The 47,107-nt window shown below is 38.0% G+C and carries 27 protein-coding genes; 4 read left to right on the forward strand and 23 right to left on the reverse strand.

From position 1 onward, the window contains the following. Nucleotides 1-175: 175 nt before the first annotated feature. Nucleotides 176-856, reverse strand: a complete 681-nt coding sequence (gene cmk, locus DKG80_RS20365) for a (d)CMP kinase (protein ID WP_109833237.1) — start codon at nt 854-856, stop codon at nt 176-178. Nucleotides 857-1,145: 289 nt separating this feature from the next. On the opposite strand from cmk, the gene DKG80_RS20370 reads away from it, so the two are divergent. Further along, nucleotides 1,146-2,198 (forward strand): MFS transporter, encoded by a 1,053-nt coding sequence (locus DKG80_RS20370; protein WP_162556019.1) that lies wholly within the window; start codon nt 1,146-1,148, stop codon nt 2,196-2,198. Between the two features lie 112 nt (nt 2,199-2,310). On the opposite strand, the gene DKG80_RS20375 is transcribed toward DKG80_RS20370, so the two are convergent. From DKG80_RS20375 to DKG80_RS20390, 5 genes are all read right to left on the reverse strand, one after another. After that, the gene (locus tag DKG80_RS20375) at nt 2,311-3,267 is read right to left on the reverse strand and encodes a DUF4249 domain-containing protein (RefSeq protein ID WP_109833239.1); all 957 of its coding nucleotides are present in this window, start codon (nt 3,265-3,267) and stop codon (nt 2,311-2,313) included. A gap of 4 nt (nt 3,268-3,271) precedes the next feature. Next, a complete protein-coding gene (locus tag DKG80_RS20380) occupies nt 3,272-5,650 on the reverse strand; it encodes a TonB-dependent receptor (RefSeq protein WP_245907053.1) in 2,379 nt (792 codons plus the stop codon). 390 nt (nt 5,651-6,040) lie between these two features. After that, a complete protein-coding gene (locus tag DKG80_RS20385; RefSeq protein ID WP_162556020.1) occupies nt 6,041-6,406 on the reverse strand; it encodes a T9SS type A sorting domain-containing protein in 366 nt (121 codons plus the stop codon). Nucleotides 6,407-6,708: 302 nt separating this feature from the next. Further along, the gene (locus DKG80_RS21220; RefSeq protein WP_162556022.1) at nt 6,709-6,897 is read right to left on the reverse strand and encodes a hypothetical protein; all 189 of its coding nucleotides are present in this window, start codon (nt 6,895-6,897) and stop codon (nt 6,709-6,711) included. A 762-nt stretch (nt 6,898-7,659) separates the two neighbouring features. Further along, the gene (locus DKG80_RS20390; protein WP_109833241.1) at nt 7,660-8,064 is read right to left on the reverse strand and encodes a hypothetical protein; all 405 of its coding nucleotides are present in this window, start codon (nt 8,062-8,064) and stop codon (nt 7,660-7,662) included. Between the two features lie 536 nt (nt 8,065-8,600). Here DKG80_RS20390 and DKG80_RS20395 point away from each other — a divergent pair. Continuing rightward, a complete protein-coding gene (locus DKG80_RS20395) occupies nt 8,601-9,242 on the forward strand; it encodes a hypothetical protein (RefSeq protein ID WP_109833242.1) in 642 nt (213 codons plus the stop codon). Between the two features lie 246 nt (nt 9,243-9,488). Here the strand turns inward: DKG80_RS20395 and DKG80_RS20400 are convergent, their stop codons facing one another. Then, nucleotides 9,489-10,037, reverse strand: coding sequence for an REP-associated tyrosine transposase (locus DKG80_RS20400; RefSeq protein ID WP_109833243.1), 549 nt, complete (start codon nt 10,035-10,037; stop codon nt 9,489-9,491). A gap of 238 nt (nt 10,038-10,275) precedes the next feature. Between DKG80_RS20400 and DKG80_RS20405 the strand changes: the two genes are divergently transcribed. Next, on the forward strand, nt 10,276-10,749 hold the full coding sequence (locus DKG80_RS20405; protein WP_109833244.1) for a hypothetical protein: 474 nt from the start codon (nt 10,276-10,278) through the stop codon (nt 10,747-10,749). A 57-nt stretch (nt 10,750-10,806) separates the two neighbouring features. Here DKG80_RS20405 and DKG80_RS20410 read toward each other — a convergent pair whose 3' ends face one another. From DKG80_RS20410 to DKG80_RS20420, 3 genes are all read right to left on the reverse strand, one after another. Then, nucleotides 10,807-11,631, reverse strand: a complete 825-nt coding sequence (locus tag DKG80_RS20410) for a hypothetical protein (protein ID WP_109833245.1) — start codon at nt 11,629-11,631, stop codon at nt 10,807-10,809. A gap of 562 nt (nt 11,632-12,193) precedes the next feature. Then, the gene (locus DKG80_RS20415) at nt 12,194-13,159 is read right to left on the reverse strand and encodes a hypothetical protein (RefSeq protein ID WP_162556024.1); all 966 of its coding nucleotides are present in this window, start codon (nt 13,157-13,159) and stop codon (nt 12,194-12,196) included. Nucleotides 13,160-13,279: 120 nt separating this feature from the next. Continuing rightward, nucleotides 13,280-13,828 carry an REP-associated tyrosine transposase gene (locus DKG80_RS20420; RefSeq protein WP_109833247.1) on the reverse strand — a complete coding sequence of 183 codons (549 nt, stop codon included), beginning with the start codon at nt 13,826-13,828 and terminating at the stop codon, nt 13,280-13,282. Between the two features lie 584 nt (nt 13,829-14,412). Here DKG80_RS20420 and DKG80_RS20425 point away from each other — a divergent pair. Beyond that, the gene (locus DKG80_RS20425; RefSeq protein WP_162556025.1) at nt 14,413-14,721 is read left to right on the forward strand and encodes a hypothetical protein; all 309 of its coding nucleotides are present in this window, start codon (nt 14,413-14,415) and stop codon (nt 14,719-14,721) included. 33 nt (nt 14,722-14,754) lie between these two features. On the opposite strand, the gene DKG80_RS20430 is transcribed toward DKG80_RS20425, so the two are convergent. The 13 genes from DKG80_RS20430 to DKG80_RS20490 all read right to left on the reverse strand — a co-directional run bounded on the left by DKG80_RS20430 (nt 14,755) and on the right by DKG80_RS20490 (nt 46,633). Next, nucleotides 14,755-15,162: a hypothetical protein gene (locus DKG80_RS20430; protein WP_109833249.1), complete on the reverse strand. Its 408-nt coding sequence runs from the start codon at nt 15,160-15,162 to the stop codon at nt 14,755-14,757. Nucleotides 15,163-16,318: 1,156 nt separating this feature from the next. Further along, nucleotides 16,319-16,786 carry an SMI1/KNR4 family protein gene (locus DKG80_RS20435; RefSeq protein WP_109833250.1) on the reverse strand — a complete coding sequence of 156 codons (468 nt, stop codon included), beginning with the start codon at nt 16,784-16,786 and terminating at the stop codon, nt 16,319-16,321. Nucleotides 16,787-16,903: 117 nt separating this feature from the next. Next, on the reverse strand, nt 16,904-17,413 hold the full coding sequence (locus DKG80_RS20440; RefSeq protein WP_109833251.1) for a hypothetical protein: 510 nt from the start codon (nt 17,411-17,413) through the stop codon (nt 16,904-16,906). Further along, nucleotides 17,413-21,648, reverse strand: a complete 4,236-nt coding sequence (locus DKG80_RS20445) for a hypothetical protein (RefSeq protein ID WP_109833252.1) — start codon at nt 21,646-21,648, stop codon at nt 17,413-17,415. Before DKG80_RS20445 ends, DKG80_RS20440 begins: the two co-directional genes overlap by 1 nt. A gap of 11 nt (nt 21,649-21,659) precedes the next feature. Continuing rightward, nucleotides 21,660-26,789, reverse strand: coding sequence for a hypothetical protein (locus DKG80_RS20450; protein WP_162556027.1), 5,130 nt, complete (start codon nt 26,787-26,789; stop codon nt 21,660-21,662). A gap of 9 nt (nt 26,790-26,798) precedes the next feature. After that, entirely contained in the window at nt 26,799-28,457 is a 1,659-nt protein-coding gene (locus tag DKG80_RS20455; protein WP_109833254.1) for a hypothetical protein, read from the reverse strand. Nucleotides 28,458-28,511: 54 nt separating this feature from the next. After that, nucleotides 28,512-29,966, reverse strand: coding sequence for a PorP/SprF family type IX secretion system membrane protein (locus tag DKG80_RS20460; protein ID WP_109833255.1), 1,455 nt, complete (start codon nt 29,964-29,966; stop codon nt 28,512-28,514). Between the two features lies 1 nt (nt 29,967). Then, nucleotides 29,968-34,566 carry a PKD domain-containing protein gene (locus DKG80_RS20465; protein WP_109833256.1) on the reverse strand — a complete coding sequence of 1,533 codons (4,599 nt, stop codon included), beginning with the start codon at nt 34,564-34,566 and terminating at the stop codon, nt 29,968-29,970. After that, complete coding sequence (locus tag DKG80_RS20470) at nt 34,553-35,641, reverse strand: M43 family zinc metalloprotease (protein ID WP_162556029.1); 1,089 nt, start codon at nt 35,639-35,641, stop codon at nt 34,553-34,555. The genes DKG80_RS20465 and DKG80_RS20470 overlap by 14 nt, the downstream gene beginning before the upstream one ends. A 1-nt stretch (nt 35,642) precedes the next feature. After that, the gene (locus DKG80_RS20475; RefSeq protein ID WP_162556030.1) at nt 35,643-42,788 is read right to left on the reverse strand and encodes a PKD domain-containing protein; all 7,146 of its coding nucleotides are present in this window, start codon (nt 42,786-42,788) and stop codon (nt 35,643-35,645) included. A gap of 19 nt (nt 42,789-42,807) precedes the next feature. Beyond that, nucleotides 42,808-43,680 (reverse strand): hypothetical protein, encoded by an 873-nt coding sequence (locus DKG80_RS20480; RefSeq protein WP_109833259.1) that lies wholly within the window; start codon nt 43,678-43,680, stop codon nt 42,808-42,810. Next, nucleotides 43,677-44,582, reverse strand: coding sequence for a hypothetical protein (locus DKG80_RS20485; RefSeq protein ID WP_109833260.1), 906 nt, complete (start codon nt 44,580-44,582; stop codon nt 43,677-43,679). The genes DKG80_RS20480 and DKG80_RS20485 overlap by 4 nt, the downstream gene beginning before the upstream one ends. Nucleotides 44,583-44,584: 2 nt before the next feature. After that, nucleotides 44,585-46,633 (reverse strand): fibronectin type III domain-containing protein, encoded by a 2,049-nt coding sequence (locus DKG80_RS20490; protein ID WP_109833261.1) that lies wholly within the window; start codon nt 46,631-46,633, stop codon nt 44,585-44,587. Between the last annotated feature and the right edge of the window lie 474 nt (nt 46,634-47,107).

Here is a 47,107-nt window from a genome sequence, read left to right on the forward strand (position 1 = left end):
CTAAGCACCCACAGTTGTTGCCGTAGAGCACGTAGAAAAAATTTTTCTCTAATAGAAAACAGCTTAGATCATCAGTTATTTAGGTAATCTATGCATTGGTATGAAGAGACTTTCAGAAAAAAAAAGCTCTCCTGATTTCTCAAGAGAGCTTTTTTATTGAAAGGTAAATAGTTTATTAAACAGACATCTTACCTAATGCAAGCTGAACGATCTCCTCTACTTGCTCTTCTAAGGTGAAATGTGTGGTGTCTACATCTATGGCATCCTCCGCCTTCTTTAATGGACTTTCCTCTCTTGTTGAATCAATTTTATCTCTTTTACGAAGGTTTTCTTTGACGATATCTAGGTTTACTAAATTATCCTTATCGAATAGTTCTTTTTGACGACGCTCGGCGCGAACATCAAAATCAGCGTTCATGAAAATTTTCAAATCTGCATCTGCGAATACTACTGTTCCTATGTCTCTTCCATCCAAGACAACTCCTTTGGATTTACCCATTTTCTGCTGCTGTGATACCAATGCTACTCTTACCTCTTTGATCGCACTTACTTGACTCACATTTTGTGAAATTTCCATCTCACGAATCTTATCCTCGACATTAAGTCCATTGAGGTATGTTTCGTTGGCGCCTGTCTTTTCATTGATGTGAAAAGTGATTTCTATTTCATCTAAAGCTTTAGCAATTAGCTTTGGATTGGTCAGTTCTATATGATTTTCTAAAAAGTACAATGTCACACATCGATACATAGCACCTGTATCGATGTAGTTATAATTAAGGGCTTTTGCTACAGCTTTGGCCGTTGAACTTTTACCACAGGCTGAGTAGCCATCAATAGCAATGATTATTTTTTTCATGGGTTATTGGGTTTATTTAATTGGATCTAGTGATTAGCAATCTTTAACTGGACAGGGTATTGGCTTACCTTTTTTAATAGTTCTAGGTTTTCTTTCTTTTGGGTGATGCGAAGACTTGCACGATCCTAGACTCATTACTAGTCCGAGAAATATGATGAGGAATAGCGATCTCAATTGACTTTTGTTTTTGATGAGACATCAAATATAATATCTAAATGTACAAAACGGACTGAAGTCTTATGGTATGAACTGTATTATGTAGATTTATACGGAATAAACACTTACTAGTATGATGCAGACTAATTCCATCAAATGGCCTGAGATATTTAGTCTTGGTTTTCTCAGTGTATCTATCGCTATCAGCTGGGTAGCTTATCATGAATACCAACCTCATCTTCTTGAGGCTTTCGATCTTCAAAATCTTGCTTCATTACTCATCTATGCCAAGGCAGTCGTACTTATAGTAGTACCTCCTCTAGCGGGATTAGTTGCTGACTATTTTATGAGAAAGAGACACAATTATTTTCTTATTTTCTCTATTGGTATCAGTGTCACGGCTATGATTTTTATGGTAGTAGCGAGCATCATAGGTGCTGGCCCATTAGGAGCATTAAGCCATATTCTTCCATTGATGGTTATCCTGTGGTTAATCTCCATGAATATTTTTGTTAGTCCTGCCTTTTCTATGATAGATGCTTTTGCTCCTGTGGATAGATTGCCGGTAGTGGTAGGTTTTCTGGTCTTTGTTACTGAATTAGTTTATGCATTAGAGCCTGTAGTGGTACAGCTAGTCAATTTCTTTGGTGCTACGATGACTTTTATCGTTGGAGGTATTTTAATCGCTTCTTCAGGACTTATATTTTATAGAGTGTCTTCTAAAAATGTTATTCAGCATAGACGATCGGAATCTTTGCAATCTGATTCAAAATACCTTCCAATTATTGTTATCGCATTAATATTGGGTCTAGCCAAAGCTATTATTATAGAGTTTCTTCCTGAAAGAGCTTTCTTTGGAACGTGGAGTGGCCAGCAGGTATCATTGGCTATGCTAGCTCTATCTGCTGTAATAACCTTTATTCTGAGTCAAAGTATCAAAAAATACAATTACACCAAGCTAATTTTATTTGCTACAGGTTTAACTGTAATTGGATGCATTTTACTTCTGGGTATTAGTTATGCGCCTTCTGTAGTCTTAATAGCCATTGGGCTTTCGTTATTCAATCTTGTTGGGCTTCCATTTGCCATAACTAATTTATCAGCAAGAGGACTAACAGCGGGAGTTGGTATTTTTATTGGGGTATCAGAGATCTTCACAGGGATATTGGAGATTATGTTCCAATAAACTATTCGAATTATAGTAAGAAGTATGATACTGGATAGATCAAAAAAAGGACTTGTTTTACGAGAAATCAAGTCCTTTTTTAATCATTGATATATTCCCTTTTAGCAAGAGGTTACTCCGGGCATTCGATTTCCAACTCTTCAGTAAAGAAACACCCTAGGGGTAGAACTTCATCTAGAACTAATTGTCTTTCGCCAACTGCAACGGCGGCTATATTGAACATTCCCATTACTAGCTCTCCTTCTACCGATGAAGTAATATTGGTAGTAACATTGTTGAGAGGTGCCTCAAACAATGCTCCAAAGCCTGCTTCACGATCTGATTGTGCAATTACTAAATTTAAAAAATCGAAAGCATCTTCAGATATTGAATGAATTTCCACTTTGACGACATCTCCTTCTTCATAAATTGGAATTTCATCGAAATCATTGATGCTAAATCTAATGGGAGGAATAAAAGTTACTCCATTCTGGTCTTCTCCTCCTGATTCTGAAAAAGCGGCATCGTAAGCGATATTGATATCATTGACGGTGTATAAAAACTCTCCATTCTTATAGGCTTTTACCCAATAGGTGTTTCCTATCTCTGGTCTGTCCAAAGCTTGAAAATCAGCTCGAACGTAATCTCCTTCAAATGGATCTTCTTCTTCTACGAAATAGACGGTATCTACTGAGGTAGTGGGTAGCATGGTCGTGCTAGCACTGTAAGTAGTAGAGCCATCGACTATCGTCAAAGTATATGTCTGACCTATTGTTCCTAGTCCCTTGTCATCAGAAGAATTCCAAACGTACCTGCCATCCGTATTTTCAACAAAGTCGAATCGTATCCCGTCTCCATCTGTGACATAAACCTCGGCTCCTGTTACCCCCGGAGGCAGTCCTTCATTGTCAAAGAAATCTGTTGATCTTGTCAGTGTAATCGTCTGTGTAGTATTAAGATTGTCTAACCATGCATCAACGGTAAATACTGGTTCGTTATCCTTTAAATCTATATTGACTTCATCGGTACATGAAACAAATGCAATCATCAATCCGACAAGTAGTAAAGCATTAAATTTTAATCTGTTCATCGACTTAGAAGTTAAAATTATAGGATATTGAAGGAACTAATGATCCAAGTATAGATGTCTGAAGTGCCTGTGTGTTCACTGGCTTTCCTGGTTCAAACTCTGCATCTGGATCAGCTATGAAGGTAATGCTGAATGGATTTCGGTTCGCATATAAATTGTAAACGGAGAATACCCAATAGCTCTGCCATTTCTTGAGCTCGCCATTAGACTTATACTTTTTGTTCTTCAGTGTGGCTGCTACATCTAATCGATGATAAACTGGCAGTCTAAAATTGTTTCGTCCATCAACTACATAGATTGGATAGCCTTGTACGTAGGACTTAGTAGTAGGAACAGAAATTGGTGTACCTGTCAAGAAAGTAAAGTTGGCTGATAGGGATAGCCTTTCTGTCAAATCATAAAACGATGCTACTTTCACACTATGTGTCTGATCAAATCGAGTAGGATACCAGTTGTTTTCATTGATACCGTCTACCTGAAGCTCTGTACGGGCAATGGTGTAACTTACCCAACCGGTCAATTTACCAGTATTCTTTCTTAATACTGTCTCTATACCATAGGCTCGACCATCTCCTGCTAAAATATCTCCTTCGAGTCTTTCATTGATAAGTAAGTCTGCTCCATCAATGTAGTCGATTTGATTCTTGGTCCATCGGTAATATGTCTCGGCTGAGAATTCGATACTGTTGTTATTGAAGTTTTTAAACCAACCTACTGCAGCTTGATGTCCTATCTGTGGTTCAATATTGTTGCTACTTGGCATCCATACGTCGAATGGTGTCGAGGCGGCTGTATTGGATATCAGGTGGATGTATTGAGCGTTTTTATCATAGCTGGCCTTAATAGAATTGGAAGAGTTCAACTCGTATTTAGCGGCAAATCTTGGTTCTATGGTATTGTAATTCGCAATTATATCTCCAGAGGATACATCTACTTCATCTAGTAATTCCTTGCGAACTCCGGGCTCTCCATCTTCGCTGTAGATGTATTTTTTACCTGAGCCTAATAGCTGAAACATTGAGAAACGAAGACCATATCTCAAATCTAATTTTGAATTGATCTTGTGATTGTTGTCCAGATGTAGGGCTGATTGTAATGTTCTTCGATCTCCTTGTGTTAAATCAATTACCACGCCATTCGTAACTCCTGTTACTATTGCTGGTTCGAAGTCTAGCATGGAGAAATTCCCTCCAAAAGTCAATTCGTTGTTGGAATTGAGGAAATATGTGAACTCAGGGATCAAATCGTAAGTGGTCACATTGGATGCCCAGTCAAATCTGTTGTCATCGTCGGTACCAAATGTCAATGCGTAATCATATTTACTAGTCAGTGCTGTCAGGTTCATGAATAGTCTACTGGTGAAAATATGATTCCATCTTAGTGTCAGCGTTCGGTTACCCCAGTTGATTCCTTGTCCTCCGCCGAAACCAAAGTTGTCTCTTCCTAGATATCCTGATAGGTAAATTCTGTTCTTATCATTGACATTCCAGTTGGTCTTGGCTGTGAAATCGTAAAAGTTCAACGCTACTCCGTCATCGAATACGTCTGTAAATGGTCTTGCCAATACGTCGATATATGATCTACGCCCTGCTACGATAAAGGAGGCTTTGTCCTTGGCGATGGGTCCTTCGAAGGCTAGTCGACTAAATATTGCTCCGATTCCTCCTTGACCATGAAATTCTTTGGCATTGCCTTCTTTCATCCTTACATCGAGTACGGAAGCTATTCTACCTCCGTATCTAGCGGGCATGCCGCCTTTATACAGCTGCACGTCTTTTACAGCATCAGGATTGAATACCGAAAAGAAACCTAGCATGTGTGATGAATTGTAGACTTGTGCTTCGTCGAGAAGTACATTGTTTTGACCTACGTTACCTCCTCGGACATTGAAGCCTGAGGCTCCTTCTCCTACTGTACTGACTCCTGGTAGTTGCTGAATACTTTTGATGACATCGACTTCACCAAGAAAAGCGGGCATTTTGGAGATTGTTTTCATCTCCAGTTTACTGACACTCATCTGGACGCCAGTGACATTGACATCATCTGCTTCACCTTTAATGACTACTTCTTCCAGTTTTTGACCTCCATCGGCCAATTCGATATCGACTCTCTGATCACCTGATGAAAGGTCTATCATAGAGGTTTTATTGTCAAAGCCTACGTACCTGTACTCCATCTCATATTGTCCAGCTGGAAGGGTGAGTGAATAGAATCCATATACATTGGTGACGACACCTTTAGCCGTTCCTTTGATTAGAACCGATGCTCCTATGAGGGTTTCACCGTTTGAAGCGTCTTTGACGTAGCCGCTGACGGTGTAGTTTTGAGCCATTGCCATACCTGACATCATCAAGCACATGGCTAAGGCTAGTATTTTGTTCATATAGAATGGTAGTGTTTTGAAACTTAGTTTAGAATCTTGTTGATTTATTACAAATTGAATAAAACAAATCAATACGACGCTCAAAGCTAGTATGATGTTTCAAGAACCAAGGGTATTGTTTAATAAACTCTGGGTAAACCTTTTTATATATTGCTTCAATGGACTTTCTGGAGATGAAAGCAATAACAAGTAGGGAATGCTGTGAAACTCACCATTGCTCAAACTAAGAGGTTTCTCTACTTTCTTGCTTGATCAAGAAAGTAGCTAAGAAGTCAAGTCTGTAAATCAAAAGGCTAAATTTCTGATTCCTTTTCGCTACTGCCGAAAATGACCTTTAACTTTAAAATATAACTGTCTTAAGCTGAAAGCTCATTTTAGAGAGTTATATTTCTATTTTTTAACTACTTTCTGAAAAAGTAGTACTTTGCCTGCATCTTTGACTAGTAATTGATAGGTGCCATTCTTCAACTGGGCGGCATCTATCGAAATCGGTTTTTGAGAGGTGCCTTTAGTTTGCTTAAGAACTAGTCGCCCTTCAATATCAAATATTTCGATAGTCAATGGAGAGATGTCAAAATTCTGATCTAGGAATAATGTTGATTGGAAGGGGTTGGGGTATACAGTGTGATTTTCATCTGAATTGTTATTTATTTTATTGACCACAGCGCTGGCAGGTAATAGACTTCTGATGACAAGATTGGGGTTACTTAGTGTTCTTCCTGACGATGAAGTGCATCCTAGTGATGCAAAAATCAAATAAGAATTATCAGTACTTGATCTTTCTAGGCCTTTTGTTTCTATTTCTGTACTGACTAGATGTACTTCATTGGCCTGATAAACTTCCTAAGTGATCGCTATTGTAGAATCATTCACTGGATTGGTATCTACAATCTTAGTACTGTCTACTAGTATCGAATAGTCAATGTCACAGTTATTAATATCTTTTGCAATGATCTGATCTGTGATTATCTGATTTTCCCCTAGTATAATCGGCGACAACACACTGTCTTGACTGAGTACACATGTACCGTTATCAATTTCGGCTAGGAGAGAATAGTTTAAAGGTCTGGATTGGTACAGCCTGGGATAGTGTATCCTGTTGATAATATTGACTCTGAATAGGTACAGGTTCCGTTGTCTAAATTGGCTGATATACTGTAGTTGGATGCATTAGGGTCTGTACATCCTGAGACTTTGCCTGGTATTCCGTATAGGCATGTTCCATTGTCTATGGTAGCGGATGTCATGTAATTAAGCGCTGTGGCATCTGTACACCCTGATATGGGGGCGGGTACGGCGATTGAGATTATTTTCTTTGTATTGGTACAGGTAGAGTCTTTATTGAAAAAGTCAATGAAGGCATATTGCTTTCCATAACCATCGAAAACATGAGAGATACTTTGACCAAATAATACAGTAGTATCTGCAGTATTGCTCTCTTCCGTTATTCTCCATCTATATACAGAGCCTTCTAATGCTTGATCGGTTACTATAGCTGTGTAATTGGTGGTTAGGCCATTTTGGCTGGTACTGATTTCTATATCACATTTCGGCTGAACGTCGGTGACTAGCTGTTGTAGATTGAAACAAGTAGAATCTTCGTTGGCAAAGAATAAGGAAATATGCTGCTTGCCATATTCCTTGAATTGATAACTGACATTTCGCTGATCAAATTTATTGGTATCGGCTGAAAATTTCTGCTCGGTGATATGCCATCTATAGGTACCACTAAGATCTGGGTCGTCATGTAGGGCTTTGTATTCTACTCTATCTCCTTCGATGGTGACTGATGGGGTGACGTCACAAGGTTGAATATCAGTGACTAATTCTTTTCTATCAAAGCATGTGGAATCTTCATTGGCAAAGAATACGAAAGCATGCTGCTTGCCATATTCCTTGAATTCATAACTGAAGTTTCGCTGATAAAAGTTATTGGTATCTGGTGAAAATTTTTGCTCGGTGATATACCATGTATAGGTGCCGCTAAGATCTGGGTCGTCATGTAGGGCTTAGTATTCTACTCTATCTCCTTTGATAGTGACTGATGGGGTGACGTCACAAGGTTGAATATCAGTGACTAATTCTTTTCTATCAAAGCATGTGGAATCTTCATTGGCAAAGAATACGAAAGCATGTTGCTTGCCATATTCCTTGAATTCATAACTGAAGTTTCGCTGATAAAAGTTATTGGTATCCGGTGAAAATTTTTGCTCGGTGATATACCATGTATAGGTGCCGCTAAGATCTGGGTCGTCATGTAGGGCTTTGTATTCTACTCTATCTCCTTTGATAGTGACTGATGGGGTGACCTCGCATACTTGGGCTTGCGATGAGAATGCTGAAATGGTGCAAAATGCGCAGAGTACTGAAGTGATGGAAAGGCTAAATTTAATTTTATGTATTTTTAATTGCAATATATTGATAGCTCAAATATGCGATACAGTTATGAACTATCCAATATTGAATGAGAAGACTTTAAAAAAGGAGGATGATAATACTTTCGAAACGATAGCATTCAAAACTGAAATGTAGCGACTACCAAAAATACTGTCTTGTTCATACCTTTTGTTGATAGATGTCTACAAGGTTCACTGGACTTGGTATTATTGATTTTCTTCTTCTTTGATTTTGAAATGGACTATGAAATTTTGACTCTAAATGTTAGAATAGTTTAATTTAATCTATCATAATTATAATTCATTATAGATTTATTTACATTTAACATTAGATTATTGTAATTTTTGTTAATCAAATTCTATAGCTGTATTGGTTTATTTACATTTTGTATAGAACAAGTTTAATCCGATCTTGTACGATTATAATTGGGTCTACTAAGAATGCAAATCGGACACGAAAGACAGTGTTTTTTGATATAAATCCGTTGTTCACGATGTGTGTTTCGAATAAGTTAATATTTTCGAGCCATCTTTAACTTTAACATAATACACTTATGAAAAATGAATCGTTGAACAGGTATCAAATGATCTTATCTACTCAGAGTTACCTTGATTCTAACAGTGCCTCTTGGTCTGCTATTCCTATTATCAATACCATGAAAACGGGTCTCGATGATACGATTCTCGGTATCAAGGAACAATTGAAAAGTACGGGACAGCGTACGGAGGGGCTCACGATCAGCAAAAACGAACTGAAGGAACAGATTGCTATCAAGGTGTCTATTCTTTCGGGCGCGCTTTCGGCTTATGCTTCTGTATCTGAAAATCAGGAACTGCTGAAGGATGGTAGTGTTACCAAATCGGATATCGTGTCTATCAGGGATGCGGTATTTCCTGAACAGGTTTCGTCGGTCTCAGATTTAGTCTCTGCTCATCTAGCTGAGCTGGCTGACTATGGGATCACTGAGGCTCAAATCACAAATCTGAATACTTCTGTGGATGACTTTAGGGAGCTGGTGGGTCAGCCTAGACTCAAACGGTCTGCGGCGAATCTTGCTAAAAAGGCTATTGATGAATTGATCAGTAGTGGTATGGAGATTTTAAACTCCAAACTGGATAAGGTGATGCTGCAGTTTCAGTTTTCGAATGCTTCTTTCTATGAGGGATACAAGAAGGCAAGGGTGATCGTGGATTGAATCTAGACGGCTTGACAGTTGTCAAAACATGAAAGCGCAAGGGAAACTTTGCGCTTTTTTCATTTTTGTGCTTACACTTAAAAACAACTCGCTAACTAATACAATGTAGTTACTAGTCCCTACTGATGAAAAAGTGACTTCAAAAGACGTATCTCCAATAAATTTATTACCAACCCCCCGCTTGATCGCAATTGCATTGCGATTGTATCTATCTATAGCATCTGCGATGCGGTATCCATATTTAAGCTAATCCAATAGCTTCACTTTCATGACACTATCAAGCCCAGCGTAATTTCTTGCGCTACTATATAGGTACTCTTCAGGGTTACTAACAAAACCTCCCACTACGGGATTTTGGTGTAGATATTCAAGCTTCTGATCCAAGAAATCATTGGTTTCTATTTGCTTGGCATGATAACCTTCTTTCCAAAGAATGTACTCGTGACCACGCTGTTTTCTAGCTGCTTCATATGAAAACTTCTTCAACATCCATTCTCTTCTACTTTCGGGTATCTCTCTTATCAACTTGACTAAAGCCTTCGATGTAAATTTCTTGAAATCTCGAATAGTTGCAATCAAATCATGACCTTCTTCAGTGCTTACTATCAAATGAACATGACTGGTCATAATAACATAGGCATGAACATTCAACCCTTTATGTAGGGTACAATACTGAAGAGAATCAATAATGCATTCTCGATAGTCGTTTCTAATAAACAAATCTACCCAGCCCACAATCGTAAAAGTTACAAAGTACAATCCCTCATTGTCTCTAATCTTATATCGGTTAGCCATAAGTACAAGTTAATATCAAGAACACCGCAATGCAATTGCTAGATACTTCTCTATCAAGTTAGATTTCAGTCGCAAAACATTTGCGACCGAGCGGGACTTAAAAACTCGTGTATTCCCGCTACTATTCACCTTCAAATACAGTTATCAGGGAAACTCAATTTTACATAGTCTATTTATTTGTTGTTTTATCTGCTTTTAAAACTAGATTTGCCGCCTTATTAACAAAATAACTAAAGCTATGAAAAAGTATTTATGCTACCTACCTGTATTATTTCTTTCACTTATCCTATTTTCCTCCTGTGAAGAGGATGAAGAAGGAGGAGACGGTCCTGTTGCTGATCTAGAAGAAGCTTCCTCTAGTCTAGAAGGTACATTCACTGCCTTTAAAGTTGAAGAAGGTGCAGGACTATATGAGGATGACGAAATAGGAGACTGGTCTTCCTTTAAGCTAACTTTTAGCGCTGTGACGGAGACTGGCGGAAAGTATTCAGTCGTAGGTATTCCTGAAGGTTTTGAATATCTATGGCCGACCAAAGGGGTTTTCACTTTTGATCAAACAACTGCTGCAGTTATCTTAGTCAGAGATGATGAAATAAGAATGAGTAGTAGTGAAAGAGAGGAACATATTATCCTTTCAGTTTTGAGTATATCTAGCCCCAAAGTTGAAGGCGTAGAGGAAGACTGGGATTTTTTCATTAAAAAAGAAAGCTAAATCTATAAAAGGCTGTCTGATTTACTTAATGTAATAGACAGCCTTTTAATTCAATTCCTATCTTGACCTTGTATTGTTTCTCAATAGCATATACCTAACTCTCAGTTCCTGTCTGATTTTACGATGCTCTCTAAAATATAACTTGAATGAAGTAGGGGTTTTACCAAGAACTACATAACTAAAATCATTGTCATCATAGCCATATATGCCCTCAGACTCTACAGATACTAAAACAAAATAATTATCTGTTCCTACCGATGGAAATGTAAAGTTATACTGCGAATCACCATCAATATCTCCAATCTTTTTATTTCCAACCCACAAGAAACCTAGCTGATTTGACAAAGTAGTCAGGTTATTACTTAGGGTATTGATTTGGTTTTGTAGTAATTTAAGCTGTTCTACATTCACAGCATCTCCATTGGCTGTTCCTTTACCTACATTGGTTAACTTCTTACCACTCATATTGATAGGACCTGTCATAGTGCCTCCGGTTTTTGCGAGTCGCTTACTGTCCGCTCCATCCATTTGTCCTTTGTTGACAGCGTCTTTGCTGGCTGAGCCGTTGGACAGGTTTCCGATTCGATGATTTCTCATATCCTCGGATGCTAATCGGAGCCATCTGCTACCGTCATAATAGTAGTAACCATTGTCGGAGGTATCATATACTGTCAGGCCTTTTGGCTTGTGTGATACGTCTACTTTTAGTCGATTGGTGACTCGGGGGATCAGTAGTCCTTTGGTATCGGTAGAGCTATGTATTTCTAATACGGCGGATGGGTCTACACTGCTGGTACCGATTCCGATACCGTCTGAAACTGGTTGGCTATAAACTGTATATACACTGAGGATCACTAACAGGGTTAGGAATATTCTAGTCATTAGATATTTATTTGATAATTAACAATTGTAAGGCTATCGAAAAGTGCCTTATTATTTAGTAGAGGCGAATTTAGGGTTAGTTTTATTTAATTCCTAAATCATGTTAGATAAGCTATTTTTTCCTGTCCGAACTTGGTTTCAAATAACGCTGTGTTGATTATTCTCTGTCATCTTATTTCGGTTAGCCATGAGTACAAGTTAATATCAAGAACACTGCAATGCCCCCGTTCTCGCCATGCTCTACATGGTGGCTTGCCATTCCAACTCCCCATCACATCAAATATAAATCAAGTATCACCTTCTGCTCGGTACAATACCTTAAGGGTTTAACAATACAGTCCTTATATATACGTCTGGTAAAGACACTTATCCAAAATACCGTTGCAAAACTGACAAATTACCAACCCTCTGGATTCTTGAATTTGTAATTTCTGCTCATCCAAACAAGTTAAATATGAATGTAGTCTTGATTATGATCTGTGGATCGTAAAACCACCATACAGAGCATAGCGGGAACGGGGTAGTTTTTGTTAACTACTCTTATGCCAGCATATATCAGCCGTTACTCCTCTGGCTCGACGATATACGGCTTTTTGATGAAAGAATATTCAACAGGCTGTAAATAATCATTCTTGCCTTCCTTGTATTCCTGATATTCTAACACCAAATTTTTAAATTCTATTACTTCGTCTGTATCTGGATAAGACTTTTTTGATTCTGACGATTCTATATTCTTTTCCCAATTGGCGTAATCAAACTCTCCTTCTTTTTCATTGGACTTAAAACAATTATGAAGATAAAAGTACTTTCTTTCCGAAGAACCATCTGCTTTCAAGGTATCTTCAAAATAAATATGTCCAGATTTAATTTTACTCCTTTGGTACAAATGATAATAAAATTGCAAACTATCATTCCAAACATAGTACCACTTCTTATCATAACCTATCTTAGTTATCTTCTCTTCATGATCATACTTTTCTCCTTCATTAACATCTATTTGGCGTATTACCTCAATCAAACGCAGTTGATCCTTTTGATTGAAATAATATGTCCTACGAGTATCATTCTCAGCACTCTTTACATCGTAAGGTCCATCATGATTTTCTCCTTCTAGGTTTTTATAATCAGGATAGTGTAATACTCTGGTCAAATTGTTTTCATAAAAAGGACCGAAAAGCTCTTCCACTGCATCCTTATAAGCATTAGGGAATACGGCTTGTCGATAATGGCTTTTTTCTTTTTCTATCAATGCATAGCGCTCACGAACTTGTCTAAGCGCTTTATCCTTATCGATTCCTCTTACAATTGCTATCCCGTTTTCATCATGAGTGTCCAACTTCTCCTCGAATATTGGTTCTCCTCGCATTTTCCTGATGAAATCTCTTCTTTTATAAATGTCCAGCTTAATAAATTCATCCCATTCTATTCTTTGTATAACCGAATCCTTGAAAGCTTGCAATTTTGGGTCTAACTGTCCTAAAGAAGGAAAAGCGATAAGCAGCATTATGAGTATTTGAATGTATTTCATTTTATTCTAAGTATTTAGCTACGTGTTGTTCCCCGATTTCAAAGTGCATATAATCTACATTTGGTGAATTTCGCCGTTCCCGCCATGCTCTGCATGGTGGCTTGCCATTCCAACTCCCTATCACATCAAATATAATTCGAGCATCCCTTTGCCTCCTGAATAATCGATAGCAGAACTGTACAAATAGTGCTCTGGTTCTGATACTTCTCCTGATTCTACAGGGTTATTGTGTATGTAATCCAAGTTTTTTTGAATTGCCTTAGCATTCCACAACTCTATAGGCTTATTGTGTTGCTGCCAAAATTGCATCTCGTTTTGGGTTGTTGTATTTCGCTCAGCAGCTAATTTCATGAACCACAGATATCTCTCTTTCTTACTCTCCTGAGGGTTTGTTCTAATCAATTCGATCAAGCCTTTGGCTGTGGAGCTTTTAAAACTCTGAAGCAACCTTTGTGGATTGTTTTCTTTTGCTCTGAATATTAAATGGATATGGTTACTCATGACTATCCAGGCTCCCAACAGCATTCCCTTTTCCTCAACACAATACCTTAAGTGTTTAACAATACAGTCCTTATATATACGTCTGGTAAAAACACTTATCCAAAATACCGTTGCAAAACTGACAAAATACCACCCCTCTGGATTCTTGAACTTGTAATTTCTGCTCATCCTAACAAGTTAAATATAAACGTAGTCTTGATTATGATCTGTAGATCGTAAAACCACCATGCAAAGCATGGCGGGAACAGGGGTTAGCCATGAGTACAAGTTAATATCAAGAACACCGCAATGCAATTGCTAGATACTTCTCTATCAAGCTAGATTTCGGTCGCAAAACATTTGCGACCGAGAGGGAATGGGGGGGGTAGTAAAAAACTACTACTAGTATCTATTTTATTCTGTAAATTTGAAAATTACAGCCAGTAGGTGAAGGGTAAAATGCCAACTACAATAAAAAAACACTCCAAATCATTGAAGCACTCGAGACTGCTACTAAAGACAAATTCTACTTCTCGGTAATTGCTATAATCAGAGATGCTAGAAATAGACAAGCTTAGTCATGAATAAATCACTCCTTTTTCTAGCCACAATGGTGCCGATATTATTCTTCCAAGTTAAGGATTTACTTAAGATTGACTAGATTTGTAGATCATTTTACCACCATGCAAAGCATGGCGAAACGGGGGATGTTAAAACTAGACAGACTTACTCGTGAAAAATCGCCTGATATTTTTCATACAAGATTTTGTTCTATGAAAGTAAAGTCCATCTTAAAAAGACTCAATAGGTTCTTCTCTCAAAAATCTACCAAAAACCTGATTGCTGTCATGATAACCATGACTATCATCATCCTTTTTGCTCAAAATGATGAGTATTATGATCTTCGAATTAAAAAAATGGAAGGAGGTAGAAAGCATCTACTAACCATAGTCCTACACCTCATAGATAAATACCTCGGTAAAACAGGATTCTACGCACTTGCTGGCACAACTGCGCTATACTTCGCTTACTTCGCCTATTCATCTTACAAAAAAGAAAAAGTAAACACCAGCCACAAATGACTATAACCAAGGCTAGTATTGATAGAAAGTCAACTAGCTATTCAATTCCTTTGAAGAAGGTAATGGAATATTATTAGATACTAGTACTTTATAATTTGGAAAGGAAAATTTTAAACTTTGACAAAGTTCTACCTCGTACTTAAAAATGGTTGAAAGAGCTAAACACATTGAACCATCTCTATTTATTTGTATGATTGATTGTTTATACTTTTTGTTGTGATGATTTTCTAGGTAAAAAGTGAATGGTCTTCCTATTCCACCCAAACCAAATTCAAACATCTCTGAATATGAATCCGTTTCGAAAATAGTTTCACTAGCATATTTAGAGCCTTCATAATAAGAATCCATCGACTTAAAACCTTCTAAATATTTTTCATTGAAAACTCTAACAATGCTTGGAATAAAAGCATCAACAAAAACATAAACATCACTTAAATTCATCTCATTATGATTTAATATTTTAAGACATACTTAATTTCTCTATTTTTTAGTCCGCTACTAACAAATTGCTTATCAACTGACCTTAAAAACAGATAATATTCTTTCCCATCAATAGCGTGTTTGTAAATATGCACATCAACATCCGTAGGCACAGAGCCAACTCAGAACCTTTAATACCAAATGATACCCTTGCCTTACCTGTCAACGTACCTTCTCTTTTTATTAATGATACTGCTTCATTAAAGTTGTCTAACATAGGTTGAAGCTCACTCTTCTTAGTCCATTAATTGCCTTACCTATTAGTTCTGATAATTCACTCCCGTGCCTTTTAAAAGCATGATCTAAAGCAGCTAATTGATCTTCTGTAGCATTTGCAATGCTTAAAATCAAAAGCCTGAACTAGCTCACCTATATTATTACCAATCTTCCTTCTCTTAAACCAATGTTTTTTTCCATCTGTAAACAGATCAACATTGTTGGTCAAGTCTTCTCCATCTGGACCACGAATAACAATATCCTTCCCAAGAGATTTAATTTTCTTTCCTTCACTATTGTTATCTAGACCCTTTTTGGTAATGGTCAGGACTTTGTTTTCATATCTAGATATTTCGATATTATCCGCTCCTAAGACTCTACCTGCTTTACCTGTTTTGATACCTGTAAAGGATATACCATTGAAATTCCCAAAAAGCTCATTTGTCTTTTTGAGGTTATCAATCAGAGCTTGTACTCCTCCTAACTTCCCTTTAAAAACTAGTTCTAAACCTTCAAAGCCTTCTTTTCATTCCCCCGGTCTCGCCATGCTTTGCATGGTGGCTTGCCATTCCAACTCCCCATCACATCAAATATAAATCAAGTATCACCTTCTGCTCGGTACAATACCTTAAGGGTTTAACAATACAGTCCTTATATATACGTCTGGTAAAGACACTTATCCAAAATACCGTTGCAAAACTGACAAATTACCAACCCTCTGGATTCTTGAATTTGTAATTTCTGCTCATCCTAACAAGTTAAATATGAATGTAGTCTTGATTATGATCTGTGGATCGTAAAACCACCATACAGAGCATGGCGGGAACAGGGGTTATCGCTACTTTAGCTGCACCTGCTATTTACTTGCTCTTTAAAGCTTATAACCAGTACAGTAACAGTATTACTGAAACTTAGACTTACTTTCTAAAAGTGGGGTCAAGCCTTCTTCTCGAAGAAAAGTAGTAAAACTAGATTTATATTGATATGTCTTAGGTGTATCCGTCAAGACATAAACGGGTGGGTCTTCCGATTCTTCCGAACAGTCAAAATAGAAAAAATTGTATCCCTGCCACTGTCCAAAGAAAAAATACTGGTCTTTTATAATAATGATATTATGTTTTCTATTATCAAAATTTAATGCACAATCAGCATCTTGCTTATTATCCAATAAATAAGGATAATTCATATAGTACCCTTTCATAAAGCTACCTGTAGATTCTCCTAATAGTTGTAAAAATTGCTTATACGCCAATGGGAGTGTTAGTTTGAATTGTTGTTCAATTTGACTTATAACAACTGAACTAATTCCTGTGATATTACCCAATTCTTCTGAGTAGTCTTTAAGGAAAGACATATAGTTATTTACCATTCATAATGAAGTTTTGTAGTGTTTATTATTTCTACATTGACATTTGGAAACATTTCACTAAACTGCTAAATAACTCCTTGACAATAAATACAGTACGCACGTGTAGAAAGAATCGCCTCACTTAAACACATCAGATCTATCAAAGGGGAAACCCCATCCTGAAGAATCAGTAATACTAAATTTTTTAAACAATGAAACATCTGGAATTTTAACATTAGCTGATTTACAAACTCCAATAATATCATTCAATAAATCTAATGTCCTAGGAGAGTAATTTTTAATTTCAGAATACAACTCAACCGTAGCTAGTTTAAATATAAATTCAATAAGCTCTAAAATCTTTGGATCACTTCTAGCATAAAGCTTTTTCAAAAAAGAATATTCATCTATTGTTATGACTTCTTCAGGATCAAACGGATCTTCCAATACAGAAAGCGGCATTACTGCAGAAACCAAATCAAGCCAGTCATCTACAAACTTCAGCTTTGTAAATTCCCAAAGTTTTTTCAACAAATACTTCCATTCTTGAAGATTAGATGAATCTTGTATTTCGATGAAGCTTTCAAAGCATAATATTGCAAATCCTACTCTACCTCGTATTGAAACTTCTTTAAATTCTTCCTTCATTATCGCAATATTTCAATGCCCTCAAAAGTAATTTCGCAATTAGAACACATTGGCTTTGCAAAGGTACTACCGGTATCCCATTGAACCCCTACAGTATGCATTTGTAAATCTGACCAATTTGAACCATCATTTAACGCCTTATTTACACCATCACATTCCGAGCAATTTCCAAGTTTATAATTATTAGTAGACTCTTTTGGTAGTTTTTTAGCTAAATATTCATGAATACCATCTCCAGATTTTGCTATACCTTGATTGGCTCCATAGTAATATTTCCCAGTCTTCTTATTATAAACAACTGTCGCGGTATTAAATTTCCTTAACTGATTATTTGATGTTGCCAAAGATCGTTGCAAGCCTACCCATTCATTAATAGACCCTTTAAGTTCAATAAGATTTTTGCCTATTACTGTTACTCTACGCGTCTTAAACCAATGCTTCTTCCCATCGGTAAACAGATCAACATTATCTGTCAGATCTTCGCCGTCTGGACCTCGGATAACAATATCCTTTCCAAGTGATTTAATTTTCTTTCCTTCACTATTGTTATCTAGACCCTTTTTGGTAATGGTCAGGACTTTGTTTTCATATCTAGATATTTCGATATTATCCGCTCCTAAGACTCTACCTGCTTTACCTGTTTTGATACCTGTAAAGGATATACCATTGAAATTCCCAAAAAGCTCATTTGTCTTTTTGAGGTTATCAATCAGGGCTTGTACTCCTCCTGACTTCCCTTTAAAGACTAGTTCTAAACCTTCAAAGCCTTCTTTCCATTCGCCATTAACCTTACGCTTGAATTTAGGAGCTACATTTTTAATCGCCTCTATATTAAATCCAACCTTTCTTAGCGATAAGAAACCGCTCAACAGCTTCCATGATTTCAGATAGTCTAAACTTGGCCTATTCCTGAAAAACTTCATCAAAGATGAACTTGAACTCAAATCCTCAACAAAATCGTCTACCTGATCACCTAAAACCTTAATATTATCAAGATAATTGGCTTTGAAGAAGAGGGCTCTAACTCTGTCTTCTCCTAACTCTCGAATATTGAGTCTTTTCATCATATTAACGACATTCTCCTCAGACAAACCATTTTTGAATAATATTCGAATAAACCTGTCCGGCTTTTGCTTGATCAAGGATTTAAGACCTGCTTTACCTTTCATAACTACACGATCTGAGGCAAAAGAAATCGCCATCGCTGTTGCACAATTAAGAGCAACTTGATCTGGTTGTGTAAGCTCTTCCTTACTTCGAAGTTTCCCATTATCAAAGAAAACATCGAATAGACAAGACTGACCTAACGCGACATACTGGTTCTTATAGGTTGCTTCCAAGCCTTGCATGCCCGCTTGAGCTACATCATAATTTTTGATAAAATCATTAAAGGATAGATCATCTAAGTCATTCTTAATACAATAGATTAAGTATTGAGCTACTGCATCTACAAAAACTCCAATAGTAAACTCAGTAGATTTCTCTATCGCCTTTTCACTACTTACAGAAAGTGCTCCTCCTTCTATCAGAATAGGCAGCGTGACTGCTGCACCAACAGTTGCGGTGAAAACTCCTGCGAACCCACCAACCATAGTATTAAGACCTTTCATGAAATCAGTTTCGTAGCCTAAGCCTTCTCCATACTTATAAATTCCACTGATAAGACATGGATCTTTTTCTATAGCAGCTCTTAGAATATCGCTTTTCATCAATGGGCTATCCTTGTACTCTTCATACAAAGCATCGCAATCCTCTTGTTCTGCTATATCATCTGGTGCTCCTTTATATCCACAAGCAGCTTCGTCATCAAAAGCTGTAAGCTCTATATCCAAGTAATGTAAATATTCCTTGGTGCGTAATTTCCCTGCACCTGTTGAGCTACCCGATGGAATCGAACTTGAAAACTCACTCATCAATACAGTACCCATATAGATTTTGCAACTATGTGGGTAACCTATCGTCACATGAATAGATGGATCAAAAGTATGGGTTAAATCATCTTCGTAGTAAACAATCTCTCCTTCAACATCCTTTTCAACTTCTTTTGCTAAAGCGTCTACTAATTTAGAATACCCTTTAAACTGATCACCTTTATATACTCCCACATAATAATCTGAACCTCTCCAAAAACCCGTTAATGTTCCATAAGGTGCTCTATTAGAGGACACAAAACTCATCTGTGTAACATCTGTCGGTACAGTGAATGGAATACCCGCAGGGGTAAGTAAGGTTCTACTTATGTAGGTCGTCACCCCACTATCTGTTTGATCTACTTCCGTTCCTGCTAAAGGTGCACTCTTACCCGACATCACTTGTAATACTCGATCTACAATGATATCTGTACCCGCGCTCATTACTGTTACTTTCACTGAGCCAGGAATATGGGTTTGATAGATAACACAGTAATCTCTATCAGGATCAATTCCTTTTGGTCTACCTGCTTTGAGTCTGTTTAATGCCCCGCCTTGAGATAGATCTTGCGAATAGTTCACCACTATAAATGGAGGATTGTCGCCAGCAGCAGCGATCTCAGCCTCTAGCTCTTCGATAAACTCAGCCTTACCTGGAAACTCTACTAGAGGATTGATGTAGTAGTTTGGGTTCGTGAGTTCTGGGATTTTGTCCGACTGGGTGGGTAAAACCTCCGCTGGGATCTCAGGCTGATCATAGTGCTGGGCTGCAAACTCGGCGTCTGCTTGCTTCTCTAGTTCAGCATTGATATAGTCAAAGACTATTTCCTTGAACCTTTCTTTTCGCTGTTCGGGATCGTCTTTGAGGGAAGTAAACAGTTCTAAAGCTAGGGTACCACTATTATCAATTATACCATTGAGTACTTCGTCAAACTTGTCTGGATTTTCTATCGTGATATCGATAACTGCGGCCATGTTGACCTCTTTGAGTATATCGACGGCTATCTTCTTGAACTTACGAAGTTTCTTGAAGCCTTCGGCTCGTGTTTTATTACTGTAGAATGTAGTCGTATCATTTCCTGTCAGTAGAACAGGTGTTTCGTAGAGCGGTTCTAGTTCGATACCTTCATTTTCTAGTGGGTAGTTGGCAGCCTCTACTAGTGCTAGCTGTGCGGCGAGTTCGCCATCGACATCTCCAGAGATGGCTTGCAGTGAGTCTTGTTTGTTTTTGGATTGTTCTAGTTTGGATTCTAGTGCGTCGTACAAAATTTGCTTGACCAGACCTTTCCAGTCTAGACTAAAGTTGACTACCCTGATAGTGGCATCTGCTACGTCATTGCCCGCTCTGGCACTTACTGTCCAGAGTCCGTCTTCATCGATGGGGAAGTCCAGAGTATTGCCTGATGGATTAAGTTCTAGACCTTCTGGGGTACAGGTCCATGTTACTTTTTTGGAGGTGGGGCTTCCGTTTTTTTCTGTGGCTACCAGTCGAATGGTGGTTCCTTCTTCTTCCATCCCGAATTCTTTCTCATCTCCGGGTCTGATCATGTCCCCTCCTTCATCTAGATAGAGGGGTGGTTTAAGGTTTTGAGTGACGTTGGTTCTTAGGTTCTGCATCCCGCTTTTGAGTCCTTCACGTAGTTTTTTACCCATCTCAAGCTGCTTATTAGCCGAACCTGCTAATTCATTAAAGGGGTTTTTGGTACCGGGAGATGTGAGGTGGTATTTATTCGCGTGGACTTCAGGAGAGGTTTCTGTCTCATAAGATATGGTATATCCTTTGGACTTGCTTCCATTCACTGTTGGGCTGACGATGATATAGGGTGCTACTGGATTTTGGGCTCCTTCCATCAATAGTCGGTTGAAGGTCTTAGTATAAAAACCTTCGCCTTCTACTGCTCTACTTGGGGCTACATAGACTTTGATTCCACTTTCATTGGTGAAGTCCTGAATGGCGCCTTTGAGACCTAACTCACTTTGAATCTCTTGTAACTCACCTACTAGTTGTTTGATTTGAGGATTGCCATCCAAGTTGCCTTTGACTTTAGCAAAAACGCTATTGAGTTCTCCCTCGTGCTGACCGGTGTAGGTGTTGTAGGAGATAATCGCCCAGTCTAGAAAAGCATTATAGAACTCTGCTATCTCCTTTTTGGCTTCATCAAATTTACCTCCCTCTTCTGCAGATTCTTGGGCTTGAGTGGGGTAGCTCAGGCTTAGAATGAGTGATAAACTAATAAAAATAGCTTTCGAATAGCTTATTAAATTCCCTCCAATCCACTTTAGGAAAGGGGTATCGATGATATTTTTCATTTTAGATTTATTCATAGTTAGGAGTATTAGAGTGTCATATCTACGCTAGCATTGAATCCTTTTTTAAAGCCCAAGACTTTAACGGTTCCTTTGACATTTCCAGTCAATGTCGTTGGACTAGGGTCAAAGATCACAAGTAACTCTCCTCGAATAAATATTTCAACGAGTGTCATAGTTTTAAGTCCTTTCCACTTTCCGTTCCACTTTCGTTTTTGATAGCCTACTCCTACATCTACCCAGACTTCTACCCAGACTCCGGCTTTCATCAGACCAAACTTAGGCTTGTAACGTACTTGTGCTAATATACCCGCAGCAATCCCTGCGTCTACATAGACGTAGAATTTGACAAATCCAAGATTAACTGTAGGTGACTCGGCGAACATGCTGAATCTCAAACCAAGACCAAACTCTGCAGAATATTCATTGATATCCAGCCATGCATCACCCCCCCAGCCAACACAGCCTGGTGTCATATAAATCCTATCCTCAGAAGTACCTAATGCGACACGCCACTGGCCAGGCTTAGTATCTACTAGCAGACTCCCCCCTGCACAGAGAGCCTCGGTCTTCATTTCTACTCCTGCATAGCCGAAGAAATGTCGTTCCTTAGAGTTATACCTGATTTCAATATTTCCAATGATGTCTGATGCAGGATCTGCCTTGGGGATAGTACTTTCTCCTCTTATATGTATGTTTCCATTAAAGTCGAGCGTATAATCTCCTGAAGAGTGCATGATCACTTCTCCATCTGCATACATCCTAAAGGTCTGTCCTCCCTGTCCATCTACCACTACCAATCCTAAATAGGCTCCGTATTTGATAGATGCGTCTGGAACGATCATGTCTCCTGGAGTTTCTTTCATATGATGGTATACTCGACCAACGATACCTCCAAGCTGCATCGCCCCAAGTGATATAGGTTTGCTAAGAGGACGTACTTCTTTGCTAATTGGTGCTCCCGGTTTACGCCCTTCGCCCATATCTGAGTCCACCTGAGCGAACCAATAGTTAACTCCATCTTTCTTCCCAGATATATATAGCGCTGCCAACTGCACAGGCTTATTTTTATCCGGGACTTTGATATTCATCTTGATATCTCCTGCCCAAACATCTCCATAGGTGGGTTCATCTTCTTGGAACGAAATGTAGCCTTTCGCATCCAAGACACTAGTATTCAACTGAACGACAATAGGGTCGGCTGCAAAGTCCTTAGGACTTCCAGTGAACCTTGAAGCCATCCCATCGAAGGCAATTGGTACGCCTGGATACTCCCCTAAATCAAGAATTTCATTGGCAAATTCAGCGGCTTTATCTCCTATAAAATCCATCGCCACATCACCCACAAGTCTATTTAATTCTTTGCGTGCAGCACTTGATATGTCAGAAGAAATGTTATTGACATCTATGTTAGTGACTATATCTTGTCCTAATGATGTAACTGTTGAGGCTAGATTGTTAGGGTTGAGTTCTGACCAAATTTCTTCTGCTATATCCTGTAAAAGATCAGGAATATCTGTCACTATACTTGTAACAGCTGATCCGCTGGCATTAGGGTCTCCTTCCAACACTCCATAAACTGAAGCAGAAACTCTTTCTACAATATAGTTGTTAACTCTACCTCCTACTCCATTGGTAATCAACTCAGATAAGGGTGTTCTTATATTGTCATCAATTGATTTGCTTAATGATGACTGAAGCTCTCCACTTACACTGTTTTTTGTAGCTGTAGCAATATTGTCGATCGAAGGTGCTAGGTCTACCTTATCATTTTGTAAGGCTTGGGCCAATCCATTTGCAATCCCATCTACTATAACGTCTACCTTGTCTTTGATAAAGGTGTTAGATTTTTTCTCTAAAGAATCTAGTTTTTTATTGAGTCTAGACTCCAGCGTGTCAGTTACGCTAGTTATTCTTTTTGTAACAGGATCTGTTAATTTGTTGACAATTCTGGCCACCATCGAATTGACAATTTCCTGCTGTTGTTTGGAGAGCTTACCATAAATACCACCAGCGCCAGACTCTATGCTATTGCTGCCTGGATCAAAACCAGGGCCGTCATACATTTCATCAACAGAGTAATATTTGGAAGGAGTCCCCGAAGCTCCTGCCTTCTTAAGTGCTTCGGCTTCCTTGGCTATTCGTAGACTCTCTTCAATTAGCTTAGCTTTTAACGCTGCTTCAGTAGCGGCAGCTTCTTCTTCTATTTTAGCTACCGCTTCCTCTAAACTGACTGCTTGCTCTTCTGGTGTCTTGAACTTGTTCTCAACTGGAGTCATCTCATCTGGCAGATGACGAGAATTAACTATAGAGTACAGATTAACTGCTGGAGGGCCTTCATTTCCTCCAACGTCGTTACCTAGTTGTACATCTAGCGTGATTGCCATCGAATAGCGTCCATCACCGGCTCCTGCACCTATGGTATGGGCATCAGCAGGATACTTCTTCAACTGGGTTTTTACTCTATTGGTAAGTGGGAGAGATCCATTTTGTACATTAAACCCTATATGGTAATCTCCCCAAGCTTTGAACCCTCTGACATTTTCCAAAGTAACATCTATTGCTGGCCAGTGCATATCAAGCGTCATATTCAGACGATTATTATCAGCAAATACCGCACGCTTGAAGGTAACATTGAGTTGCTGATCACCACCATCAGGATTAAATTCTCGATATATATCTTCTAGATCATGCAGGTAGCCAGTTCGAAAACCTGTATTGGCTATCGGAACTGTAAAATCAAATACTTCATCTTCACTTACGATAGGGACATACATATCTCCTTCAAGCTGACAATCATTCTGCATCAAATTATCTACTATCTGTATTTTGATCTTGCGCAGTGTGGCGGGGAAGGTATTGAAGTATGCTTGTGAACCTTGGGCAAATTCTTCATCTAGATTGAATTGAAGACCTTTGCTTGTGACATAAGCTATATGATTAGTCTCTGTACTTAGAGAATAATCATGAGTAAATGTTTCATCGAATTTGATCTGAGAGCTGGCATCTATGTTAGAGTTGTACATGAGCGTATAACTGTCCAAATATGCTCCTTTCCAATCTGGGTTTTGTTGTTGTTTTAAAGGGGACTGTGTTTCTGAAAAATCAATGGTAAAATCGGTAGGGATTAATTCTAACCGCGTACCATTTAGTACTGAAAGGTTATTTGAAATGCTTGGACTTTCATTCCTGATATAGTGTATTTGGTCAGCATTTTGGAATGACAAACTCCATTGGTCTTCTGTTACTCCTTTTACCTTTGATGGCATGTTTACGGTTCCCAACCAATCAAATCTAAACTGATCTGAATTGAGGTATACTACCGACTCTGGATCTAAGTCAATAGAGAATTGATAAGGATCTAAAAGGTCATAATGCTTCTCTTCTGCAAGTTCCAATGCGCCATTGAGTTTATACTCATTGAAATTGGTCCACTTCTCTTCTGTCCTCACTATGGCTTTTTCTGAATCCATAGTCGGATGAGGGAAGTCCCATGTAACTGCCCCCCAGGCATAAACTCCCGTTTTGTCTATTCTGTATTTCTGAATATCAAAAACTGCCCCTTCATTGACTTCTACATCAGGAGCCAGGTCAACTATTTTTGGTTTTGGAGGTTCATAAAAGAACTCTCCTCCTTCTAGTACATAGAAACCGCTATGGTTTTTGATTTTGAGATCTTTAAAACTGACCTTTGTCCATAGATCTGGATCTTCCGTAAGCCTAATTCTACCTTCTCCTCCAAAACCTGCTAAATTGGCTTCTGTAATGGCATCAACAAATACCATATGAGTACCTGCATAAAAACGCTCTAACAATCCTGGACCATTGAAGATAAAAGGATCACTCTTACCCGTTTCCTTCCCTTCTACATATGATAAGACTCTCCATGCGTATACAGTTTCTTTTTGCGGAGGCTGACGTAGTATATGGGCTTTGTCTTCTATTAGGCTATTGGCTCCCGTCTCATATTCATACCACTTTCTGATAAAGTCGGTATTTTCATCAGGAATACGTCCTTCATCAATTTCAGCAATCTGAATTTTATAACTGATCATCTGACCTGGTATGGCGTTATCTACGCTAGACCATCTCATGATCGGCTGATCTCTTAGCTTAAAGGCTCCATTGTTTTTTGGTTCTTTCAGGGTAATCTGACCATTCAATGGGTCTCCATAGTAGAAGTGATTGAATTCACTATATCCGTCATTTTTATATGCTGCCTTACCATCTGGATCTATGACCTGAACCCTATAAACATATTGTTTTCCTTCTTCTAATGCGGGCTCAGAAGAGCCATACAGAAGCATGGTATTGGTCAAAAAATCCGACTGATAGATTTGTAGCGCCTGTCCATTGGCCACGGCACTCATAGGGTCTGCTCCACGAGCTGTCACTTCCCACATGGTCAGCTGATATTCTGGAGGTACCAGAGCATCTGGCGCAGCGGTGTTAAACATCTGCCATGTGAAAGGTATCTGGATATTGGCAGGGTCTACCTTGGAACCATTGTGTGGAGTGACTACCATCGGAGGACTCGTCAGCTGAAGCCATACTTGGGCACATGATTTTCTTGATAAAACCTTACCGGAGTTATAATCCAATACCTCTAAGCAAAAATTGTAGAACCCTTCTGGTAATCGTCCTGATTTGTAGAGTTCATTTTGATAATCTCCTTCTACGATCATATTTCGATAATCGAGATAGGGTGCCCAATCATCACCTGATAGAAATACCGGACTACCTGGGGCTACTGATATAGGTGCTTGCGGAATATAATTTGGTGAAGTAGTTAATCGAATATTGTTACTCTCAATTGTTAACCGAAGTCTGAAATCCCAAACTGGTTCATTGAAGTCATTGAAGATTACACTTGCTGTAAGGTGTTGACTAGCGGGGGCGGCATAATCGTTTAAGTACAAAGTATGCGGTACACCTATCATCGGCGTAACTGTTGCGGGATAACGCAGAACTTGTGCTTGAGAATACTGAACTGTAAGTAGTGATAATATAAGGATTGTTATTGCACTTGATGCAAACATTCCTTTGGTAGCGCTCAACATAGGTTTGAATACTCTTCTTAACAAAGCCTCTGGAGAGGTTTCATTTCTCTTCAAATTCCTTTTTATCTCCCGGTGTATGTCAATATTTTTTTCGATCATATTAGGTTCTTAAGATGATATCCTATAACTGTAGCCTATGTTTCCTCTGATTTCTTGCACTTTAGTTTTATTCTCTCCTAAAGCTTCTTTGTTCAGATAGAATATGCTTGCTGAAAAATTATGCTTTTCACCTAATCTCAAAGAATAGGTGTTTCTTAGGTTGTAAATCTTGTCGGTCAACTGCTTATTTAGATAGGAGTACATCATATTAGCCGAGATGGAGGCATTGACTTTCTTCTCCCATAAGCTTTTATTGATGGTCAGTACGGGGCCGGTGGTAACATTACTAAAAGCTGCGGCACGATTATCATTGTACGTAGCTGAAGTTGAAATACTCCAACCGTCTCCTACAGTCATCTGATGTCCTAGCATGTAATTGACAAAGGTTGAGGCGTTGTCGTCGCTATCTTGCACATCCTGTACATTGGTATTTAAGAATATATTATGGTTGACACCTGCTGTTTTTGTAGTTCTATAATTAATAGCAAACGACCCACTGCGGGTGATTGAGAAAAAGTCCAAAGAATCTACTAGTACATCTGTCTGGATCTGAGTCTGTCGTGTACTTGAGTTAAAGTTTGAATAGGTTACATTAAAGTTCCAGTTTTGAGAGGGCGCATATGCGATATTACCTCCATAAATCACTCTATATACTTCACTGGCTAGTTGATTATTAAGATTGTTTTGTTGAAAACCTGAGTTGAGTGCTACGTTGACTTTTTGTTGAAGCATTGCCCACGAAATCCCTCCCGATATGTCTCGAAGGTCATTATTGAGAAATGAAGATCCCATGGTTCTATAGCCAGGGTCAATCTCTCTGTAGTTTAAGTTTAATTGATAGCCTTCGCCTGTGTAAACAGTTTTTGCGGCTAATGCTTTTGTAAATTCCGAAGAAGTATTAGGAACGAATAGAGCTCCGAAATTATTCACGAAAGTATAGTCGTCAATGACGACTTCTTGAGCTCTTTTATCTCGGGTAAACATGCTGTATGCGTATTCAAACTCAAAAGAGACTCTGCGGCCAATCTTGTGTTTGGTATTGAATCCGAGTACTAAATTCTCTTCTGGAGTAATCGTCACGCTATCCTGCTGAATTGAATTTTCATCATCTTCGGCTTTGAAAAGAATCAGGTCAACATTGTGTTTTTCTCTTCCTAGACCTACTTTAAAACCATAACCCATTCTACGATAAGTCGGCTTAACGAAAGCATTACCATCTAGACCCGTTTTACTTACGGGCTTTGCAAACTGCCCCCACATTACACTGGTTCGTACGAAACTATTCTCCGGCGCTACTTCTACCCCTGCGCCCAAAAATAAATTTCCAGCGAGTGTATAACTTGAAAAATTCATTGTTCGATGCCCCAGATGCGCTGTCACGGATTTGTACCGTGGACTAATCCCAAACTGGTTGAAAGGCTGTGCTCCTTCATAGTTTCTATTTTGGGAAGTCAAAGTCATAGAAAAGGGAGCACTGACTACCCCAAAAAAATCAAAATTGATATCGGCATTTAATATCCAGAAATATGGGTCTCTTCGACTTTCTATGCCCACTGCCGAGTACAGGGTATTATTAAAAGAAAAACCACCCTGATAGGATATTGGCTTGGCTTTGATGACTTCTTCTATGTCCTGCCCCTTGACAGCTAGTGAATTTAAACCTATCATCACAAACAAGATTAAATTCCTCAGTATTCGATATGTATGCTTATTATTGGTCAATTAGAGTTTCCTTCTTTTTTGTTTTTTAGTTTTTGTATAAATCTTATGCTTTGAATCTTTTCGTTTTACTTGTTTGGTCGTCTTCACCGGAGCATACTTAGGTTTCTTCTCTTTCTCTTCTTTGTATACCCATGGCTCTATCTCCGTCACTTCCTCTACTTGTTTCTCTTTTAGAGATTTGATTTCGGATTTAGCTTCTCTGATCGAACCAGGCTCTCCTGTGGATAGTAAAAACCATGCTCCATCTTCACTTTGGATTACTTTAGTCTCCACTTGAGCTTCGCGTTTGAGGTTTTTCTGTAGATTCTTAGCTTCTTCTATCGATTGGCTAATGCCAACTACCATATAATAGTTATTAACCGTATCAAGCTCACTTGGATTGGACATATTCACACCGTGTTCGAAAATTAGATTCTGAAGATCATCTTTATAGGTATCTATGTCTTCTCTCATCTGTTCTATTTCCTTGTCCTGTTCTTCAAACTTCTCATCAATAAGCGTTTTGGTATAAATACTATCCAAACTAGGTGTATATCCAGATCCGCTATGACCTTTTTTCCCAATGCGATTCAACCTTATACCAAGTGTAAACTCATGAGATCCTCCAGCAATCGCTCTTACTTCTTTATTAGGAATCTCATAAGAATAATTCACTACAAATCGCTGATCGATATTCATACCAAATGCTATACTAGTAGCCACTTCAGCTCTATATGTCACAGCCGTCCAAAGAAGATTGTTATAAGTAATAACACCACTCAAATCAAATAATGGATCCAGTCCCTGTGCTACTCTCATCAATACTATTGGCTGTACTTCCCAGCGTGGACTGAGTGTCATTTTATACTGAAGACTCGTTGTATAATGCCTTACTAAACCAAACCCTAACTCCTTAAAGTCCGAGTTATTTTCATACTTAAAGCTGTTTGAGAATATTTGGGCTGCTGAAAAACCTGCTATAAAATTGCCATAATTATAGTTGATTCCTATTGCCCCATCCAAGACGGTCTTATTATTGAAGTCGGAAAGTAGGTTAGGGTCATCAAGGTTTTCTGCTTCAATTCTTTCAAAGAATACTCTATTTTGAAGAAATCCTATCGAAGTCCCGAGAGTCAGTGCCTGCTCTGTATTCAAATTTACTTTGTAGGAATATGAGCCTAGCAAGTTGGTACGACCAATGATATTAGATACGTCATTTACAAAAGTCAATCCAACCCCCATATTCTCATTCTTCAGATTGCTATCAATTGTAAATGCTGAAGTCTCTGGTGAACCCGATATTCCTGTCCACTGTTTTCTATAAGTTAAAAAAGCATTGGCCTCGGTCGTGGATCCAGCCATAGATGGATTCACCAAATATGGATTTATATAGTATTGTGATAAAAGAGGTACTTGCTGTGCCTTAGCAACAATTACAGAAACAACTAACCCAACGAGTAATATTACTTTCTTCATCTTACTTGTTTCTCATGATTGTTATAGCTCCAGAATAATTTTTCGTGGCATCTGGGAATGTAATGGTATAGTAATAAGTTCCATCTGGTAAAATGTCATTCCCTGCTGTTCCGACCCAGTCATTTTGATAGCCTTGTTCTTGAAAAACAATTTTTCCCCAACGGTCAAAAACCACAACATTAGCCTGACCAAAATTTTCAATATTACCGACTATCCAAGCATCATTTAGACCATTGCCGTCTGGAGTCATAACATTAGATGGAACTACTTTATGATCATTCTCAACATTGACAGTAACCTCATCAAAATCTGAACAACCATTTTCATCAATAATTTCAAGTAAATAGGTGGTAGTTTCCAAGGGAGCAACGGATGGCTGAGATGATTGAGAGTCATCCATGAATTCAACTGGTGACCAAGAATAAAATACACCTCCCTCTCCTTTTAGCTGAGCTGGAAAGCCTTTACTTACTGTAACATCTTCACCAGCATAGGCATCGGGAGTATAATACACATGCACAATTTTAGCCAATGAATCTTGGCAACCATTTCCTGCCGTGACCTTCAGCTTGACTTCATAATCTCCGGGCAATTCATAATAGATTGTTGGCTCGGGAACTACATCTTCTTCACCATTGCCAAATGTCCACGCATATCGTAGTGTCCCATCTGGAGAATCGGATTTATCGTCAATTTCAACATCAGTCCCTGAACAAACACTCTCAATCTTGAAGTTGGCAATCGGTAACTCATGTACCACATATTCCTTAGAAATCCCATCTATACAACCATTATTAGATGTTGCTTGTAGAGCTACTTCGTAGAGACCAGCATTTAGGTATTGCTTTGTTGGACTTTCTACAATAGCATTAGTCTGATCCCCAAAATCCCAGATGTAATTATCAATAGTGCCATTAGGGATGGATGAGGTGTTATCGAAAACAGACTCTAATCCATCACACACTTCTTCTACTTCAAAATCGACCTCCGGTAATGGGTAAATTGTAATACTCTTCGTTTCCTGAGATACACATCCAAAATCTGAAGTCGCTTCTAATGTCACATCAAAGTCTCCATGGGCGTTGTATTTATAAGTGAACTGCCTTACGTCACGAGAATCAGAATTTCCTAAGTCCCAGAAATACGAAATAGTACCATTAGAGATAGTAGTATTATTTATAGCACTAATTTCCTTACCAAAACATACATTGTCAATGGAAAAATTAATCTGAGGTAGTGGCTCGATTACTACTACTTCACTATGCGTTCCTATACATCCTTCTCCAGTTTCAGCTACTAATGTGACTTTGTAGTTTCCAAAGCTTTCATATTGATGACTTGGATTTTCCTCATCAGAAGACTTTGTATCTCCAAAATCCCAATCATATTCTATAGATGCAGCAGACGAAATAGTAGCATTATTGAATACCATAGGTGCATCTGCACAAACACTAGTTGTAGAAAAATTAACTTCGGGTTGAGGGTGTACGCTGACAATCTTACTAACATTATCAATACAGCCATGATTAGTGGTCACTTGAAGATTCACAAGGTAATCTCCATCAGCAGCATAAGTATGGACTGGATTCTCTACCAATGAGGTATTGATATCCCCGTAGTTCCATACAAAAAATAAATTTCCGTTCTCTATTTTGCTATTGTTTTGGAACTCAGCCTCTTTACCAAAACAAACATTATCTACTTCAAAAATGGGCTCTGCTCTTGGATAAATCTCAACTTTTGTGGTTGTCTCGTGGCTGCAACCTTTATCTGTTGTAACTCTCAAAGACACATCATAGCTACCATTGTCTGCATAAGTATGAATTGGATCTGCAATGTTAGCTGTGTTGGTGTCCCCAAATTTCCATTCATACACATCAATTTTACCACTCGACAAAATTGTGTTATCTGTAAAAATACTCTCATCACGCTCACAATTGTTCTCTACATATATTCCCGCTTCTGGTACAGGATTGACTATTACAGATTGAGTAGCTTCGTTAATGCAACCTTGATCTGTTTCTACGGTCAGTTTAACAGAGTAAACTCCATCACCGTCAAATAGAAACTTGGGGTTTTCGATCACTCGAATGGATCCATTCCCTAAATCCCAAGTAAACTTCTCATTTTTACCTGGAAAGACAGTACTCAAATTTGTAAAGGAAGTAGCTATTCCTTCACAGACTTCGTCATTATTGAAAGAAACTACTGGTAATGGATGTACCATCACTTCGAAATTAGGAGTTACCTCTTCAGCACATCCTCCGTTCTGTACATATGCTCGATATGTAGTTGTTTTAGTTAGATCTTTAAACGTATATTCTTGATCAATAACTCCTAAATCAAACCAATCAGTTCCATTGTCATTGTATTCCCATTTCGTGACTTTTCCTACAAAATCCGTCAAAGTAATCTTGCCACTATTTTTCCCATCACATACTTCAGATACTCCTTCTAGATGTCCTGCATCTGTATTGTCCAATACTGTGATGACTACAGGATTGCTTTCATCCAATGGACAATCTCCATTCTTCACTACGGCTCTATAGTACCTTGTAAATAATAAGTCATCATAGTCAAGATTATCTTCCTGAGTATTAATGACACTCCATGGGGCTAGTCCATTGTCCGATATCTCCCAATAAAGAATATCTCCTACTTCGCCATTGAGTTCCATTAAACCGTTATTATTTCCACTGCAAACTGATGCTGCTCCACTTAGAACTCCTCCTTGAGAAGGTTGTGCTATTTCGACTGTTGCTACTGATGTCAACTCTTGTGAGCATACGCCATTTTGAATCAGAGCTCTATAGTATGTATTCTCGTCCAAGTCGTTGTAGATATATTCATTATCTGTAATTGCCTCTGACGTAAATCCTGCTGTTGAGCTTATTTCAGACACCTGCCATTCTACGACAGTACCTATCTGTCCTGATAGTTTAATTTCTCCATTATTAGCTCCTTTACATTTACCAGATATGCTTCCAGTAATATTTCCTGCTACTGTTTTTTTATCTACTGTGATAGTCGTCACAGTGGAAGCGACCTCATCACATACTCCACTTTTGACAATAGCTCTATAGTAAGTCGTAGCATCCAAATTGCTATAAGAGATGCTATTACCCTTTTCATTGATCGTAGTCCATGGGGCAGCATTGGTTAAGGAACTTTCCCAACGTATTATATTTCCTACTACACCTGTGACTGATACCGTTCTTATGGTAGGATCTCCTTGACATAAAGTAATAGCCCCTGATGTAGTTCCTCCATCCGTTGTAGGATAAATTACAACATCTTTTGATAGTTTTTTCTCACAACTAAAATCAGAAGTAGCTGTCAACTCAATTGTGTACCTATTATCAAGCCCATAAGTATGCGATGAATTTACTTCAGTAGATCCATTTGAATCACCAAAATCCCATTCAAAATCCAAACTCCCTGACTCTACTGTAGAGGTATTGACTAAAGTGATAGCTTCACCTAAACAAGCGTCACTTACTGTAAATATTGGCTCCGGTAGAGGATTAATATTAATGACTTTTTCTACCATGCTAGTACAGCCATTAATAGATTTTACACTCAATGTAACGTCATAGGTACCTGAAGCATCATATAAGTGACTTGCATCCTGTGTTGTTTCATTCTTCCCATTACCATAGCTCCACTCAAATGATAGATCAGACATACTTATACCTGTAGTGGTATTAGTAAAATCCGCTCTTGTATTAAAACAAACATCAGTATAAGAAAAATTAGCAATCGGCTGCTCAAAAACTTCTAACTCATCTACTCCGGTCAAGGTTAAGGACTGACTACATCCTTTTTCTGATGTAGCTGTCAAACTAACTTGATACTCTCCTACTGTTGTATATTTATGGGATGGATTTGTTTCAACAGATTTATCCCCATCATCAAAATCCCAATCATAGTTCAAATTTCCAGAAGTAATGGTCGTATGGTTTGTAAAAGAAGCTGATCCTCCTAAGCAAGTATTATCAACATCAAAATCAACTACTGGATCTGGATAAACATCTATTTTATGAGTCAATGAGGTGACACAACCATTTGCATGTGTTGCGGATAAAGTCACATCTTTAGACCCAGTAGATGTAAATGTATGTGATGGGTCTTCATCAGTAGAATTTCCGTCGCTAAAGTCCCATGTTTGCGTATCAACTCCCGTTGAATTATTTTGAAATTCAAACAAGGTACTTTCACATTGAAGTGCATTGGTAAATGTGAAATTTAAATCAGGAATCTCCTTTACATTGACTATATACTGCACTTGGTCATTGTCACCCAAACTGGTTACAACAGTTAATGTCACTGTATAATCTCCTGCGGTAGCATAGGTATGCTTTGGCGATTGAAGATTGGACCCTTCACCATCTCCAAAATCCCAACTATAGATTATTAAAGCTCCAGCTCCTCCAGGGGTGGATGTACTGGTAAAAGTGGTTTCTGTTCCTTCACAAACTATATCAAATGTAAAATCTGCTACTGGCATAGCTGTTACTATTGAACTCATAAACAGAAGTATGACTACAAGCCACTTCGCATTTATAAATTCTTTTTGTTTGTCAGGTTTAATTCTTTGCATAAACAATTCTTTTTATTTCATGCGTATTATTGATACCATATTTAATAAGGTAGACTCCTTCTTTTGGCAGCTTAATAGACACAGGTGTTTTAGTATTCACAAGAGTTAATATCCTTTGTCCATTTATTTGAAAAAGGTTTATGAATGTATCATTAGGACTGGAAATTATCAATGTCCCATCTTTAGTTGGATTAGGGTAAATTTTAGTTTCAAAAGAAGGCGAATCATTAACACTCGTTACTGGCGAGTCACTAAATGACCATATATTATTCCTGTAGTTTTCTAATACAGTGGCCATTTTTTGTGACTGTCCTTCTGTAAAGAATAACAAACACTCGTCATCTGCTACATTCATGTAATTCTGAATCATATCGGTACTCCCACAACTAGATGATTCTGATCCACAACCTGCTTTCTTTTCTTGATTGGGAGTATCAAATATTCCATCGTCTGTATTACATCCTCCAGTACCCCATAAATGATGAAGCCCTAAGTAATGCCCAACTTCATGAGTAGTAGTTCTACCTAAATTGTATGGTTTTACTACTGTTCCGCTTAATCCAAAGGCTGTAAAATCTACAACCACCCCATCTTCAACAGATGTAGCTGTTATTGGTGTAGTTGCAAATCCAACAATTCCTGGAGCTAAATCAGTGACCCAAATATTTAAATAACGTTCGGTGTCCCAAGCGTCAGCACCTCCTAGTTTTGAACTATAGATATCTGAATTGGCAAATACACCATGAGTCGTTTCATGTCGTTCAATTCCAGTTGTAATTTCGCCAAACGGATCTTCGGACGCGAGCTGAAACTGAATCCGTGGGTTACCAATTATCCCTTGAAACTCCATATCAACTTCCTTGAGATCAGAATTATTTGCAGAGTAATCATTATTCAAAACCTGAATCTGGCTTCGAACCTGACTATCAGAAATATTTTGAAATTCATTATTGTATACAATATGAACCACAGTATTAATGACCTGATAATCAATATTTTTAGCTAATAATTCACTACTTAATACTATTAGCAGTACATAAATTAAATGAGCAATATGTTTGAGAGACAACTTCAACTTATCTCTCAATTATGAATTTGACTCGCTTAAGACTACCAGGGGTGGCAGCAGTAAGAAAATAAACTCCAGAGGACAACCTAGACACATCAAATCTTAAGGTTTCATCTTTCAATAAAACATCTTCCTTGTGAGCTATGTAACCAGACATATCATTGATCAATAGAGACACCGTCTCTTCCTTCGTTAGTTTAAAATGGACGTCTATGTATTCCGTAGTTGGATTTGGATACAGGTCAAGATCTTCTATAGATGAGAATAATGGTACATATACATCATCATCTCCTTCCAATCTACCGGAAACAATAGAGATAACTTTGGTTAAGGTATCACTACAGACTTCGTTGCTGGCAATCAAAGTCACATCAAATTCTCCTTCTCTAAAATATATATGATCAGGGTTTTGTTTTGTACTCCTTGAACCATCACCAAAAAACCATTCATAAGTAGCATTTAATGATTCGGTAAGTTGAGCAAACTGTATAGTATCACCTACATCTCCAAAACTTGCGGATAAGAAACTTGCTGTAATATCGTTGGTAGTAGGAGTGATTGTCAACTGATCATAGTTTACACAACCAAGGTCATCAAACACAGTCAAATAAAATGTACCCAATTCTTCGGGTACGAAACTCTTTTCGTTTGATGATTCACCATGATCAGAAGACCAATTATATTCCAATCCATCAATACCTGCATCTAATACTACTTGTTCATTTTTACATACATAATAGTCTTCTCCTAGATCTAACGCTATCTCATCTCGCATGGAAACTTCAACAGATGACTCTGTACTACAACCTTCGTCATTATAGGCAATTACTGAATAAAGACCAGTGCTACCTACCTCCAGAAAGTTATTTGTAGATTTATCCGACCATTTATAATCGTAGATTCCCTCCTGACCAGCATATAAGATAGTAGTAGCACCATAGCATATCTGCTGGTTATCCCCAAGATCTATAATTGGTGAATCACTTATAGATAGATCAAAATCCTTTCGCTCTACACAACCATTCTCCCCTACGACTTCAACCGAATAAATTCCTGATTCTGAAAAAGTTTCAAAGTATCCATTTGTTCCACTTGACCATTTATACTCTCTGCCAATTGCTCCTGGATTCAGTTCTATGTCATCACAACCGGCTACTTGATCTTCAATTTGGATAACTGGAACTGCTTTAGTCTCCAATATTACTTTCTCTGTGTTTTCACATCCATCTGTGGATACAAGTTTTACAGAGTATTCTCCTGGAATATTTGTTGAAATTTTTGGAGTAGAAGCTCCTGTTGACCATAGATATGACGCTGCAGAAGTGGTAAAGGCATCCAATTCAGCCATTTCATTAGAGCATACCTCTATCTTAACAGGCAGACTAGATTCTGGAGCCTCATCTATGGTTACAAAAATATCATCTGAAGTATTACAAAATTCATCATTACTAACAGTTAATGTATATAACTCTGAACTGGAAACATTGATAATAGGAGTATTCTCACCCGTAGACCATTTGTAATACACATTGGTCATCGTAGCTTTTAACTCGGTAGGTCCACAATTTCTAAAGTCATCTCCAAGCGCTAATTGAGGAATATGATAAAATTCTACATCAATATCTTGAGTGATACTACAGCCATGAGCGTTTATTACTTCTACCTCGTAATTCCCTGCTGTACTTACCTTGATCGTTTGAGATGTCTCAAGAGTATTCCATGAATAAGTCGCTCCTAGATTTCCTGCATCCAAAACAAGTTCTGGATCACAAGTCTTTAGTCTTTCTGGCAATAATACGTCTGGAATTTCATTGACTGTTAGACTTTTGGTTTTGTCCGAGACACAACCAAAGTCACTGATGGCATTCAAATGAATCGAATAAATACCGTCAACATCGAAACTTCTACTCGGAGACTCTACTGTAGAAAGATTACCTCCCGACAAATCCCAGAAGAAACTCATATCTGTATCATCATCCATAGTTGAAAGGTTAGTAAATGTAAAATCGTCTCCCTGACAAATAGGTTCAACAACGAAGTTTACATTTGGTAGCGGATGGACTTTGAAACTACCTGTATAATCATCAGAACAACCATTTTCTGAAACAACCTCCAACCTCGCGGTATGATCACTAGATGATGTAAAAATATGTGTTGGATTAGGAATGCTAGCGGACGCTCCATCATCAAACTGCCATTGGTAAGTTAAAACCTCTCCATTATTTAATGATAAATCCTTAAATTCAACTCCTTTTCCTGTACAATTTTCAACTACTTGGAAATTGGCCACAGGTTCAGCGAAATAATTCACTTTAATCTCATCAGTAGCTGTACAGCCATTGGCATTAGTTACTTCTACAGAATATATCCCTAGAGAAGAAACTCTTATTTTTTGAGAAGATTCTCCTGTTGACCATTTGAATGTACTTCCTGTATTCCTTGCGTGTAGCTGAATATCATTACCTGGACAAATTCTTAAATCCTCGCCCAAATCCACAATAGGAGAATCTAACCATTCTATCAGGACTTCATCACTTCCTATACAGCCATTGGCATCTATAATATCAACAGCATATAAACCTGGTTTGGTTACTTCGAGTGTCTGTGTATTCACACCTGTTGACCACGCATAAGTAGCTCCAGCATAATACCCCGCATCTAAAGTTATATCACCACATACTTTTCTATTTGGACCTAAATCTGGCTCAATCGCTGTATTTAGGACTACGTCAAAGGACTCCGTTATAGCACAAGCATTAGCATCAGTGATCTGTACACTATAGTTGCCATTGGTGTCGATGGTTTTTAACTGACTGACTCCTATACTCGTACCTACTGCATCTTTCCATATATAAGTGGAACCTACGTTTCCTGCATTAATCGTAACCTCAGAGGCACATGTGGCAATTTCACCTTTAGTACTGAATTTAGGAATCTCAAGTGCAGTTACTGTTTTTGTTGTTTGGGATTGACATCCCTGATCTGACGTAGTCGTCAGGCTGACCGTATAGTCTTTAGCTATAGAATATTGATGGTAAACGATGTCTCCTGATTCTCTCAGTCCATCACCAAATTCCCAGAAATTGTCCATTCCTGCTAACTGGTTTCCTTTAAACTCTCCTGCCACATTTCTACAAAAATCACTGACTGAGAAATCCGATGACGGCAATGTGAATATCTCAACTTGATTCGTCGTACTATCAAAACAGAGATTACTAGTCTGTACTTTAAGCTTCACATCATGAAGCCCTTCATTTTCAAAAACAAAAGATGGATTTCGCTCCGTTGAAGTAGTACCATCATCCCATAACCATTCAAATCCGATAATTGTCGTTCCTGATTCTGTCGTATAAGACTGATTCTTAAAGTCAATTTTGTTATCTACGCAATACCCCAATGTATTTGTCGTAAAATCAACAAAAGGTGATTTATCATAAACAACCTCAGCAACCACTGTCGAAGTACATTCATCCTTGGAAACCGTAGCTTCATAATGACCAGCTTCTGAGACTTCAAGCTTATTCGCTGTAGATAAAATAGTAGCGTTTCCTACTTTACGCCACTCATAAGTCGCTCCTAAAACATCCAAGCTTAACTCCCCTTTAAGGCCTGGACAAACTCGAATATCGCTCAGCGCCAAACTCAGAGGGACATTTATTAATACTTGAACTTCATCTACTGAAATACATTGATCGGATCCATAATCTGATGTAGCTTCTACACGATAAGTTCCAGGTTTATCGACCTTTAACTCAGGCCCGCTAGCCGAGCTTATTAAGCTACCATCTTTAAACCATCGATACGTATTGTTTATATGTGCGAAATCAGTTCTGACACTTGCCTTCAAAATACCCTCTTCACAAAAAGTCAAAACAGTTTTATCTCCTAGCGAAACTTCCGCAGATAAGGCAATCACCTGTACATCTTGACTATTCTTACAGTATTGACCATCTGAGCGACTCATATCAACGGTATAAAAGCCACTTTTTGTAAGGCCTGTCAATTCTGGCTTATCAGTATTTCCTGAATTCAATAAAGCATCATCTTTATCATACCATTCAAAGGAAGTACCTGTAGGCAAATAACTTATAGGGTCTAGCTGTGGGTCAATAGTCATTACCTCTGCACAACTAATAATGGGATCAAGTGTAAAGCTTGGTTTTCGATCAACCATTACCTTTCCAGTGGTTGATTCTTTGCAACCATATTCCGTTTCTACTGTGAGTTTGATATCATATGTCCCATAACTATTAAATGTAGCTGTGGCGTCCTTAGTGTTTTGTAAACCAGGTTGAGATTCTATTTCCCATTCATAACCCGTGATCTCATCTTGATCTTTTGGAACACTAGAAGTATTTCGAATAGTATAAAGTTCATCTTCACAAACAGGGTCAGCTATGAAAGATGGTTCTGGTAGAGCATGAATTTCGTGAGTAGTCGTCTCAGTATTGGTACATCCAAAGTCTGAGGTTCTTTTCAAACTCACCGTATATAATCCAGGATTGGTGTATTCGTGATGAACTGTAGACCAACTACCACCAGCAATAGAATTTTTTCGAATCTCACTGAGGTCACCAAAGTTCCATTCGAACTTCAAATTAGAATTAGCATCAAATGCCTCGATGGCAGAGTTATTAGTAAACTCAACCTTCTCACCAATACATCTATCTGGATTCTCTAGTACAAAGCCTCCTGTAGGCTTTGGATATATCTTCACATCAACAGTGTCCCAGTGCGTGCATTGGTATTTGCTAGATTCCACCTTAAGCATAACACGATACATATCATTACCCAAATCACTTGGCTGGCTATCATCTGTATAAAACTTTCGAGGAAATTCTTCAGTAGACTCTGGTTTGCTTTCCTCAAATGTCTTGTCACCGAAGTACCAATTATACATCATTACCTCCTCATCTCCGGATATTACATCCAAAGTAGAAAGGTTATCGAAATCAAAAGTTTCTTCTACACAAATTGTACTATCAGGTTCTCTTAAAAACAATGGACCAAACAATGCATCTGGGGTTGGTTTAATACTTATCGGCTTCTTTACTTCTGACCAACACCCACTTTTCTCAAATTCCATTCTGAGCCTAACTAAAGTGTCATTTTTAGGAGCTATATACTCATAGGTATATGTATTATCTACCAGCGCCTCATCACTCTCCTCAAAAGACCAAAGATCAACTGTATCACGAGGATAATCCCCATCCTTCGTATAGTACCCATAATCCCAAATCCATTTTCTAGATGATCCATATCCAGGGGTATCATCATATATACTATCAGTAATGTTTGTCAAAATTTGGACATCATCATGTTCACAAACCCACTGATCAGCACGATAGTTATTTATAGAAAAGTCGTAAACTGGTCGTGGTAACACATTGATTGTCTTCGTCAACTCAGATCTACATCCATAACCTGTAGTCACGGTTAGTGTCGTTTCAAAGTCATTATTAGTAAAATCATCATAATCGAAGCTAGGATAAATATGATCTACTATTTCACTCCTATCATTGACAAATTCATCTGTCACATCCCCATAGTCCCAGTGATAGGTAATCACTTCAAAGTCACTATCCTTTTTACCATCTTCTTTCATCGATGAATTTGTGAACTCTACTGTATTTCCAGTACATACTGTCTTTGGTCCTGATCGACTGCCAGCCGAATGTGTGACAGTATAGTCAAATACAGGTTCAGTAGGGTATTGGCGATAATTGGTTGAAAAACTCAAAGTGTCTGGACAGCCTTTGGTACTAATTGCCTTTACCCAAAAGGTCTCCGAAGTGCCAATATCTCTATTATTAAATGCTCCATTCGCCAAGTTGAAAGTAACTGTATCACTCCAAATAGAATCTTCTTTGACCTCGAACTCACTCATCCAATAGGCGTGACCAAACTCGTGACCTCCTACTCCCTGAAGACTTATCTTCATTTCCTCTCCGATTCCACCAGCAGCCATGCACGACTCGAATACCATACCATCATCTAAAGGGTCTATGTCGTCTCTATCAGGATCTGTTGAGAGAGAAGTAAATTGGAACTTAGGTTGGACATTGCAAAGTGTCTCTCCCAATGCAAAACGATAGGTGTGTTTATCTTTTAAATAAAAAATTGAATCAATAGGATTGGGGTCAAGCTGGGAATAACGAATTCTCTTTTTATTACCAACTAATTCTATAGAGGATGCAAACCCTAAATCTTCCAATTTCCTCCATTCAACTTTCATCGTATCAGTCACAAAGACTGATAATTTACTCAAATCGACTCCCAGACCTTCAAGGTCACTTAAGTAAAAGTCTAAACCTTTCAGTGCTATTTCTCCTTTAATTTTTGCAGCAACATCATATGATTTAAGAACACTGAAACCATTAGTGATAGAAGAAATTTTTTCATGACTCCTAATTATTTTCAAGCTATCAACAAATGCTTCATCAATGAACTCTAGCCCTATACCAAAACCTTTAGGATTAAAAGTAGTATCTGCTTTATCTATAAGTATTTTTTTATAGCCTATTAATTGTCCACCTCCTGTAACCGAAGTCACTATTCCAGATTTTTCTACTAAAGTTGGTGTAATAGGATCTCCAGTTGTGGGAAGACTAACCGATTCATCTACATAATTCACAACTGTATTATAGAAGTCATGAAAGAACATATCGCCATCTCGTAGTACCACGTTTGCTCTATTGCTCTCAGACAGTTCAAAATTATTTATCTCTTGAACATCCGAGTCGATGAAAAGGGAAGTTCCGGTTGGTTTTTCAACAATTACGTTTCTCAATAAAGTCACATTAGTGGCTCCTCGATCATTAGTTTGACCCGTACTCACAGCAACAGGAGCACCTTTGATGGATTGGTTTCCCTCTCCGTTAAAAACGATATACCCAGCACTACCATCATCCGACAATAAATTACCCAGAAAAGAGTTTTTCTTTCTAGCATTAATCAAGTCGCCGCCGAGCTCCAAAGTCCCAGCCAAACGCATACCTGCATTTGACATTTCAGACGAGTCAGCATAATATCCAGGTATATGCAAAGTAGCTCCTCCTTCTACAAAAATCACCTGACCATAGTTGGTCATGCCAGTTTGTGAGAAGGCTTTTAAGGACAGTAATAGAGCAACTAAATAAAAAATATTTTTCATGCAGGTTAATTTCATAGGTTTATAAAATCTTCATGATAAAGGCTAGAACATAGTAAGGTGGGCGGTTTTCGTGGGGTTTTGTTTGCCATTTACTATTCACATGCTGCCCTCCAGTATCACTAATCGAATGAGTATGATTACCTTCTTCAGAAATTCCAGTACCTAAAATTAAATCTTGTCTTTTTGGGTCTACTTTATCCTGAAAATCAATTAAAGCTTTTTTAGTACCATCTATTATTTTAGGACCATATGCAAAACCCAAGCTATGTGTATTTCCTCCTGCCTGTGTGTCAATGAAATTCCTGTCATATACTCTGTGACCATTGTCTTTCAAAGTATGGCTATGATTTCCTGAAATTCCAGTCGTATGCTTATGTCTAGGCATCTCAGCAGTAGTCAATGCATAAAACTCTTCCCCTCCTCTATCTGCGACGGTATTTCCTTTTTGACTGAAATCTCCAGGGTTATTATAATCTCCTTTTCCTGAATGATAACCTACGATAAACCGTCCTCTTAAATCCGGCGTTCCTTTAGTTCCATTACATAGAGCCCAGCCTTTTGGTATTTTAGTACCAGACCACATTATGATTGCTCCTTTTGGTGTACCTACAGGAGACCAAGTACCCGCACTATAGTCATATAGCGCCTTAGCTTCCGTATTATAGATCATCAATCCTTCAGCAGGAGACTTAATAGAATTCATTTGAATTTCTGTCAACCTAGGAATTAAAATCCCTTTTTGATTGTCTTCAGCTTGAATTTCTAAAACCGCACTGGGATCTACAGAACTAGTGCCTATACCTATTCCTTTGCCTTGGGCTAGTACATCATTTTTAGACACACTGCCCATTACTAAAAGAAATATCAAATATGTAATAGTAGTATTTTTCATGGTTTATAATAGGTTTTCATGATAAAGGCTAAAACATAATAGGGTGGGCGGTTTTCGTGGGGTTTAGAATTACCTCGAGTATTAGAATTACCTTTAACAGTATGTGAATGGAGTCCATCATGATCGGTATTTCTCTTAGGAAACTTATCGTAATTGGTAAACTTTGAGTCGTTCGTCCAACCAATCTTACCTGTTTCCGGCTGCCCTCCTGTCTCATCGAAATTGTCATTAAAAGTAGTAATCCCATGGGCATGATGTCCTCCTGTACTTGCTGTCAAGTCTACATAATGATTATGGGTAGGCATCTCATTTACCGTTAAAGTGTGCAATTTCTCTCCCCCAGTATTATTGACAGTTCTATACTTAGTATCAGATGTATTCGTAGGATCTTTCATACCACCAGTACCATCATCGTAACCAAGGACAAACCTTCCTCTTAAGTCAGGAGTCCCGTTTTTACCATTACACAGTATCCATCCCTTAGGAATAGTAGATTCATTGCCCGACCACATGACGATTATCCCTCTTGGAATTGGAACTAAAGCTTCCCAAGCGTTATAGCCTTTGTTTTTCTGGTAAAAAACATGTTCTAGCGAGTCATATACTAGAAGTCCAGGAGCGGCTTTCGGAAGTGCCTTATTGCGTTGACTTTGATCCATAATCGGGAAGATGACACCTTGCGTATTAGTCTCTGATGATATCTGCAAAACCGCAGATTTATGAACAGAACTAGTACCTATACCGATTCCCTTACCTTGAGCACTCACAGAATGTGCGTTTAATATTATCAAGATGAAAGAAATCAAGTAAGCAATCGGTAGGTAAGGACGAGACACAGTACTTCTAAACCTATTTGTTAAAACTTCTTTAAACTGATAGAATATCTTATTTGTGGTTATCATAGTTAATTCTTTTTCCAAGTCAATACTTCCGATTTACTAACATCACCAGATTCAGCAAAAACCCTGACTTGATAGTGCCATTTAGTACCATTTCCTAAATTATAGTCTTTAAATTGTTGGTCTTTGAGCATTCCGCTTAGTGGTTTTAGAGCTTCTCTAGAAGCCCCTCTATACACAACTATTCCAACATATTCTTGCGAACCAATGTCCCAAGTCAAAGTATTTATCTTCTTTTTTTTCTTGTGATTGACTTCTAAATTTGAAATTTTGATGGGTGAAGTTTTTATTGGCAAGCTTGCTATTGCTACAGCAGATGGATTTGAGAAATTACCAGCTGAGTCCTGAGCTAAAAGCCTATACTGATACCAAATGCCCTCTTTTGCTGACGAGTCGGTAAATGAGTCTTGATCTCTGCTAAGAGCGTTGGATAATACAGAATATTCTTCTGAAGAAACCGTATCTCTACGTTCTAAAACATAGTTCTTTAAATCATTGTCAATGTTTTTTACCCATTCTACAACCAGCTTATTATTAATTGTTCGAATATTTTTTATAAATGGAGTCTCTGGTCCCAGTACATCTGGAAGTGATGCTTTAGCAAAATCGGAATATCCACTACGATTGTAAGTAGTATCTACTGCTACTATTTTGTAGAAAAAGTCGTTTTTTACATTAATGGGAAGTTTTTGAATGTATTCATTAGAGTCGATAGGATCTGTATTAAGCAACAAATAATCACCTTCTACATTACTGCTTGTAGTTCTAAATAATAGGTAACCCCATAGATCTGATTCGGTATTATGATTCCAAGTCAGATGCATTCTACCCGTATCACTCTTAATAATCAGACCTGTAGGAGTAGCCGGAGGAAATACATCCGGGACTTTTACAAAAGAGTACTCTGACAAACCTTCATTCCCAGAAAAATCAACTGTAGCCACTTTGTAGTAAAAACTACCATTAATCTTAGCCTCATCTACAAAACTATTAACCGTCGAATCTAAAAGCACTTCGTTTACTACTTGATAAGGCCCCTCACTATTGTTACTCTTATAGATTCGTAATCCTTCTACGTCTTCGGTATACCGATTAACCCATTGCAACTTAACAGTCAGAGAATCATACTCTGAAACTAGACCTATAGGAGAGGCCGGAGGAACATTATCTTCAAATGAAAATCTAAAAGCCTCTGTCGAGGCTAACTCTTCATTAAAAAAGCCTAACCCTCGAACCTGAAAAGAATACACTTGATGCTCTTCCAAACTGTCTAAAGAAAATTTTGGAGTCGGATAACCAAATCTGCCTAGACTGTCTTGGACTTCGGATATTATAATTGGTTTATCATTTATCTGCTCATAAGTAGTATCATTGGCTCCTTCTGTTTTATAGATGTTTACCGCATAAAAACGATCCTCATCCATTTTCCAGTCAAACTTCAACTTTTGCCCTTCTTGATAAATATCTATTTCCTCTATAGAATGATCAGGAAAAAACTTACCCGCTACTATAGGCTTAGACTCCGCAATAGAAAACTCTCTATCTCCCTTTATTTTATTGACCCGATAAGTGTACCTTTTACCCTCTATTGCATTAGCATCTTCAAAATATATCCCAAGAAATTCAGCGTATTCTTTTGACTGTATTGACTTAAATAGAACATTAACAAACAAAAAGGTTTCTTGTAACTGGGCAATACTTGAGGCACTGTCAAGTATTACTTCTTCTAAAAATCGAATATCATCATCCGGATAATTTACTGCAGTGGGGCTGAAATCATTGGAAGTGAATATTGGACTTTTATTGACCTTTTCCCAAACTATACCATCTGATGGCTTTCTATAAAGATTAACCCCTTCGTTGTATAAAAATTCGGATGAATACCACTTAAGTAGAACCTTACCTGACTGGTTGGGGTCATTAATTGCGTATAATGCTGATTTTTGAGCATTAACACTTAAAGAAATAAACAATATCAACGTGAGAAGTAATACTCTCCTTTGAATTGTTGTTACTGAACTCTCGAATAAAGAACAGATCCGAATGGATTTCATATAGTTTTAGTTAGCAGGGTTAATTAGTTCTAATAGCAATTAGTACAAATATGCTATATCAAACTAGGTTAAATACAATTCCAACACGCAATAATACTTGTTTTTTCTTAAATAATATCACGCTTTTTGAATTGACATTTTATGTTTCGTTTGTCACAATTCAGATTTAATCTGAACTTTAATACGATTTATTAGAGGGTTCTTCATTATCTGGGTCTAAAAATATCTTTATAAAAACACACTGAAATACGCTTCAAAAGGGTAAATCTTTCTACGTTGATATTACTATTCTTAGACCTTATACAGGTTTGTTATTATAATCACATAGCATCACGATATTCGAAGCTCATAAAACTTTCATGAATAAGGGAATTCACCCACAGGCATGAAACTCGTTTTAAATAGAAACCAAACTATAAAACGATATGTCTACAGTAGAATTCCCTCAGCTAATTGAACGCGGTTGTGGCCTGG

Origin of the sequence: Reichenbachiella versicolor (genome assembly GCF_003171675.1) — a bacterium.
Lineage (GTDB): Bacteria > Bacteroidota > Bacteroidia > Cytophagales > Cyclobacteriaceae > Reichenbachiella > Reichenbachiella versicolor.

Excerpts from the sequence above, each read along its gene's own strand:
- DKG80_RS20410 (WP_109833245.1), bottom strand. The coding sequence starts at position 11,631 with ATGACTAGAATATTCCTAACCCTGTTAGTGATCCTCAGTGTATATACA.
- DKG80_RS20395 (WP_109833242.1), top strand. The coding sequence starts at position 8,601 with ATGAAAAATGAATCGTTGAACAGGTATCAAATGATCTTATCTACTCAG.
- DKG80_RS20370 (WP_162556019.1), top strand. The coding sequence starts at position 1,146 with ATGATGCAGACTAATTCCATCAAATGGCCTGAGATATTTAGTCTTGGT.
- DKG80_RS20380 (WP_245907053.1), bottom strand. The coding sequence starts at position 5,650 with ATGAACAAAATACTAGCCTTAGCCATGTGCTTGATGATGTCAGGTATG.
- DKG80_RS20435 (WP_109833250.1), bottom strand. The coding sequence starts at position 16,786 with ATGGTAAATAACTATATGTCTTTCCTTAAAGACTACTCAGAAGAATTG.
- DKG80_RS20415 (WP_162556024.1), bottom strand. The coding sequence starts at position 13,159 with ATGAAATACATTCAAATACTCATAATGCTGCTTATCGCTTTTCCTTCT.
- DKG80_RS20375 (WP_109833239.1), bottom strand. The coding sequence starts at position 3,267 with ATGAACAGATTAAAATTTAATGCTTTACTACTTGTCGGATTGATGATT.
- DKG80_RS20420 (WP_109833247.1), bottom strand. The coding sequence starts at position 13,828 with ATGAGCAGAAATTACAAGTTCAAGAATCCAGAGGGGTGGTATTTTGTC.
- DKG80_RS20455 (WP_109833254.1), bottom strand. The coding sequence starts at position 28,457 with ATGATAGGTTTAAATTCACTAGCTGTCAAGGGGCAGGACATAGAAGAA.
- DKG80_RS20480 (WP_109833259.1), bottom strand. The coding sequence starts at position 43,680 with ATGAAAAATACTACTATTACATATTTGATATTTCTTTTAGTAATGGGC.
- DKG80_RS20450 (WP_162556027.1), bottom strand. The coding sequence starts at position 26,789 with ATGATCGAAAAAAATATTGACATACACCGGGAGATAAAAAGGAATTTG.
- DKG80_RS20445 (WP_109833252.1), bottom strand. The coding sequence starts at position 21,648 with ATGAATAAATCTAAAATGAAAAATATCATCGATACCCCTTTCCTAAAG.
- DKG80_RS20490 (WP_109833261.1), bottom strand. The coding sequence starts at position 46,633 with ATGAAATCCATTCGGATCTGTTCTTTATTCGAGAGTTCAGTAACAACA.
- DKG80_RS20400 (WP_109833243.1), bottom strand. The coding sequence starts at position 10,037 with ATGGCTAACCGATATAAGATTAGAGACAATGAGGGATTGTACTTTGTA.
- DKG80_RS20425 (WP_162556025.1), top strand. The coding sequence starts at position 14,413 with ATGAAAGTAAAGTCCATCTTAAAAAGACTCAATAGGTTCTTCTCTCAA.
- DKG80_RS20430 (WP_109833249.1), bottom strand. The coding sequence starts at position 15,162 with ATGAATTTAAGTGATGTTTATGTTTTTGTTGATGCTTTTATTCCAAGC.
- DKG80_RS20405 (WP_109833244.1), top strand. The coding sequence starts at position 10,276 with ATGAAAAAGTATTTATGCTACCTACCTGTATTATTTCTTTCACTTATC.
- DKG80_RS20485 (WP_109833260.1), bottom strand. The coding sequence starts at position 44,582 with ATGATAACCACAAATAAGATATTCTATCAGTTTAAAGAAGTTTTAACA.
- DKG80_RS20465 (WP_109833256.1), bottom strand. The coding sequence starts at position 34,566 with ATGCAAAGAATTAAACCTGACAAACAAAAAGAATTTATAAATGCGAAG.
- cmk (WP_109833237.1), bottom strand. The coding sequence starts at position 856 with ATGAAAAAAATAATCATTGCTATTGATGGCTACTCAGCCTGTGGTAAA.
- DKG80_RS20440 (WP_109833251.1), bottom strand. The coding sequence starts at position 17,413 with ATGAAGGAAGAATTTAAAGAAGTTTCAATACGAGGTAGAGTAGGATTT.
- DKG80_RS20460 (WP_109833255.1), bottom strand. The coding sequence starts at position 29,966 with ATGAAGAAAGTAATATTACTCGTTGGGTTAGTTGTTTCTGTAATTGTT.
- DKG80_RS20475 (WP_162556030.1), bottom strand. The coding sequence starts at position 42,788 with ATGAAAAATATTTTTTATTTAGTTGCTCTATTACTGTCCTTAAAAGCC.
- DKG80_RS21220 (WP_162556022.1), bottom strand. The coding sequence starts at position 6,897 with ATGACATCCGCTACCATAGACAATGGAACATGCCTATACGGAATACCA.